Here is a 55,797-nt window from a genome sequence, read left to right as displayed (position 1 = left end):
ATCGCCCCCGTGGCCGCGTAGACCGTCGACCACCGCCGGTCGGCGACGCCCAGGCCGATCGTGTTGTCCGAGCCCGGCAGGACCATCGGACCGACGCCGGCATGGCCGGCATTTCCGCCCGTCAGCCGCAGCACTTCCGTGCCCAGGCTCTCGTCGTCGTTGTTCCAGCCGGCCATCCCGACGTTCAGGGCAAGGTATTCGCTCCCCCAGGTCCCGTTCGCGTTCCCGCCATACTTGCCGTCGGACGCGAAGCCGGCAATGAAATCCGCGGTCCGGCGCGGCCCCGGATCGTTGGGGTAGTTGCCGAAGGTCGCGTAGAAGGCGACCGAGGCCCTCTGGTTGACGGCCGAGCCGGGGGCTCCGAGCTTGAGCTGCGAGGCGCCCTTCGCGCCGCCATCCGTGCTGCCATAGGCCCACAGGTTGACGAAGCCGCCGGACCCGAGGGCGCCCGGGGTGTTGACGGAACTCCAGCGGCTGAGCGCCGGTCCGATCCGCGTGCCGGTGATGCTTCCCCCGGTGATCGCCACGGCATCGGCGGCCTGCTGCGCCAGGCTCGCGGTCGAGCGGTCGACGATCGTCCACTTGTCGGCGCCGTTGCTCTGCAGCGCCAAGTGGGCGAACGGCGCCGCGAGCGCGACCGCCGGCAGGCCATTGATGGCGTCGGACGCGCTCGCCCGGGCCAGTGTGAGGGTGTTGGTCACCGAGCAGGCCCCGCTCTCGTCGACCACGACCAGGGTGACGCCCTGCGGGTAGGCCGAGGCCGGCGGCAGGGTGAGGGTCCGCGCGGCGGTGAGCGTGATCACCGCGATGGTGCGGTCGGTCGGCAGGATGGTGTAGGCGGCGTCCGCGACCTGGGTGCGGGCCAGCGCCGCCGCGTCGGCGCGGTCGACATAGGCCGTGGTGGCGAGGCGGGTCGTGTTGTCCTTCGCGGCCGGCGTCGGCGCCGTCGGGCTCGCGGCGAAGGTGATGGCGCCCGTCGCGGCCGAGGCGGTGAGCGCAGTGGCGAAGGCGGCGCCGTCCGGGGAGGTCTTGAGGACGAAATCGTCGCCGCCGAGGGTGCCGAACAGCGCCCGGGTCGCGTAGCCGGTCTGGAACACGAAGCCGGCATCCCGCGCGGCCGCCTTCTTGTTCACGCTGACACGCATGTCGCCGGAGCCGGGCGTGACGTCGTCCCAGCTCAGCAGCGCCGCATCCGCCTTCATGGCGAGGCGGTTGGAGGTGTCCGCCTCCGTGTTGATCCCGAGGCGGCTCACGCTCCGGATTGCCGACAGCGCGCGGCGGACGCTTGTCCAGGCGGTGCCATCGAAGAGGTAGAGATCGGCCTCGTCCATCACGTAGGCGAGCCAGCCGGCCCGCGGGACCATGCCGGTCCAGACACCGTCGGCGTAGCGGGCCACCTGGCCCGCGAGCCCCGCCCAGGCGCCGCCGGGGTTCGACGCAATGACGAGATAGCGGTCGCCCTCGGCGGGGCTTGGCGGCGGTGCCGTCAGATCCTTGTCCAGGCAGGCGAGCTGGACCAAGGCGTCGAGGAGGCCCAGCGCCTCGTTGTGGGTGACGTGCTTCTGGGCCTGACTCGCCGCGATCAGCGGCAGGCCGAGATGGGGCGTCGAGTCGGACATGGGGGCTCCCGGGGGGTTCAGGCCGAACGGACGGGGATGCGGGCCCGGCAGGCGGGTCCGGGGCCGGTGACGGCGCCGATCTGCGCCACGGCCACGTCGAGGGTCACTTGCGGGCCGCCGAAATCACCCGCCTCGTCGGCGTAGAGGATCTGTGGGGCCTCGGCCCGGAGCGTGCGCAGGGCCGCACCGGTGCTGGCGAACAGCGTCACCGCGTAGGCCTCTGGATCGTCCAGCGGGATCTCGGCGGCCTCCCAGGCGTCACCGTCGCGGCGCGCCCGGCGGATCCAGGAGAGCAGCACGCCCTGCCCCGTCCGGCGCGCCCGCAGGTGAACCGGCCTGAGCGGCTGGAGCGCCGTCAGCCCAGCCGTGGCGGTCAGCTCCGTGAAGGCCGGGTCGCCTGGGTCGGCCCCCGCGGGCCCGATCCGGTAGCGGAAGGCACGGCCGACCGCGTCGAGCCGGTCGACCAGCGGCACCACCGCGCCGTCGTCCAGGCACACGATCAGGCTGCCGGCGGGCACCGTCCGGCTGGCGGCATCCTCGCTGCCCGCGAGCCCGCGCAGGAGGCCCGAAAGCCGGTAGGTGTCGGGCCCGATGAGCACGGCGTTCGCGGCGCCGAGCAGCTCCACGGCGCCGTCGGGGCCGATCAGGGCGAACAGGTTGCCGCCGGAGAGCATCGCGTGTTCGCCGATCGACGCGAGGGCGCCGCCCCGGCGCAGGGTGACGTCGAGGATCCGGTTCCGGTCGATCCGCCAGAGCGGTCCGGCAGGCAGCGCCGTGAGCGTCCGGCCCAGACAGGCGGGATAATCGACGATGCCCTGGAGGGTGAGCGGCCCCGCCCCCTCGGCGCGCCAGATGGCGGCCGCCCCGGGCCAGGGCTCGGCCGCCACCGCGAGGTATTGCAGGATTGTGGGGTTGCCGCGATCCGCCGGCAGGTCGAGGGCGAGCGCCAGCGGCGGTCCTGGAAAGGACGGGCGCGCAACCTGCGGCTGCGCCATGCTGCGCGGCAGGCCGCGTCCCGGCCCGCCCCGGGGCGGCACGCCGCTGGACTCGATCCGGCGGCCAGTAGGAGCGTCATCGATCCGGTCGATCTTGCGCAGCACCGTGCCGCCCGGCACGTCCGCGGGCACCGCCAGCAGATCGCCGGGCTCCAGCTCGACCCGGCGCGGGCTTACCGTGAAGACCGCACTGTCGCGGGCCGCGATGATCCGGTCGAGCATGGCCTCGGCGAGGCCGTCGCCGGTCTCGCGCCGGGTGACGATCGCGGCCTCGATCCGGGTCTCGTGCCGCCTGTCCCCCACGGGCCGCACGGCCGCCGCCGTGGCGCGGCGGTACTCCGGGCTCTCCGACTCGGTGAGACCGAGCTCGACCGAGCGCGGCAGGGCGCTCTCCTCGGCCCGGACCTGGCGCAGCACCGGCTTCTCCTCGGAGAGCCGGACGAGATCGGCCTCGTCCAGCACCAGGGGCCGGTCCCGGCGCGGCCCACGCAGGCGTAAGGTGCCCGCCACCGCCGAGGCGTCGAGCCCGTAGACCTGCGCCAGGGTCTCCAGGGCCCCCCGCGCCGAGAGCGGCCGGTCGAGTACGTAGCCGTCGAGATAGGCCGCGGCCTCCACGGAGACCGGGGCGTCGAAGCCGAAATCCCCGAGGATCTTCAGGACCAGCAAATCGAGGTCGCAGCCCTCGATCCGGCCGGTGATCCAATGGCCGAGCCGCCAGTTGCCGATATCGGCCCAGACCCCGCGCACGGTCGGGAAAGCCGGATAGGGCCGCGCGTCCCAGGCCCAGATGAAGATCCCGTCCGGATCGACCATCCGCCCCCCATAGACCGGCGAGACCGGGTTGTCGGCCTCCCGGAAGCCCGGCATCGCCGGATCGAACCGGGCGATCACAGCCTCCAGGCCGCGGAGCTGGATCAGCTCGTCCCGGATCGCCCGGGATTCCGGCGGGTAGGCGTTCTCGACGGATTTCGGATCGGGGAAGACGTTGGGGCCGTTCGTGCCCTTGTCGACCGCCGGCACGCCGACCTCGGTGAGCCAGATCGGCTTTCCCATCGGCACCCAGGCGGTCGCCCGTGTCTCGACGCCGCCGTCGCGCTCGACATGCGGGTTCGACCACCACGCCACGAGATCCTTGACGCGGTAGATCCAGGGCTTGCCGCCGGCTCCATCCGTGATCGCGACGCGGTTCTGGGCGGCGCGGGCGTCGGCGTCGGGATAGTACCAGTCGAAGGCCTCGCCGGAGGCGCCGCGCGCCTTGAGGTAGCCGCGGTCGTAGATGTCGCCGGTGGCCGCGAGATCGGCGTGGTCGGGCGTGTCGCGCCAGTCGGAGACCGGGGCGTACCAGTCGATCCCGACCGCCGCGATGTTCGGGTCAGCGAACAGGTCGTCGAGGGGGAAACGGACCGTGGCGCCCCCGTCCAGGACATGGGCGCCGTACTCGGTCCAGTCCGCGCCGTAGACCAGGGCGACGCCGGGGCCGAGGCGCTCGCGCACGGCGGCGGCCAGCGCCCGGAAGGCCCGCACGGCCGGGTAGCCGGAGGCGCCCCGCACGCGGGTGAGGCCGACATACTCGCTGCCGATCACGAAGCCCGTAATCTGGACGCCGTTGGCCGCCCATTGGGCCGCCAGATCGGCGTAGTGCAGCACCTCGGTGGTGTAGCCGTTGGCGAAGAAGGCCGCGACCTGCGCGTCGGCCCCGGCAGTCCCGTCCGGGCTTCCCGGAACGCCCGGGGCCGGATCGCAGGTGACGCGGCCCCGCCAGGGAAAGGGCGGCTGGGTCGCCCCGGGCACGCGCGGATCCGGCAGCCCGCTGCCGGCCGGCACATCCATCATCACGAAGGGGTAGAGCAGCACCTCCAGGCCGCGGCCGACCAGCTCGGCCACCAGCCGGGTCAGGCCGTCGTCGCTCGGCGTCCCGCCGTAGGCCGGGTTGCCGTCCGGCAGGATCGAGACGACCTCGGCCTCAGCGCGGGTGATCCCGGCGACGCTCCAATCCGACGGCCGCGCCCGCTTGGTCCGCGCCTCGACCTTCGGCACCACCCGGCAGACACCGGCCCGCATGTCGGTGCCGAACCACGTCGCCACCACGGCGACCCGGCGTAGGTTCGGGCACAGGGCCTGGAGCGCGTCGAGGGAGGCGAGGACGTCGGTGGCCCGCTGGCGCTGGTGCCGGTTGGCGGCCTCGGTCCGCCCGAGGCCGAGATCGACGGTGACGCGATCCGGATCGAGGCCGAACTCGCTGGCCCCGGGGATCATCTCCACGGCGCGGATCCGGCCGTACAGGCCGTTGATGGGGCGGATCACCTCGAAGGCGAATTGCGGGATGCGGTTGCCGAAATCGGCGAGCGGCAGGTTTTCGAACACCACGTGGGCGAGGCCGCGATAGGCCGGCGTGGTCCCCGCCCCCTCCTTGGCGACGATCAGCGGGTCGGGCGCCTGATCCGGGCCGCCGGTATGGACCCGGATGGTGAGGCCGACCTGATCGATCTCCTTGCCGTCCGCCCAGATCCTACGGACGCAGGCGATCTCGCCCTCGCACAGGCCGACCGCGAGATGGGCGAAGTAGGTGTAGCGGGTGGTCACGGTCTTCTGGCCGCCGCCCAGGCCCTTGGCGGGCGTGGCGGCGCGCTGCACCGTGGTGTTGGCGACCTCGAGCGGCCGCGTCGCCCAGATCAGGCTGCCGCCGATCCGGGCCCGTCCGTAGACCCGGGGGATCGGATCGCCCTCCGTGGAGGTGAGCCCGCTGACATCGGCGAGCCGCGGTCCGGCGACGAAGCGGGTGTGCGGCCCAGAGCCGGACAGCGCGCCGTCGAGCCCGGCCCCCGCGACGGCGCCGAGGGTCCGCCCAACCACGGCGCCGATCGGCCCGCCGAGGGCGGTGCCCACCGCAGCGCCGGCCGAGGACAGGATGAGTGTCGCCATGACGAGGCTCCGGCGGGCAATGAATTTCTGTGCATAGGCGGTGAAATTCTGAAGACGATCATCGATTTATTGATGTGCCCCGACCTGCTTCGGCGCAAATTTTGCTGGATGATTCGTGGTATTATCTTCATAATACGCGACAGGAGCCGCTGATCGATGATCTTGACCCTGAGGCCGAAGATACGGATCCTGCATAAGATCATCGCGATCGTCGCCGTCATCGGCGCCATCGTCGGCGGATGTATCTGGCACGCGAGCGGGCGCATGGATGCAGTCGGTGCGCAGTACGCGCACTTCATCCTGCACGATGCCAAGATGGCTGACAGCGTCCGCCGGATCGTCCGGCTCTTCCATCAGACGAATTACGCCATCTATCGCGTCATCGCCGAGACCTAGGCCGACCGCATCGGGAGGGCGAGCGAGGAATTCGACATCGCGGTCGCCGGCCTCCGGCGTACCTTCGTGGCCCTGAGTGGCGAGGCGCCCGAGTTCAAAGCGCAGATCGAGACGCTGCAGGGCGGAATCGAACGCTACATCTCGGATGTCTCGGAGGCGCGCATCCTCGGCGAAGCCAACCTCAACGCCGAGGCCCTGGCCCTGCTGCACGAGAAGATCGACCCGACCGTTACAGATCTCAATCGGGGCACCAACACGCTCAGCAAGACCATCAGCGCCCGCATGGAGGCCGGCGCGGAGGATCTCAGCCAGGAGATCGAGCGGATGCGCCACGACCTCTGGGCCTATACCGGCCTCGGCCTGTTCGCCGGGCTCGCCACCGCCGTTGCTGTCGCCATCTTCGGCATCGGGCGCCCCCTCGGCCGCCTGGTCGCGAGCCTCGAGCGGATGGCCGCGGGTGACACCGACGCGCCCGTGGCCGGGGCGCGGCGGCAGGACGAGATCGGCGCCGTGGCCCGCGCCGTCGACGGCATCCGCGCCCTGGTGGCCCGGCGGGCCGACGCCGAAGTCGCGGGGCGCCGGGCTGCGGACGCGGCGGCGGCGGCGGAGCGGCGGCGTACGATGGACGCCCTGGCGGATGCGTTCGAGGCGACGGTGGGCGGGATCGTCGGGACGGTCTCGGATTCCGCCACCGCCCTGCAGGCCACCGCCTCGGCGATGAGCGACACCGCCCGCGACACGGCCGAGCGTTCGGCCGAGGTGGCCCGCGCGGCCGAGGCGACCGCGCAGACCGTCAACGCCGTGGCGGCGGCCGCCGAGCAGCTCGGCGTTTCCACCGGAGAGATCGGCCGCCGGGCTGACGAGTCCGCCCGTCTGACCCAGGCGGCCGTGGCCGAGGCCGAGCAGAGCACCGGCCAGGTCGGCACCCTCAGCGCCGCGGTGGCGGAGATCGCCGACGTCGTGACCCTGATCGCGCAGATCGCCGGCCAGACCAACCTGCTGGCGCTCAACGCCACGATCGAGGCCGCCCGCGCCGGCGAGGCCGGCCGGGGCTTCGCGGTCGTCGCCACCGAGGTCAAGGACCTTGCGGCGCAGACCGCGCGGGCCACCGAGACGATCGGCCAGCGGATCGCACTGGTCCGGGACTCCACCGACGCGGCCGTGCTGTCGATCACCACCATCGGCAGCCGCATCCGCGAGGTCGGCGCCGTCACCGCCGCGATGGCGGCGGCGATCACCCAGCAGGGTGTGGCCAGCCGCGAGATCGTCCAAAGCGTGGGTCAGGCCGCGTCTGGGACCGATATCGTGACTCGGACCATCTCGGAGGTGGCCGAAACCGCCGGTGCGACCGGGACCGCGGCCGGTCAGGTGCTTGGCTCTGCGGGAGATCTCGCCCGGCAGTTCGAGGTGTTGCGCGGTGAGGTTGCGGGTTTCCTGGCCACCGTGCGGGCGGCGTGAGGTGTTGGCGAACCGGTCGTTGCGGGCGTCGTCGCGATGCGGATCCCGTGCCATCGTGCTCGGCAATACGTGACCGTCGCGACCGACGCTTCGTGAACCGAATCCGCCCCGCCGTCCGGAAACCGGAACACTCCGGTCATGTGCCGCCGCCACCAGCCGGTGAGCGCAACCTCGGCGACCACCGCGCCGTCATGGGCGTGGATCATGGCGCCGTCGCCGGTGGCGATGGCGCAATGGCGGGCGGGCAGGTGCCGGCGGAAGGCGAAGAGCAGGACGTCGCCCGCGCCCAGCACCACCGCCACCCGGGGATCGGCCACCGGCGCGAGGTGTCGGAGGGCCGCCTCGGTCAGCGGGTCGGTTCCGGGGGCGGCGGATTCCGCCCAGGTTCCCGAATAGGGCGGCACCGGTTCCGGCTCGGCCCCGTAGAGCCCGCGCCAGACCCCGCGCAGCAGGCCGAGGCAGTCGCAGCCGACCCCGCGCAGCGAGGCCTGATGCCGGTAGGGCGTGCCGAGCCACAGGCGCGCCTCGCCGAGCGCCGCCGCGCCGATATTCCGTCGCATCGCGCTCATCGGAACAGGCTCCCGCCGTCGAGGGTATGGTCGGAGCCCGGCACCGGACGCATCACCGTGTCGTTGCCGGGCATGTGCGGAAAGCCCTGGAAGTTGATCGCGTTGGTGAAGCGGTCCCGGCAGGTGGCGAGGCGCTTGTCGCAGCCGGCGGTCAGCGTGAAGGTGTCACCAAGGGCGACCGGCCGGGGCGGTGAGGTCCAGAGCTCGATCAGGCTACCGAGCTGGAGGCGCACATCTGCCGCGAGCCCGGCATTGGCCCCCTCCGTCCACGCGAGATGTCCGCCGGTAAAGCGTCCATCCGAAAAATCCCCCGCCAGCGCCGCCGCGAGGGTGGCGGGCTCCGGAACGCCGGTGACGCGGCCGGCAACCCGCCACGCCGCAAGGTCGACCCGGCAGCGTCCATCCCCGAGATCGGCCCCGCAGGTGGCGCGGTAGGTCCGACCGCGTTCCGCATCCAGGCGGTGCGCGAGGCCGCGCAGCTCCGCCACGAAGGCGTCGCCCTCGCGGCGCACCTCCCCGATCGTGACGAGGTCGAGGAGCAGGCGGGTCTCGGGGCTGGTCCAGTCGACCAGCCAGGTCTCCACCGCGGCGCCGTCGTAGAGGCCGCCGGCGATGTTGGCCTCGGTCAGGCCGAGGCTGCTCAACGCCCCCGCGACGTCGCCCCCCGAGACCGCGAAGCCCGATTCCGCGCTGGCCTCGGCGGCGTCGAGGCCGGTCCGGGCGAGGTGGATGAGGCCCGCGACGGTCAGGTCGCGGTCGTGATCGGTGAAGCCGAGGGCGAGCCCGTCCCGCCGTCGCAGGGACCAGCAACGGCACAGGGTGGTCACGCCCCCCGCGAGATGGGCCGCGAAGGCCGCCGGGATGTCGCGCATGGGTGTTCCCTCCGCTCTTCCCTCACGGCACGATCTCGACGAGGGGCACCCGCGGGATCTCCCCGGCCGTGAAGGCCGCGAGGTCGACGGTGAGCTCGTCGGTGTCGAAGCGGACCGGCACGTCGAAGGCGAAGCCCGCCGTCACGGCGGCGCCGGGGGCCGGAACATGGCCGGGTGTGAATGTGACGAGGCCGGTCGTCGGGTTGCACGCGAAGGCCTCGGGCCCGGCCTCCTGCCCGGAGATTGCGATCCGGACGCTGCCCGCCACCGGCTTGGCGATCCGGCGGCGATAGGGGGCGAAGCCACTCCCGTAGGTCTTCGCCAGCGGGAAGGTCGCGGTGGCACCGTCGCCGGTGCCGATCGGCTGGTCGAAGGGTCCGATCGCCCGGCCCGGCGGCCCGGAGCGGCCGTCGACCCGGTCGCGGAAGCGGAATCCGTAGAGCCGGCCGCGACGCTCCTCGAAGAAGGCCAGCACGGCGTGGAGCGCATCGAGCCCGCGCAGCCCGAAGCCGGCATCGTAGCGGCGGCGGGAATCGGCCCAGCGGCCGTTCCGGTGCTCCCGGCCGGAGGCCAGGGTGACGATCTCGGTCAGCCGCTGCGGGCCGCCGCCCGCGCGCAGCGAGACGTCGAGGGGGAACAGCACCTCGTGGAAATCCTCGGCCATGGCAGTCCCCAGGGGGTTGAAGATGGACGGCTCTTCGGCTCCTCACGTCGCCCGCTGACCCCGGGCGACCGCCCGGGCGAGGCTCGCCGTCACCTGTGCCTCCGAGCGGCGGAAAGCCGCTGGATCGGGCGGGGCGATGTTCACTGTGATGATGACCGACTGCGCCGAACTCCCGCCACGACGCGTGGGTAGCCATTCGGGGCGCGGATGCAGGACGATACCCTTCGCTCGTCCACGCATTGGCTACGGCGCCGACGTGGAACGCGATCCGCTCGCCTTGATCGTAAAGACGACGAAATCCATGAACGCGCGGACGATCAGAGGGCAGAGATGTCGCGACGGATGATAGATGTGCAGCGGGAAGCGCTCGTCGGGCCAATCCGGAAAGAGATCCACCAAGCGGCCGTCACGCAGCATCTCGTCAATGCCGAGGGCCATCGGCTGGGCGATGCCAAGGCCGGCAACGCAGGCCGATAAAGCGGTCGCGACATCGTTCAGCAACAGGCGACCGCTCACGGCCACGCTGAGGATCTCGCCGGCCCGGTGGAATTCCCAGGGAAAAGCCCGGCCCGTGACGGGGTCGCGGAACAGCACGCATTCGTGCCCGGAGGCGAGTTCGCGCGGGTGGTCGGGGTGTCCGCATCGCGCCAGATAGCTCGGCGCGGCGCAGGTCACGATGCGCGTGTCCAACAACTTCCGCGTCATCAAGGCGGATGGCTCCGGCTCGCCGAAGCGGATGGCCACATCGAACCCGTCCGACACGAGATCACCCAATGTGTCGCGGACGACGAGGTCGAGCGTCAGATCGGGATAGGCGTCGAGGAATTCCTGCAGGCGCGGCGCAAGCATCAGGCTGGCGAACCAAGCATCGCAATTCACCCGGAGCCGTCCACGCACGAAGACCGCGCTGTCCGCAGCATGGCTTGCCGCCTCCGAAATTCCGGCCAGCAGCGGCGAAACCTCGGTGAAGAACCTGTGTCCCGCCTCCGTCAGGGCGTTCGACCGGCTGTTGCGCTCGAACAGGCGGACACCGAGCCGAGCCTCCAGACGGGCGATCGAACGGCTTACGCCGGAGGGCGTGAGATGAAGCACCTCGGCAGCCCGCGCGAAGCTTCCCGCTTCTGCCACCGCGATCAGCGTACTGATCCCACCCAACAGTCTTGGATCGACGTTCATCGGTGACCCGGCGTCACGATAGAGGTGAGGACAATGCGCTAACCTCACGGCTCATCCAACGCCTAACCTGATCCCGGCGCGGAAAACCGCACCCGATCAGGAGCGCGACGATGACGATGAGTGGGCAGCGTGTGGCAATACTGGGTGGAACCTCCGGGATCGGTCTGGCCGTGGCGAAAGCTGTTGCGCGAGAGGGTGGATCGCCGATCGTCGTCTCCAGCACGTCAGATCGCATCGGGGCTGCGCTGGCGAGCTTGCCCGCGCACGCCGAGGGGATCGTTCTCGACCTGCGCGACGAAGCCGCGATACGGGACATTTTCCCGCGAATCGGCACATTCGATCATCTGATCTTCACCGCCGGTGAGAGCCTGACGATAGGACTGGTCACAGATCTGCCCGTCGAGGACGCGAAGCGCTTCTTCGATGTCCGGTTCTGGGGCGCCTTCGCCGCGGTGAAGTACGGCGCGCCGCTCATCCGGCCCGGCGGCTCCATCGTCCTCACCTCGGGCATCGCGGCGGCGAAGCCCCCGCAGGGCGGCTGGACGCTCGGCGCCAGCGTCTGCGCGGCGATGGAGGGGCTGACACCGGCTCTCGCCCTGGAGTTGAAGCCGATCCGGGTCAACGTCGTCTCGCCCGGCTTCGTGCGCACGCCGCTCTGGAGCGACATTCCCGAATCCGAGCGCGAGGCGATGTATGCGGCGGCGGGGGAGCGGTTGCCGGTCGGCCGGGTCGGATCGCCCGAGGACCTTGCCGAAGCGTACCTCTTCCTGATGCGTGAGGCCTTCGCCACGGGGCAAACCCTGGTCGTGGATGGGGGCGGCCTGGTGTCGTGATCGGATCTGCAAGAGGTACACAACCGAGCCCATCACGTCGCCCGCTGACCCCGGGCGACCGCCCGGGCGAGGCTCGCCGTCACCTGTGCCTCCGAGCGGCGGAAGGCCGCCGGATCGGGCGTGCTGATGTTCACCGTCACCGAAACCGGCCGCGCTGAGGTCCCGCCCGCCGCGACGCCGAGGCGCCCGTCCGGGCCGCGGGCCAGCGGCAGGATCGCCTCCGGCCCGGCTTCGCCCATGAGGCCGGTGCCGCCCGCCATGGGGAAATAGGTCGGCGCCGCCACCACCCCGCCGGCCGCGAAGGGCTGCACCCGACCGCCCCGGAACACGACGCCCCGGGCGAAGCCCGTCTCCGAACCGGCACCGAGCACGGAACTGATCAGGCCGGTGACCCCGGACTGGATCGCGCCCCCCGCCGCCCGGGTCGCCGCGCCCGCGAGCCGGGTGCCGATCATGCCGAGCACCCCGTCGAGGCTTCGTCCGGAGGCGGCGCCCCGGGTCAGCGCCGCGTCGAGGCTGCGGCCGAAATTCTGGGCCAGGCGGTCGAGGGTCTGGAGCCGCTCGACCCGCGCGGCCTCCTGCGTGTCGGATTCGGTGTCGGCCATCGGTCAGCCTCGTCTCAGGTCCGGTCGGGATAGGCGGCGAGCAGGGCCTCGAAGCCTGCCCGGGTGAGCGGCTCCGGACCGGCGCGCCGGCCGAGGGCAGCGGCGAACTCGCGCGGCGTCGCCGACCAGAAATCGCCGGGGCGCCAACCCAGCACACCGAGGCCGAGGGCGAGGGCGTCGTCCCAGGGGAAGGCTTTCGGGATTCGGGTCGGAGCTTCCGGCCCCGACCCTACCGAGGGTTTGCGGGCCCCGGCGCCTCCCCGAACGCCGCGGCGAGCACCGCCTCCAGGGCCGCCGTGATGGCCTCCAGGCCGCCGGCCAGCGGCAGGCTCGCCACCGCCGCGTCGTCAAGATCGTGGCCGCCGCCCCGCAGGGCGACACCCAGCAGGGCGATCAGGTCGCGCGCCGACAGCCGGCCGGCGCTGAAGCGCGCGGCGAGGCCCGTGAGATCGCCGGCCCCGAGCAGGTCTTCCAGTTCGGCCAGCGCGCCGAGGGTGAGGCACAGCGTGTAGCGCCGCTTGCCGAGGTCGAGCGGCACCGCGCCGCGGATCCGGTTCGCCATGAGATCAGGCGATCGCGAAGGCGAGCGCACCCGCCGAGTCGAGGCTCATGTCGAAGGTCACCTCGCCGGCATGGTCGCCGCGATATTCCAGGCTCGCGATCTGGAACGGGCCCTCCAGAATCCCGAAGGCCGGCACCACGATCTGGAAGGTCTCGATCGCCCCGTCGAAGAAGATCAGGCGCAGGCGTGCGTCCGAGGCTTGGTCCCGGAACACCCCGGAGCCCGCGATGGCGGCCCGGCGCACCCCGGCACCGGCCAGCAATTCGCGCCAGCGCCCGGCGGAATCGGCGTTGGTGACGTCCACGGTCTCGGCGTTGAGGGTGATCTGGCGGCTGCGCAGGCCCGCCACCGCCACGAAGCCGCCCGCACCGTCGCCGGCCCGGATCAGCAGGTCCTTGCCCTTCTGCGCGCCCATCGGCTCCCTCCTCAAAGAATCTCGGTGACGGCCTCGACGGTGAGGCTCGCCCGCGCCTCGCCGGTCCGGGCGTCGCGGTGGGCCTTGATGGCGCGCACCCGCAGGGTGACGAGGCGGCAGCCGGCGAGCGGCATCGCGGTATCGGCGAGCAGCGCCGCCATGCGCTCGGCGGCGTCCAGCGCGGTGCGTACGGAGCCGGGCCGGGCGATCACCGCGATCTCGTGGCTGTGGCGGTGGCGCTCGGCGCCGTCGACGGCATCGTCCTGGATCTCAGCATCGCCGAACAGGGCGTAGACCGGGAACGTGCCCCGGGGTGGCTCGTCGTAGAGCCGGACGCGGCCGCCGAGCAGGCCTGCGAGGGTGGCATCCGGGGTGAAGCGTGCGATCAGGCCGGCGCGCAGGGCGAGAAGCGGGCTCGGATCACTCACGCTGCGCTCTCCCGCGGCAGTTCCTCGACGTGGCAGATGCAGTCGCGGCCCCGCCCGTCCGGTTCGGTCACGGCGCGGATCGCGAAGCGGCGCGGGCCGGCGGCGAGGCGCATGGTCGGATCGAGACCGGGCCGGCCCCGCAGGGTGATGCGGTAGGCGGGCAGCGTGTCGGTCCGGCCGCCCTCCGGCCGGTCGACGATGCCCGCCGGCGCCAGGGCACCCCACAGGACCGGGCCGGCCACGTAGCGGCGCAGCACGCCGCCGAACCCGTCCGGTTCCTCCAGGGGGCGTTCCACGACGAAGCGCCGCCGCCGGACACCGAGCGGCGGATGACGGGGCGTCAAAGCCATCGGGCGATCTCCGGGATTGGCCATCACAGGCGCATCCGGCGGAAGGGCGCGGCGAGGTCGGCGGCGTCGGTCCGGACAGCGTCTGCCTCGTCGCCCCGGTGCTCGTAGCGGGCGGCGGCCAGCCGCAGGATCGCGAGCCGCAGGGGCGCCGGCAGGGGCGGCCCGTCGCCGCCGAACCCGGCCGCGAGCTCGATCAGGATCGTGCGGCCGGCGGGATCCGGTACCGCCGGGTCGATCAGGAGGCGGGGCGCCTCGATCGGGTCCGGGCCGACCCGCACCAGCCCGGCGGCGAGGTTGGCCACGCCCTCCGCTCCGGCGAGCCCGGCGCGGGTCACGGCTACCAGCGGGCTTAGCGGCAGGGGAACCTGCCCGTCCGGCGGCCACGCGGCGAGCACGATCCGGTAGCGTCCCGGCACCAGGATCCGGCGCGTCTCGATCTCCAGGCTGGCCCGGACCGCCGTGATCAGGGCCTGGAGCAGCGCGTCCTCGGCACCCCCGTCATCGGAATCGAAGCGCAGGTAGGCGCGCAGCTCCGCGACGCTCACCGGCTCGACGGCGGCGGCGTCGATGCGTAACGGGATCATGCTGTGTCCCTCTCGAGCGGTGGTCCGATGCTGGTCCTGAAGCGCTGCCCGGCGGCAGCCGCCTCACTCGCGGTCGTCCTGGCGCTGGCAGCAGGCCCCGCCCACGCCATCACGGGCGGAGCGGAGGCACCGGCCGGTGGGGCCGTGATGGTCCTGTCCTCGAAGGGCGGCGTCTGCACCGGCGTGGTGGTCGCCCCCGATACGGTGCTCACCGCCGGCCATTGCCTCGCCGACGCCCCGCAGCACCGTGTCCATTTTCGCGACGCGGACGGTGCGCCGGTCCTGGTCGAGGTGACGGCGCGGGCGGTGCATCCGGGCTACGATGCGGGCGCCGCCAAGGCCCGGCGGCGCTCCATCGACCTCGCGCTCCTGCGCACGGCGATGCCGCTGCCGCCGCGCTTCGCGCCGGTAAGCTTGAGCGCCGCGCCGGTGCGGGCGGGCGAGGAGCTGACCCTCGGCGGCTACGGCGCCGCCAGGCCCGGGGACCCACGCTCCACCGGCACCTATCGCAGACTGACGCTCCCGGTGATCGAGCCCTACGGGCCGAGCCGCATCCTGGTCTGGCTCAAGGGCGGCGCCGGCGGGGCCTGCCAGGGTGATTCCGGCGGTCCGATCGCCGGGCCGGACGGCGCCGTCCGGGCGCTCGCCGCCTGGATCGGGGGCGCCTGCGGCGGCCTCACCCAGGGCGTCCTGGTCGGGCCGCAACGCGGCTGGATCGATCAGGAGCTCGCCGGATGGGGCCGGACCGCCCGCTGGACCGAGTAGTCCGCCTCCGGGCGCGACGCGCGCCCTGCGCAGTCTGCACCGCCCACAGACCCGCGGGAACGCATACGAATCGGCTGAACGGGACGCGTGACGCTCAGGCCCGTCCCTCGACGGCACGCGGCCGAGGTCGTTCGTCGGCCGGTCCTCACCCGATGTCCCCGCGGCGCATGCTTGCGGGCGCGAGGGGCCGGTCGCGCGCACGAGGACGAGCGAGCCCCGAGGTATCCGCGACTTATGTTGACTCGCCGACAACGCCTGGGTCTGGGCCTGACGCTCTCGGCGGCGGCGATCCTGCTGTGGGCGGCAGCCTCTTATCTGCGCGGCGGCCTGATCTGGTGGTTATGAGCCGCCGGGTCGCCGGTACTTGAGATAGGCACCCAGCATGAAGCCGCCCTGCAGCGCCGACAGGTAGGCAAACAGAATCAGAAGATCCGCCAGCTCAAACTGCCCTTTCAGCAGCACGCGCACGATATCGGCGAGGAGAAACACCACGCAGGCAAGGACAACAAAACCAAATCGGAAGAACCAGCTCATCATGAGGCCGGCCAAAGCCGCCATCAGCAAGCCGATCATGATCGTTGTCCCTCGGTCCGGCCCCTGCGATCAGGACGTTCATCGATGATACGCCCTGATGGTCTTATCCGAGACACACACGGTGATCATGTTTGACATGCGTGCGACGAGCCGCGCCCTTCGATAGATCGCCGGAACGCCCCTTATCGGCGTCGGCTGCGCGTGTCTTTCTTCATAGCACGGTAGGACTACCGGATCGTTTCCCGCGGCGGCGGCATTTGATGCAAACCGTTGCCTTATCGCCGCGGATATCCGGCCGGACAGGCCCGCCGCTCCGTGTCCCCCCCCTCGCCACGATCTCGCAGACAACGCGTGGCGGACGTACGAGTCCCCCGCAATCCGACCCGGAATATGGGCCTGCCATCGCGCGTGATGCGTCCTGGGTCATCACGCGATCTCGTCACAAAGTCAGCGCATCGACGCGCGCCGGGCGGACCGGATCGGCAGGGAACCCCAGCTTGGCCAGGGCATTGGCTTGCTCTAGGCTCGCCGCATGCCGCCCCTCGCCGAGGGCGTGTCACCCGCGCCGACCGCGCCCCGGAGTCCCCGATGTTCCCTCGCCCGTTCCGCAAGGCCGGCCTCCGCGAGCGTCCCGCCCGCGGAGGCTTCGGGGGCGGCCTGCTGGGCGCGGCGCTGCTCGGCGCGCTGGCCGGCCAGCTTCCCGCTCCCGCGGCGGCCGTGATCAACGGCGCGACCACCCGCGACCCGGACGGGGCACGCAGCTTCGTCGTGCGCATCGAGAGCACGGAGGGCGAGATCTGCTCGGGCACGCTGATCGCCCCGGACCTCGTGCTCAGCGCGGCCCATTGCGTGATGCGCCCCGCAGGGTATTCGGTGATCGGCGTCGACCGGGCTTTTCGCCAGCGCCGCGCCCAGGTGATCGCCACGACGATGCACCCGGATTTCGTACCCGGCACCACGCCTGAGGAACAGCCCGGTGTCGATCTGGCGCTGCTCAAGCTCGAACGCCCCCTCGGTCCCGATTTCATGCCGCTCGACCCGCGCGGCGCCGGCGCGATCAGCACCGGCGAGCCGGTGGACATCGCGGGCTTTGGCGTCGTCGCCGAGAACCGGCGGGGCTCGGCCCGCGTCCTGCGGCTGGCGCATCTCGTCTCGATCGGCTCGCTGCAGGTCGCCAACCGGGTGACCGTGGTGACCGACCGGCGGCGCATGGCGGAGACCTCGGGAGCCGGCGCGTGCCTGGGCGATTCCGGCGGCCCGATCCTCACCGGCGGCCCCGGCGGCTACCGGATCGTCGGCGTGGTGAGCTGGTCAAGCGGCGCACTCCAACAGGGCACCCGCCGGACCGCCTGCGGCGGCTTCACCGCGGTGACGCCAGTGGCCGAGCATTCCGGCTGGATCTCGGCGCGCGCAGCCGAACTGTCGCAGATGCAGGTGAGCGACGCCACGCCGCGCGGCAACCGATCCGGCTGGATGGCGCGCATGCGCCGCCGTTAAGGCGGTATGCGCCCCGTGCGCCCCTCACCTTCTCGTCGATCCTTCGCCCCGGTGGGAACCTGAAGCCGCATCGGCACTTTCGCATCCGAACCTTTCCGGCACACGGAGCGAAACCATGGCCGATACCGGCACCAGCAACACCCCCCGGTCGCACAAGACCCGCAACAACACCGATTCCAACGCCAAGAAGGTCTCGATCGAAGCCCTCAACGCCCGGTTGGCGGACGGCATCGACCTCGCCCTGGCGATCAAGCAGGCGCATTGGAACCTGAAGGGCCCGCAGTTCATCGGCGTCCACGAGATGCTCGACGGGTTCCGCACCGAGATCGACGAGTTCAACGACAGCGTCGCCGAGCGCGCGGTCCAGCTCGGCGCCACGGCCTTCGGCTCGACCCAGGCGGTCGCCGAGCGCACCAAGCTGCCGCCCTACCCGACCGGCATCTACGCCATTGCCGATCACATCGCCGCGCTGATCGACAGCTACGCCGCCTATGCCAACGCGGTGCGCGAGAACATCGACGAGACCGACGAGGCGGGCGACCCCGACACGGCCGACCTGTTCACCGAGATCTCCCGGGCGGTCGACAAGCAGCTCTGGTTCCTCGAGGCCCACGTGCAGGAGCCGACCGGCGCCCTGCGCGACGGCAATGCGGGCCGCTGAGGCGTTTCTCGGGCGACGGGATTCCCCTCCCCCTGCGGGAAGGGGTGGTGCAGGATCGAGCGCTGCGGTGCCCCCTGCATCACCCCCACCCTCCAACGCCTCCCCACACAGGGGAGGCGCGGCATCGGCCATCCGCGACCTGACAGGCGCGGCTCAGCTGAACTTCAGCAGCTTGATTGCATCAAAGTCCTGCACCCCGCCGCCGACGCGCTTGGTGGTGTAGAACAGCACATAGGGCTTGGCGGAATACGGGTCGCGCAGCACCCGCATCCCCGTGCGGTCCACCACCAGATAGCCCCGGCGGAAATCGCCGAAGGCCACCGACAGGCTGTCCTTGGACAGATCGGGCATTGCCTCGGCCTCTGTGACCGGGAAGCCGACCAGGGTCGCGGGCCGCCCGGCGGCGAGGGGTGGCTGCCAGAGATAGTTGCCTTCGGAGTCCTTGAACTTCCGGATCGTGCTCTGGGTGCGCCGGTTCATCACGAAGCCGGCATTCTGGCGATAGCCCGCCCGCAACCCGTAGATCAGATCGAACAGCACATCCCCCGGGTTGCTCGACGGGAAGGCCCCGGCCGCGCCCGTCGCCACGGTCCCGAGCTTGCCCGTCACCCAGGCGGAATTGGCCACGGTGTCGTAGCTCAGGAAGCCCCGCGGCCGGCTCGCGCCGTTGCCGGTCACGAAGGCCACGCCCTCCTGCTCGGCGAAGGCGGTCTCGACCTCGGCCGAGAGCCACGCGTCGAGATCCACCACGGCATCGTCGAGCAGCGTCTGGGTGGCGGCCGGCATCGCGTAGAGTTCCATGGCGGGGAACGCGATCTCGGAGAGTAGAGGCGCGTCAGTCTGCGGGCGCGCCGCGGTCTCGGCGGCCCAGCCGGTGACCGGCGCCCCCACCGAGACCGCGCGCTTGTACTGGCCACCCGAGATCTGCTGCACGCTGGCGATGGCGCGGATCGGCGAGATCTCGCCCAGCCGCGTCAGCACGGTCCGTTCGATCGTGTTCGGCACGAGGTAACCGCCATCCGGCCCGGACCCCGCCGAGAGGGCCTTGGCCTCAAGGCGCTTGAGGCCCGCGCTCTCGCCCGCCCGGACATAGAGATCGAAGGCCGCCTTGTGCTCGTGCGCGGAGGCATCCCCCCGCGACCCCGGCTGGCCGAGCGGCGGCCGGGCCTGCTCCAGATGGATCCGGTCGAGGCGGGTGCGGGCGGCGTCGAGCGCCGCGTCGATCCGCGCGAGCTTCTCCTCGGTGAGTCCGTCGGTGCCGAGCCGGCCCTCGATCTGGCCGATACGGGCGTCGTTGGTCTCCTTGAAGGCCGCGAAGGCGGCCGAGAGCTCGTCCAGGGCGGAGCGGACCGGGGCGCCTTCGGGCCGGGCGGCCTTGTTCTCCAGATCGGGGAGAGCGGCCTTGGTTTCGTAGCCGGCGGGCGCGAGCGGGGTATCGGCGTGCATCGACAATCTCCGGGTCGGGGGTGAGATCAGGGTTTCGGGGCGATGCGCCGGGCGAGGCCGCGGATCTCCGCGGCCAGGACATCCGGGGTGTGGGGGTCCTCCGGGCCGGGGCTCGCCCGCGCCCGCGGCTGGAGCGGGAAGGTCACCAGGGAGATCTCCCAGAGATCGACCCGGTGCAGCCGGCGCTCGCCGGCCGCGCCCCGGCGGGCCAGCAGCGTCCGGAAGCCGATCGACAGGCCGTCGAGCCCGCCCCCGCGCAGCAGCGCGTCGACCTCCCGGGCGCGCTGCACCGCGAGGTTGAGCTGCCCTTCCGCGAACAGGCCGTGGGCATCCTCGCGCAGGGAGAGCCAGCGGCCGATCGGCTCGGCCGGATCGTGCTGGAACAGCAGCCGCACGCCGGCCGGCCCCTGGCGCGCGAGGCTCGCCGCGAAGGCGCCCGGCAGGACGACGTCCCGGCCGAGATCAGGCACGCCGAAGATGCTGGCATAGCCGGTGAAATGGCCGTCCATGGGAAGTCCTCGGGTGTCATCCGTAAGAACGAGGCCGCCTGGGCGCCGCGCCCCTCTCAAGAGGGGAAGGGGGAGCGGCGGGTATCGTCAGCCCTCCCCTTCCCGGGGCATCTCCGGCGGATAACCCACCGCCTCGCGCTTCTCGGAAACCGCCAGGAAGTCCGCGGCCTGCACGCGGCGCCAGAGCGACTCCCGCTCGGCGGCGAGCGCCTCGATCCGGTCGAGGTCGGGCTCGAGATCCACCGGCCCGAAGGCGGGCTCCAGCCAGACCGCAAGGGCCTGCGCGGTGCGGCGCGCCAGCGGGATCAGGGTCTGGCGGTAGAGCGCCCGGTTGGCCTCGGCGTAGTTGGCGTGGGTGTTGTCGCCCGGCAGGCCGAGGAGCAGCGGCGGAACCCCGAAGGCCAGGGCGATCTCCCGGGCCGCCGCGTTCTTCGCCGCCACGAAATCCATGTCCCGGGGCGAGAGGGCGAGCGGCTTCCAGTCGAGCCCGCCCTCCAGCAGCAGCGGCCGGCCGGCATTGGCCGCGCCCTGGTAGTTCGCCTCCAGCTCCGCCTTCAGCCGGTCGAATTGCGGCTCCGACAAAGCGGCACCCGCGAAGACCAGAGCCCCGGAGGGCCGGGCGGCGTTGTCGAGGAGCGCCTTGTTCCAGGCGCTCGCGGCGTTGTGGATGTCCAGCGCCGCCGCCGCCGCCGCGATCGGCGCGAGGCCGCCGGTCTCGTCCTCCGGGTTGAACAGGCCGAGGGCCAGGATCGGCGCCACCTCGGGGGCACCGGGGGCCGGCAGATTGAACCGGCGGCTCTGTCCACCCGCCGTGTAGACATAGGCCGCCGGCCAGCCGTCGGAACCCGGCAGCATCCGCATCCGCCCCGGCCGGAGGGCCTGAAGCGCCGCGACCCGGCCGTCGAGGATGACGGCCTCCAGATAGGCGGTCCCGGCCAGGAGCAGGTCGGCGTAGATCGTCTCCAGAAGATGCGTGCCGCTCTCCCGCGGGTTCGGCCGGGCGAGCAGCGCCAGCAGGTCCCCCCCCGGATCGTCCCGCCCGTCGGATCTGGGCCCGGTGGCGATCAGCGGCAGGCTTGCCGCGCTCTCGGCAACCAGCCGGACCGCCCGATGGACCACCGGATTGCGCTCATAGCCGGCCTGGGCCAGCGCGGCCGGGTCGCGGGGCGTCCAGCACGCCCGGCCATCGGCGTAAAGCGCGAAGGCCGGGACGGCCTTGGTGGCGGGGGCTCCCACGCCTGTGCCGCGGCGGGCGACCCGCGCCAGCCGTTCGAGGAGGGTCGACATGCCGGTCCGGTCCCGAGTTGTGGTCGAACGGTGCGGAGCCGCGTCATCGCGCGGCCCGATGCGGAGGACCCGTCAGGCGCGCGTCACGCCCGGCCCGGAGACCGGCCGCTGCCACAGGAAAAAAGACGGATTTGCGCTGCGCTGCCGCACAACCGTGGTGTGGACGCCACAGCGAGTCACACGAAATCGTGTATACAGGATGCAGTTCGTTCCTGAGACCACGAACCGCCTCTCGGCGCGCTTCCCACGGAGGCGCGCCGCATTGTTTTGGGCCCTCCAGCCGAGGGGCTCAGCTCACAGCCGCCGGATCCGCGGTTCCGACCGTGTCTCCAGCATCAGATGCGCGAGGGCCCAGACCAGGGCATCGAGCCGATCGGGTGAGGTTCCCCCTGACAAGCCCTCCGGTCCGAAATCGCACAGCTCGTCCTCCAGCGCGGGGAACGCCCCGACGTGGTGGACGAAACCCTGGGCGTAGAGCAGCGAGACCGGCTCGGCCCGCAGGTACTTGCCCCGCGTGGCATGGACCCGGCTCACCGGCACCGCCGGATCGCACTGCGCCAGCACGGCCGTAGCCATCTCGCCGCCCTGGTTGACCTCGACCACGAGGGCATCCGCGGCGAGCCGGTGGTAGAGGGCGAGCGCCGCCCCGGCCCAGGCCTGCGGGGTGGCGCGGGCGAGGCTGGCATCGGCCAGCACGTAGGCGTGGCTTCCTGCGCGGCCCGCCGCCACGATCCCGCAGGCATCCGAGCGCGCGCCTGAGGTCGCGGGCGGATCGACCGCCACGACGATCCGCCCGAGATCGGGAGCGGCGGCAACCCGGTTGGCTTCGAGGCCGGCGCGGCTCCACAGGGCGTCGTCGCGATCCGCGATCAGTTCACCGTCGAGTTCCTGGCGGCCGAGGCGCGTCCCGGCGTAGCGCCCGACCACGCGCTCCAGGAAATCCGGGGCGAGGTGATCGGCATTGTCGCGGGTTCGGGCGCGGCTCACCACGGTGCGGGGGTCGGCGAGCAGGCGGCGGATCAGCGGCACCGGCCGCGGCGTGGTGGTGACGAGGTTGCGCGGCCTTGCGCCCAACCGCAGGCCGAACTGCAGCATATCGAAGGCCGCCTCGGGCCGGCGCCATTTGGCGGCCTCGTCGCACCACGCGGCGCCGAATTGCGGGCCGCGCAGCGCGTCCGGCTCCTCCGCCGAGAACGCCTGGGCGACGGCACCGTTCGCCCATTCGAGGCGCCGACGGCTCGGCGACCATGTGGGCCGCGGCCGGCCGCGCCGGGGCAGGCTCAGGATCCCGGAGGGGCCCTCGATCATCACCTCGCGCACGTCCAGATGTGTCTCACCCACCAGCGCGATGCGCCCGACCGGCTCGGGGGTGAAGGCCGGATCGCCCCGGGAGAGGGCGTCGACCCATTCGGCCCCCGTCCGGGTCTTGCCGCTGCCGCGACCGCCGATCACCGCCCAGGTCGTCCAGGGTTCGATCCAGGGTTCGGGGCCATCCGTTTCAGGATCGGCCGGCGGGAGCTGATCGGCCCGGGCGCGGTGCAGCCAGTCCGTGTCGAGCGCCCGGATCAGTTCGGGCGGCAGCGTGGCCAGAAAATCCGGCAGGCGTCCCGCCGCCGACAAAGCCATCATAGCGTCGCGCGATCTCCGCGCGGAGCGCGGGCAGGTCGCGTTCGCTGCCGTCATCATCACCCTCCCCCGTCGCGCCGCGGGCGCCCTCGGCATCGACCTCATCGAGCAGCCGCTTCAGACCACCGAGGTCGCGCAGGACCCGGGCGGATTCGGCAAGCGCCGCCCCCTCCCAGCTCAGCGCCGCGTCGAAGGCGGCGACCTGACGGGCGATGTGGGCGCGCAGATGCGCCCGCAGGTTCGACGGATCGATCGCCGGGGCCGGATTGCGCGCCGCACCGCGACGGGACGGCCGCACCAGGGGCGTCAGCTCGATCGCCGTGCTCAGCCATTCCACCCGGTTGCGCCCGAAGCCCAGGGCCGCGGCGATATCGGCCGGATCGTTGCCTGGCCGGCGCATGAGCCGGGCGATCGCGTCGCGCCGTGGTGTGGACCATCGCGCGATGACGAAGCGCCAGTGCGGCGGCCGCAGCCAGCCGGCCCGGGTGTTCCAGGTTCTGATCGTGGCGGCCTTGATCCCGGTGCGGGCGGCGATCTCGGGGATCGTCAGCTCGGTGTCGCGCAGGAGTTGCAGCACCTCGTCGTGCCGCTCCGTGGGATGAGCAGCGCGTATTTGCATCGCCGCGTCTCCGCCCACCTCTCGACCGTGCCTGGGTGATACCCCAGGAGCGCGTCGGTGTCAAGCTAGAATTCCTATCTTAGGCTAAATTGGTGGATTTGGGCTGCTTCAGGGCTCGCGATTGCCCGAGCAGATCCACGCGATAGGAATGGTGCCCTCCCGCGCAACGGGGGAGGGAGGCATCGCGGTGCGCATGTCCGCTCGCCGGAGCCCCGTGCCGCCGACAGAGGTCGCCGGCCGGTCCATCCTCCCTCCCTGTGCATGCGCACTTCAAAGGCGGCTGAAGACCGGAACGGCGCCCCTATCGGCACGTTGACCGGCGCAATCCACTCATACTCGTCTCCTCACACACGCGTCAGAGCGAATCGGACAGCGAATGGTCGGACAGCCTTCAGAGTCCGGAATGGCTGAGCCGCAGGACGATGGTCCTGCGGAGGGTCCCGGCACGGCTCCGACGCAGAGCACCTCCGAGGCGGCCGCCCTCAGCGACAGCTTCAAGCGCTTCGCTGATATCGTGCCCCTAATGATGTGGCGCTCCGACGAGCATGGCCACGCGATCCATCACAACGAGTGCTGGCTGGAATTCACCGGGCGTCCGCTCGCGGCCGAGCTCGGCCTCGGCTGGCGCGAGGGCCTGCACCCCGAAGATTTTGAGCGCCATGCCCTGATCGTCGCGAAGGCCTTCGAGGCGCGGACGCCGTTCACCGTGGAGTTCCGTCTCCGTCGGCACGATGGCGTCTATCGCTGGTTGCTCGACACCGCACGCCCCCTGGTAGAGGATGGGCGGTTCCAGGGCTACCTGGGCTCGTGTTTCGACATCACCGACCGGAAGCACGCCGAGGAGCATATCGAGCACGCGCTCGCCGAGAAGGAGACGCTGCTCGCCGAGGTCTATCACCGCGTCCGTAACAACCTGCAGGTGATGGTCAGCCTGATCGGCCTGTACGGACGGGCGGCGCCGGATGCCTGCCGCGGCAGCTTCGAGGCGCTGGGCCAGCGGGTCCGGGCGATCGCGCTGGTGCAGCAGCACCTCCACGAGGCGCCGCACATCGCCTCCATCGACCTCCGGGATTACCTGCACCGCCTGGCCTCGGGCCTGGGCCAGCTCCGCCGGGCCGGGCGCATCAGCGTCCAGGTCGAGGGCTCGGGCAACGGGCTCGTGGAGCCCCGCACCGCCAATGCGCTCGGCATGATCGTCGCGGAAATCGTGGCCGAATGCCTGGACGCCACGGCCGAGCACGTCGCCTGCGCCATCAGCATCGGGCTGGAGGCCGGAGCGGGCCAGCCGCTGCGCGTCTCGATCGTCTCCGGCGTGAGCGAGACCGCGGCCTCCGGCCGGCCCAATGTCCCGAAGCTCGGTCCCCGTCTCATCGCGGCCTACGCGGCGCAGGCCGAGATCGCCGTTTTGGGTGATGCCAGCCCGGCCAGTCCCCTGAGGCTGACCCTGCCACCGACCGCCGCCGTGCAATGACTCACCGAGCGACCCGCCGCGTCGCCGGGCCCCGTCGCCACGACCGCCCGGACGGCCTATAGCGGCGCGGAGCCCCTCCGGATCCGGACCCGCATGCTGCCGCCGATCGACACCATCATCGAGAATTTCGAGATCGTCGAGGACGACGACATGCGGCTCGAATATCTGATCGAGCTCGGTCGTGCCCTGCCGCCGATGCCCGAACCCCTGCGCAATGAGGCCAACCGGGTCCATGGCTGCGAGAGCCAGGTCTGGATCGACACGGCCGCCGAGGGGGCCGGCCCGGAACGGCGGCTCAAGCTCCAGGGCTTCAGCGATTCCTTCATCGTCCGCGGCTTCGTCGCACTGATGGTGGCGCTCTACACCGGCAAGACCCCCCGCGAAGCCGCGGAGACCGACGGGCTGGACCTGTTCCGGCAGCTCCGCTTCGGCTCCCACGTGACATCCAAGCGGTCGAACGGCGTGCGTGCCATGGCCGAGCGCATCCATCAGGACGCCACGCGGCTCGCCGCGGCGGGGTGAGGACGGCTCCGCCTTAGCCCCGCCACAGGCGCAGCCGCGCCCGCTCCGGCCCGGTCGCCTCCCGCTCGAGCCCGTAATGCTCGGCGAGCCGCCCCAGAGCGATGCGCGCCACCACCTTGGCGGAGCGGGCTGGCCAGCGCCGCTCGACCTCGATCCGCTCCAGGCCCTTCAGGAAGCCGCACAGATCGATCAGCAGGCCGGACAGGTCGCTCCCGACCGCGTCGAGGGCGCCGCGCACCCGCTGCCGCGCCGCGATCACGTGGTCCGCCGCCGAGGCCGGGTCGCGCGGGCCGCCGCCATCGACCCGGGTCGCGCCGAACTCACCGCCCATCCGGGGCAGCAGCGCGGCGGCATTCATGTCCCGGCGCAGACGCTCGCCGGCCTCGAACGAGGCGGCGTCGATCAGCGGAACACCGTCCCGGCCGCGCCGACGGACCATCCAGGCAAGCGGGTTCTCGGCGGCGTTACGCTGGACCGGCCCCGACGCGCCCTCGTCCGCCTCCTCGACCAGCTCCCGGTGCTGGGCGGCGAAGGCCGCGTCGCCCCCCGCCGCCTGTCGGCGCAGGCGCGATCGCCCGGCCGCGCTGATCGTCAGCCGGGTGCCGGCCGCATCCCATTCCGCCAGATCGGCCACCGCAAGGACCCGGGCGGATGCCGCCGCGAATCGCCCGCTTCCCACCGAAATACCGTCGCCCCCGCGCCGGACCAGGAGCGAATCTTCGGCGAACGGGTCGGGACGGGCATAGGCGCCCGGCTCGCCGAGCCGCGCCAACAGGCGGGCGGCCTCCGGGGGCAGGTCCGCCTTCCGCGCCCGGCACCGTTTCGACGGCGCAACGCCGGAGGAGGCCGTTCCGACTTTTCTGTTCATGTTTTGTTCCTGATGCGCTATGGCTCGGACACACCGGAGCAGCATGTCAGGAAACATCAGAAGATCAAGGTATTTTTACCTATTATCCCCAACTAACGCGTCGCAGCCCGGGTCGGGGGCCGATGCAGGACCTCCGCGATCTCGTCCTCGGATTTGCCGCGGACCTCGTAGCCCATCGCCTCGAACCGCTCGATCAAAGCCGCGCTGCTCGCTGCCGAACGGGCCGCCCAGTCGGCGAGGATATCGTTCATGTGCTCCAGATCGGGCGGCGATGGATCGACCTGCGAAACGGGCTGGGCATCGGGGGCTGCGACCATAACGGCACCTCGGGCTCGAACCGGCACCGCCCGCACGTCTGCGCCGCGGCCGGCAGACCAACGCCCAAGGCCGGAATGGGGTCCACGGGGCGCGCCGGTCGGGCGCCAGCCCCGCGCGGCACCGTCTTGCATCCCGCCGCCCGCCGGGACACATCCCCTGGGCTGTCTGCGCCCTGACCCGCATGCGGCGCGATCCGACGGGAGACACGATGACGGAGATCGGCCGAGGCTTCCCGGCTCAAGAGACCGGTACGCCGATGGTGGCACCGATGGCCGAGGCCCGGCCCCGGCGCTTCAGCGTCCACGGGCAGGAGATCACCGACCCCTACGCGTGGCTCAAGGCGGAGAACTGGCAGACGGTCCTCAAGGACCCCGCGGCTTTGCCCGAGGACATCGCCGCCTACCTGAAGGCCGAGAACGCCTTCGCTGAGGCAGCGCTCGCCGGGACCGTCGATCTGCGCAAGCAGCTCGTCGCCGAGATGCGCGGACGGATCCAGGAGGACGAGAGCGGCGTCCCGGATCCCGACGGGCCGTTCGCCTACTACACGCGCCACCGGGAGGGCGGGCAGCACCCGCTGATCTGCCGGCGCCCCGCGACCTCGCCCCACGTGCCCGAATCAGGCCCGGACCCCGACGAGACGATCCTGATCGATGGCGATCAGGAGGGCGAAGGCCTGCCGTTCTTCGAGATTGCCGCCGCGGTCCATTCCGATGACCACACCCGGCTGGCCTGGAGCGCCGACACCAAGGGGTCGGAACTCTACACGATCCGGGTGCGCGACGTCGCCACCGGCCTCGATCGCGACGACCGGGTCGAGGCGACCTCCGGCGAGGCGGTCTGGGCGGCGGATGGCGAGAGCTTCTGGTACGTGGCGCTCGACGCCAACCACCGTCCCGCCAAGGTCATGCGCCACCGCCTCGGCAGGGCGCAGTCCGAGGACGAGACGGTCTATACCGAGCCCGATGCCGGCTACTTCGTCCATATCGGCAAGACCCAGTCCGGCGCCTTCCTCGACGTCACGGCGAGCGACCACGAGACCTCCGAGGTCCGCCTGCTCGACCGGCACGTGGGGGATGCCCCCTTGCGCCTCGTGCATCCGCGGGAGCCGCTGCTGATCTACGGGGTGGAGCACCGGGGCGACCGGCTGTTCATCCGCACCAACGCGGACGGGGCTGAGGATTTCAAGATCGTCACCGCGCCCGTCGACGATCCGGGCCGCGCCAACTGGACCGACCTCGTGCCCCACCGGCCGGGGGTGATGATCCGCCACCTGCACGTGCTCACGGGGCACCTCATTCGATTGGAAATCGAGAACGCCCGGCCCCGGATCGTCGTGCGCGACCTCGGGAATGGCGGCGAGCACAGCGTGGCCTTCGACGAGGAGGCCTATTCCCTGGGCCTGCGCGCTGGCCTCGCCTTCGATACGGCGGTGATCCGTTTCGTCTACTCGTCGATGACGACCCCGTCGGAGACCTGGGACTACGAGTGCGCAAGCCGGAATCGGACCTTGCGCAAGCGACAGGCGGTGCCGAGCGGCCACGACCCGGCCGCCTACGTGACCCGGCGGCTCTTCGCCACCGCGCCGGACGGCGAACAGGTGCCGATCTCGCTGCTGCACCGGCGCGACCTGCCCCTCGACGGCAGCGCGCCGCTGCTGCTCTACGGCTACGGCTCCTACGGGACGCTGATGCCGGCGGCGTTCCGGACCAGCCTGCTGAGCCTCGTCGACCGGGGCTTCGTCTACGCCATCGCGCATATCCGCGGCGGCACCGAGAAGGGCTGGCGCTGGTATCTCGACGGCAAGCGCGAGAAGAAGCCCAACACCTTCACGGATTTCATCGCCTGCGCGCGGGCGCTGATCGCGGCCCGCTACACCGCCGAGAAGCGCATCGTCGCCCATGGCGGTTCGGCCGGCGGCATGCTGATGGGGGCGGTGGCCAATATGGCGCCGGAGCTGTTCGCGGGGATCATCGCCGACGTGCCGTTCGTCGACGTGCTCAACACGATGCTGGACGCCGAATTGCCGCTCACCCCACCGGAATGGCCCGAATGGGGCAACCCGGCCGAGAGCGAGGCCGCCTTCCGGACGATTCTTTCGTATTCACCCTATGACAACGTCGCCGCCAAGGACTACCCGGCGATCCTGGCGCTCGGCGGCCTGACCGATCCGCGGGTGACCTACTGGGAGCCGGCCAAATGGGTGGCGCGGCTGCGCGCCACCATGACGGGGGGCGGTCCCGTGCTCCTGCGGATCAACATGGAGGCCGGCCACGGCGGCGCCGCCGGCCGGTTCGACCGGCTGGAGGAGGTCGGGTTGATCTATGCCTTCGCGCTGATGGCGGTGGGGAAGGCTTGAACCGCTCCGTTCAAGGCTGAGGCTCGGCGGGCGCGGGCGGCTGGGCGATCCCCTCCCCCAGAACCCGCGCCCGGCGCGCCGCCTCCTCGGCAGCGGCCTTCTCCGCGGCGGCTTTCTCGGCGGCGGCCTTGTCGGCTGCGGCCTTCAGCGCTGCGGCCCGCACCTTGTCCATCTCGATCCGGGCGCGACGGCGCTGCCGCTCGACCTGATCGGCCTCGGTCAGCTCGATCGTCTCCAGCTCGCGCTGGAGTACGAAGGCGGCGAGCCCGTTCGACAGGGCGCCGGTGTCGAGCACCTGCTCGGGGGCGGCGAGCGGCCCCGCAAGGCCGAGCTGGATCGTCGGCGGGCCGGCACTCCAGCCCCGGGGCACCGGGCCGCCCTTCAGCGTGCCCCGGGCGTCGAGGCGGGCGCTGCGCAGGTCGTAGCCGATCGTGCCGGCCCAGCGGGCGGACCCGAAATCGATGTCGAGGGGCCCGGCCCGCAGCATTCCGCCCACGATCGTGGCGGCGGCGCGCGCGGGCCCGGTCGCCTGGGCCGCTGCCTTGCCGAGCTCCTCCGCGACCAGGGCCTGAAGGCGTCCCTGGCGCAGCGGGTCGTCGATCTCCACCGCCCGGGTCAGGGCGCGACCCACCGCCCCCGGATCGACCGCCGGGATGCGCAGCTCCTTGAGCGTCAGCATACCGCTGCCCGAGAGGCCATCGCCGAGGCCGGGAAGCGTCTCGGCCGCGGTGGAGAAGCGCAGATCCGCATCAAGCCGCCCGCCGATCGGACCGCCGCCGAGCCCGGCGATCGCCGCGTTTTCCAGATTGCCGGAGCCCGAGATCGCCGCACCGGCACCCGCCCGGGTGATCGTGGCGGAGCCCGCAATCCGCCCGCCCGCGAGCTTGGCCGTCAGGTCGCGCAGGGTCAGGCTGGAATCCGAAAGGCCGAGGGCTACGGCCGCATCCGTACCCACCAGGCCGCGTCCGAGATCCAGCTTGGCGATGCGTGCGTCGAGGGTGATGGCGAGGGGATGGGCCGGCGGCCCGAACCGTCCGTTCTCCTGCGGCGGGAGCAGAAGAGCCTCCGTCAATTGCGGCAGCGACAGCCGGTCGAGGGTGAGGTGGCCGTGCAGGCTGCCGCCCGGCGCGCGCAGCAGCGTGCCGTTGACAGCGGATCCCGCGATCTGCCCGGTGAGCGCGGCGGCGCTGGCGCCGGACTCCTGAGAGAGCGTAACGGTCAGGTCTGCGGGCCATGCGCCGGGCTGCAGGCGTGCGGCGCCGGCCAGGGTCAGGAAGGGCGTGAGATCCGCCGTATCGGCGCGGATCACGCCGCCGGTCGGCAGGGCATCGGGCCCGATCGGGATCGGCCGGGCCGTCGCCACGCGCAACCCCGCCACGGTCCCGTTGGCGGTGACGGTCAGCGTCGATCCCTCCGGCCGCTCGGCACTGAGGTGCAATTCGGCGGGCTGCTGGAGTCCCGGGATATCGGTGCGCCCGAACCATGTTCCGGCCCGGGCCGTGCTCAACGCGGCGGTGCCGCCCTCGATCCGCGTCCCGCGGCTCGCCACGGTCAGGTCGAGGGTGCCGCCGCCGGCGCTGCCCTTCGCCTGGGTGCGCAGGGCCCCGGCGGCGCCCCCCTCCCGATCGAGGGTGACGGCGAGGTCGAGGGGGGCATCCGTCAGGAAGGCCGGCAGCAGGCGTAGCTCGCCGACCCAGACCCGTTCGAGCAGGCCGAGCAGCGGCGCCGCCACCGGGGCCTTGAGGCGGCCCGAGACGCGCCCGGTCCCGTCCGCGCCGATCCGGCCGGACAGCGTGGCGCTCGCCCCCGCGAGGTCGGTCACCGCGAGGCTGTCGACCACGATGCTGGCGCCGTCGGTCTGGATGCTGGCCGCGATGGTGCCGGTGCCGGAGCCGATGGTCCCGAACCGGACGTCCCGGGCCTCCAGCGTCAACGCGAGGTCGAGGTCACGCAGCGTCCCGAGAGTCGTTCCGAGGGGCGGCAGGGTGGCGATGTCGATACCGTTCGCCCGGATCTGCGCGTCGAACCGGCCCCGCGCGCCCGCCTCGGCGGCCGTGTAGCGGGCGTTCCCGGTGATCCGGGCGGTGCCGAGGGCGAGGCGCAGGTTGCGCAGGGACAGGCTCGCGGGATCGGCCGACAGGTCGGCAGCCGCCTCGATCCGGCGCCCATCGAGCAGCGCGGTCAGCGGACCCTCCATGCCGAGGCGGCGCAGGTAGCGGCCCAGCGCATCCGAATCGGGGGCGGTGAGCGCCACGGGTCCTGTGAGGCGGAACGGCGCGGTTTCGACCTGGCCGCTGACGCTCAGGGTCGAGTCCGCCGGCCCGGTGACCGAGAGGCGGCGCAGCAGCAGGCCGCCTGCCCTTTCCAGGGTGCCGGTCAGCGCAAGGTTCGACCATTCGTCGCCGCCGAGGACGGCACTGCCCACCGACAGGTCGAGGTCGAGCATCGCCGGCAGCGCGCCCCCCCAGCTGGGCGGGCCGCGGGCGATCAGGTTCTGCCCCTCCGTCGAGGCCAGGAAGGCGTCGAGGTCGAGGCGGCGGGCCTCAAGGCTCAGAGCGGCGCGCCACTGGCGCAGGTCGAGCCGGCCGGTGCCGCCGAGCCGCAGGGTGCGCCCCCCCGGATCGATGGCGAGGTCCACGCCTTCGAACCGCACCTGCGCGCCCCGGGCCTTGAAGGCCCCGCTCAGGGAGAACGGCAGGTAGGGCCCCGCCGCCTGGGTCGGCGGCCCGACCACGAGGCGGGCGGTCCCCTCGGATTCGACCTGGACGACCCCGCCGGCCTCCTGGGGGACGAGGCCGAACCGCGCATCCGCCTCGAACCGCGGATGGGCATCGCCGCCGCCCGAGATCTTGACGGCGAGCCGCCCGTCCGGCCCCGGTGTGCCGCTGACGGCCCGGAACGGGATGCCGCCGGTCGAGCCTTCCACGCGCCAGGGCCCGACCAGGGCCGGCGCCTGGAGCGTCAGATCCTGCGCGTAGAATTGGTCGGTCCGGCCGGTCGCCGGGACCTGGGTGGTGACGAGGAATTGCTGAACGTGCAGCGCCTCGATGGCGAAGTCGCGCCCGCGCAGGGAGGCGCCGAGATCGGCCGGCAACTTGAGCGCATCGGGGCCCGCCAGCGGAAGCTTGATCTCGGCCCGGCCGACCCGGGTCTCGGTGAAGCGGAATTCGCCCTTCAGGAGCGGCGCCAGCGCCACCTCGGCCTTGACGAACCGGGCATCGAGGGTCGGGCGCTCCGGATCGGTCCCGATATGCAGGCGATCGACGCGCAGCCGCGGCGACGGCAGGAGCCGGACCTCGATTCGTCCGTCGGTCCGGGCCGGGACGCCGAGCGACCGGGCGATCGCCCGGTCGACGAGGGCGCGATGGGCCTGCCAATCCACGAAGGGCGGGACGGCCAGGGCCGCCACGAGAACCAGGATGACGGCGCCCGCCAGCGCGGTCAGAAGATCACGCACCGTTCCCGTTCCGCACTCGTTTCCGCGCGGGACCGCTCCCCGCGTGCCCCCGCGGGCAAACCGCACCGGCCATAGCACGATAAGGCCCTGAGGGCGCCAGCGCGGGATCTACGCGGTCGGCGCCCCAATCGCGATGACCCGGCCCGGCTGTCCGCAGGGGCCGATCGTTCAGGATCGAAAGAGAAATGGTATGATTGACCCACCATTCTTGATCGAAGTTACAGCCCCGTAATGAATAACCGCGGCACATCAGCCACTTAAGTCCGGCCGATAAGCCTAGTATTCTTGATGGTATGTCCACAACGATTGTCAACTTGCCGCGAGGTGCGCAACGGGTTCGCCGGCAGGATGTTTGATGCCTGCCAAACAGGCACGTCAGCACAGGAAAACATCATGCCCCAGAAGGCTCATACCGAGGCTGCCGAGCACCACGAGAAGGCCGCCAAGTCGCATCGCGCAGCCGCCGAGCATCATGGCAAGGGCGATCACGCGGAAGGCCACAAGCACTCGACGGAAGCGCACGGCCACGCGGACAAGGCCAAGGAGCATTCGACCAAGGCGCACGGCAAGAGCGCTGAGAACCACAAGTAATCAGCGTTTCCGGGTCCGACGCTCGCCCGCGGATGGGCGGGGGTCGGATCCGGAGGCCTTTGCCTCCGACGCGCATCGGGATTCCGTCACGTCGCTCGGCGCGCGAGACGTGATTGTCGTCTCGGCTGCCCTGCCGTGCGTCGTCCAGGCCGCCCTTGCGAACGGTCGCACCGATCGAACGCGACCCCGCCGTCAGGATTTGCAGCGAAGCTGCTGCCGACAGGCGCGGTCCATCACCCCACCCCACACCCTCCGGTCGCATCCGACCCGAACCACCTCGACGCCGTTCGCGATTTGGTCCAGGGAAGCGGGATGCAGAACCGCCCGCATGCGCAGCCCGCCGGGGACGGCGCTCCGTCCTCCTCCATCGCCGCCCGCGCCATGGGCGCGCTCCGCCGCGACGCCGCCGCCTACCTCGAAGGCCTCAACCCCGAGCAGCGCCGCGCCGTCGAGACCACGGAGGGCCCGGTCCTCGTGCTGGCCGGGGCCGGCACCGGCAAGACCCGGGTGTTGACCACCCGCATCGCCCACCTGATCGCCACGAACCGCGCCCGGCCCTTCGACATCCTGGCGGTGACCTTCACCAACAAGGCCGCCCGGGAGATGAAGCACCGGATCGGCGCCCTGATCGGCCCGGCCGGCGAGGGCATGCCCTGGCTCGGCACCTTCCACGCCATCGGCACCAAGATCCTGCGCCGCCACGCCGAGCTGGTCGGGCTCAAATCCGACTTCACCATCCTCGGCACCGACGACCAGCTCCGGCTGATGAAGCAGGTGATCGCCGACCAGAACGTCGACGAGAAGCGCTGGCCCGCCCGGGCGCTGGCCTCGGCGATCGACGGCTGGAAGAACCGCGGCCTCGGCCCCGAGCAGGTGCCCCCGGGGGAGGCCTCGGCCTTCGCGTTCGGCAAGGGCGGCACGCTCTACACCGCCTATCAGGCCCGGCTGGCGACGTTGAACGCCGTCGATTTCGGCGATCTTCTGCTCCTTTGCCTCAAGCTGTGGCGCGAGAACCCGGATGTGCTCGCCAACTATCAGGATCGCTTCCGCTACATCCTGGTCGACGAGTACCAGGATACCAACGTCGCCCAGTACCTGTGGCTGAGATTGCTGGCGCAGAACCGCAAGAACATCGCCTGCGTGGGCGACGACGACCAGTCGATCTACGGCTGGCGCGGCGCCGAGGTCGACAACATCCTGCGCTTCGAGCACGATTTTCCCGGCGCGGTGGTGGTGCGTCTGGAGCGCAACTACCGCTCGACGGGCCACATCCTGGCGGCCGCCTCGGGCCTGATCGCCAAGAACGAGAGTCGCCTCGGCAAGACCCTGCGCACCGACGACGAGCCGGGCGAGCGCGTCACGGTCACGGGCGCGTGGGATTCGGAAGAGGAGGCGCGCATGCTCGCCGAGTCGATCGAATCCCTCCAGGCGAAGCAGCATCCCCTGTCGGAGATCGCCGTGCTGGTGCGGATCTCCGCCCAGATGCGCGAGATCGAGGATCGCTTCGTCCAGCTCGGCCTGCCCTATCGGGTCATCGGCGGCCCGCGCTTCTACGAGCGCGCCGAGATCCGCGACGCGCTGGCGTATCTGCGCGCCACCATGAATGTCAGCGACGATCTCGCCTTTGAGCGGATCGTGAACACCCCGAAGCGCGGCCTCGGCGACGCCACGCTGCAGCAGCTCCACACCTACGGCCGCGCCAACCGGCTGCCCCTGCGGATCGCCGCCGAGCGCCTGTGCGAGACCGACGAGCTGAAGCCCCGGGTCCGCTCCACCCTGCGGGCGCTCACCGAGAGCTTTTCGCGGTGGGCGCGCCTCGTGGAATCGCAGCCGCACAGCGAGGTCGCGCAGACGATTCTGGAAGAATCCGGCTACACCGAGATGTGGCAGAAGGACCGCTCGGCCGACGCCGCCGGGCGCCTGGAGAACCTGAAGGAATTCGTCCGCTCCATGGAGGAGTTCCCCGACATGGCGGCCTTCCTGGAGCACGTCTCGCTGGTCATGGAGGCCTCCGAGACCGAGGGCGCCGAGCGCGTCTCGCTCATGACCCTCCACGCCGCCAAGGGGCTGGAATTCGACACCGTGTTCCTGCCCGGATGGGAGGACGGCCTGTTCCCCAGCCAGCGGGCGCTCGACGAGAGCGGCCGGGCCGGCCTGGAAGAGGAGCGGCGCCTCGCCCATGTCGGGCTGACCCGGGCGCGCAAGCGCGCCAAGCTGTCATTTGCCGTGAACCGGCGCATCCACGGCCTCTGGTCCTCGACCATCCCGTCCCGCTTCATCGACGAATTGCCCGAGACGGCCGTCGACGTGGTCGAGGCCCCCGCGCATTTCTCCGCCGGCGCTTCGCGGTTCGACCGCAACCCGACGCCGTTCGGGTCGAGCTACGGTACGCCCGGCTGGCAGCGGGCGCAGGCCAACACCGCGCCCCAGGGCGGCCGCGGCTTCGGCTCGGCACCGGGCGGGCGGTCGGGCGGCTTTTCGGGCGGCCCGCGCCAGATCGAGGGCGAGCTGATCGCCAAGTCCACCGGCGCGCCCTCCGCGTTCGAGGTGGGCCAGCGGGTCTTCCACACCAAGTTCGGCCCCGGATCGATCGCCGGCGTGGACGGCAACAAGCTGACCGTTGACTTCGACAAGGCCGGCCGGAAGATGGTCCTCGACAGCTTCATCCAGGCCGGGTGAGGCGCGTCCCGCCGATCAAGCCCGGACGTTTCAGGGCGGCAGGGTCGGCCGGCTTCGCCCCTGCGGGCGGGGAGGATCGTGATCGTGCCGGATGCCGCGTCACCGCGTCTCCCCAATCGCGACCCTGATGCATCCGCGCCAGCACGGCGCCTTTTTCGAACCGGCCGCGTCCACCGTCACCCCCTGGTCACACCCCATGCGCAATCGTGGGGCACGAATCACGCTGGTGCAGCAGTTGCATTGGGTATTCGGCCGCGCGCGGCATGTCGTGACGCTCTCCACAGGTGGACGAGCGCGGCGCGGAACCTTTGGGAAGGGGCCCGTATTAGTTCCGCAAGCGAGTAGTACCGGGAGCAAATAGGTAAACGGCAGTTCAGCGACAAATCCAGGTTGGCAAGTCCCGTTGGAGTGTACATCCATGAAGAGACGCCGCGCACGCCTTGAATTGGTTGAAGACCGCACGTCCCGCATTCACCGCACACGCTTCGACGAAGAACGCAATCTCAGCCCGATCCAGCCGCTCACCGAACGCCAAGCCGAGTATCTCGACGCCCTCGCCCGATCCCCGCAGGTCATCGTCCTGGGGCCCGCCGGCACCGGAAAGACCTTCATCGCCGGCACCCGCGCCGCGGATCAGCTCCGCCAGCGCCGTATTTCCAAAGTCGTGATCACCCGCCCGAACGTCCCCTCGGGCCGCTCGCTCGGCTTCTTCCCCGGAACCCTCGAAGAGAAGATCGCCCCCTGGGTCGCCCCGCTGACCGAGGCCATGAAGGAGCGGATGGGTGCCGCCGCCTTCGAGATCGCCCTCAAGGCCGGCGACATCGAGATCGTCCCGTTCGAGGTGATGCGCGGGCGCACTTTCAAGAACTGCCTCGTCATCCTCGATGAGGCACAGAACACCACCACCGCCGAGATCAAGATGTTCCTGACCCGGATCGGGGACGATTGTCAGGTCATCATCAACGGCGACGTGTCGCAGACCGACCTGCGCGAGACCTCGGGGCTCCGCACCGTGATGCACCTCGTCAAAAGCCGGATGATGCCGATACCAGTGGTTGAGTTTACCCGGAATGACATCGTCCGATCCGGCATCTGCGCCGAATGGGTGAAGGCGTTCGAGGAAACGAATCTCTAAGTTAGAAGTTGATGGCGGCGGGTCCTCGACGGCCCGCCGTGCCGCCCGCGGCACGAGACGACTCTCCGCACCTCCCGTCCGGGAGGATGAACCGGGCCTCATACCCGGGCATCAGAGAATTGGAGTCTCCTCGTGAGGAAACTGACCTTCGCCTTCGCCGTGCTGGCCTCGTTGGGCGGTGCCGCCCTCGTCCAGCCCGCCTCCGCAGCCCCCGCCATGCCGGGCGCCGTCGCGGCCCCCGAGGCCGTGACCCAGGTTCGGGCGACGCCCATGGAGCGGCGCATGATGCACCGCCGGATGGAGCACCGCATGATGCACCACCGCATGCACCGTCGGATGGAGCGGCGCATGATGCATCACCGCATGCATCGCCACATGCACCGCATGTGATTTCGGTGCGGAGTGGGGTCCGAACTGGCCCCGCTCCGCAACCCCGGGCGGTCCTGCAGTTGCCCGCCCCCTCGAAGATTCCTATCTCGTCACCTCGAATCGCGCCGTCAGGCGGCCGTCGCGGCAGCCGGCCGATCCGGGAGACCCCGATGCCCCCCTCCAATCGCCTGTTCGACGACTTCGCCCGCCTGATGACCGACGCGGCCGGCGCCGCGCAGGGCGTGCGCCGCGAGGCCGAGACCGTCGTCCGGGCTCAGCTCGAACGCGTCATCCGCGACCTCGACATCGCCTCCCGTGAAGAACTCGACGTCCTGCGCGACCTCGTGACCAGCCTGCAGGCGCAGAACGAGGCGCTGGCAGCAAGGGTCACCGCCCTGGAGGCGAAATCCGGCCCTGCTGCCGCGGGCGCGGCCGGCCTCAGCGAGGTGGTCTGAGTCCCCGCGGCAACGCCCGGGGCTTTTACACAGGAAGCCGCAGCGATGATCCGGTTTCCTGTTCACCGATTATGGCCTGCACTTTGTGTCGCGAGTCACCGGCGGTTTATAGTGGGCATAGGGTGATTCGAGGGCTGCGGGGCGATGTCCGCGGAGCTTCGACAGTCGATCGCATCACCACCGGCGCAGATCGTCCGGCTGTTCAAGGTCTCGGGGTGTTCTCGACACTCCGGTTTCGCATCACCGCTCACGGCGGGCCGGACTTTTCGTCCGGACCGTCCTTTTGGATCGTCATGCCGCTGCTCAACGTCGACTTTCACGATCCGGACAGAAACGAGCATCCGCTCGACGTCGTCGAACGTCTGGCGTCCCTGCGCGATTGGATCTTCGACCGGGCCGAGACCGACGAGATGTCGGTGACGAGCCCCGGCCGCTGGACCGACTACAATGTGGCCTTCACCTGGATCGAGGACGTGGAGGCCCTGCACGTGGCCTGCGCGTTCGATCTCAAGGTCCCGGATCGGCAGCGAACCGAAGTGATGCGCCTCGTCGCGCTGATCAACGAACAGCTCTGGGTCGGACACTTCGACCTGTGGTCGAGCGACAGCGTGGTGATGTTCCGTCACGCGCATCTGCTGACGGGCGGCGCGGTACCGACCCATCCGCAATGCGCCACCATGATGAAAACCGCCGTGGATGCCTGCGAGCGCTACTATCAGGCCTTCCAGTTCGTTCTCTGGGCCGGCAAGAGCGCCCGGGACGCGCTGGACGCCGTTCTGTTCGAGACCGAAGGCGAGGCGTGACCGCCCCGGGGGCGAACGCGGCCTCGATGCCTGCTTCGCTGGTCCTGGCGGGGGCCGGCAAGATGGGTGGCGCGATGCTGGCGGGCTGGCTCGCGGCGGGCCTCGATCCGCGCCGCACCACCCTCATCGACCCCGTGCCGAGCCGGGAGATTGTCGACCTGTGCGCGGAACGGGGCCTCGCCCTCAACACGCCAGACCCCGAGCCCGGCGCCGTGCTGGTTTTGGGCATCAAGCCGCAGGCGCTGGAAGCGGCAGCTCCCGGCCTCGACAGGCTGATCGGCCGCGACACGCTCGTCGTCTCGATCCTGGCCGGCAAGACCGTATCGGACCTGCGCGGGCGGCTTCCACGGGCCCGGGCCGTGGTCCGGGCCATGCCGAACCTGCCGGCCAGCATCGGCCGGGGCGCCACGGGCGCCTACGCGAATCCCGACGTGACGCCCGGGCAGCGGGCATCCGCCGACGCCCTGCTGGCGGCGAACGGCGCCGTGGCGTGGCTCGCCGACGAGGCGCAGATCGACGCCGTGACGGCGGTCTCGGGTTCCGGGCCAGCCTATGTCTTCCTGCTGGTCGAGGCGCTGGCGGAGGCCGGCATTGCGGCCGGTCTCGATGCGGCGGTTGCGCACCGTCTCGCCCGGGCGACCGTCTCCGGTTCCGGCGCGCTCCTCGACGCGAATCCCGCAGAGGCTGCGGAGCTGCGGCGCAACGTGACCTCCCCCGGCGGCACCACGGCCGCGGCCCTCGATGTGCTGATGCGGCCGGACGGGCTCGGCGCCTTGATGCGCGAGGCCGTGTCGGCAGCCCAGCGGCGGGCGGAGGAACTCGCCGGCTGACGTCCGGTCGGCTTCGTGCGGCAAGGCCGCGCGAAGCCCCTGCCCTTCGGCGGCGGACTGCCTACATCAGGCAGAACGACCGACAGGAGCGGGCGACGACCCATGACTGAAAGCAAAGGCCCCTCGAAGCGCCCCCGCAAGGCCGCGAGCCCAGCCAAGGCGAGCAGCGCAGCCGAGAGCGTCGCACAGGAAAGCGTGACGCAGGAGAGCGCTGCCCCCGAGGCGTCCACGCATGCGGCGCCGGGGGACAGCACGGTGAAGCTGCCCCCCCGGGAGGCCGCCGTCGAGGCGCTGATGCGCCTCGCCGCCGAGCAACCCTGGAGCGACATCGAGATCGGCGACATTGCCCGGGAGGCGGGGCTGACGCTGGCCGAGCTGCGTGACCTGTTCCCGTCGAAGGGCGCGATCCTCGGTGGATTGACCCGGATCATCGACCGCAAGGTCCTGGAGGGGGACCTCGCAGGCCTGGAGGAGGAGCCGACCCGCGAGCGGCTGTTTGACGTTCTGATGCGCCGGCTCGACGCGATGGAGCCCTATAAGCCGGCCCTGCGCCGCATCGCCTACGCGCTGCGCGGCGAGCCCCTGTCGATGCTGGCGCTGAATGGCGTCATGATGAACTCCCACCGCTACATGCTGGCGGCGGCTGGGATCGACACCGAGGGGCCGCTCGGCCAACTGAAGCTTCAGGGCGTGGTGATCGCCTTCGCCCGGGTGACGCAGACCTGGCTTGAGGACGACGATCCGGCACTCGCCCGGACGATGGCCCGGCTCGACAAGGAGATCCGCAACGGCGAGCGGATCATGGAGCGGGCCGAGGATGCCCGGCGACTCACCGCGCCACTGCGTGCCCTGGGGCGCTCCTTGCTCGACCGCCGGCCCCGCGAGCGGCGCAGCCGGGACGGCGACGAGACGGATCCCGCCGCCGCGATCTGAGCACCCCCTCGACCCAGGATCCGGGGGTTCCAGGGGCTTCGCCGAGCCCGTTCAGGGCGCATCTCGGCGTTCCGGATCCGGGGGTGGTGCAGGACGCTCAGTCGAGCCCCCTGTGCCACCCCATCCCTCGCGGCTCCGAACCGCGGCGTTTGTCCCGCGGCGGGTCTGGCTGCGAGAGAGCCGATCAGATCCAGCCGCTCAGGATTTCACCGCAGCGCGCTTCTCGATCCAGCCCGCCAGCCAATCGGCGATGTCGAGGCTGTTCTTGTCCTGCATCAGCATGTGCGAATTGCCGTGGATGCCGATCTCCGGCAGCAGGATCAGCTCGGCGCGGCCGCCTGCGGCATTCGCCGCCGCCACGAATCCGCGGCACTGCTTGAGCCGTGGCGCCCAGCGGGGCGAGGCATCGACGTAATCGCCGAACAGGACGAGGATCGGCAGGTCCTTGTAGGGCGCCAAGTCGTCCTTGGCCGGGTCCGGGCAGGCGGCGGGCTCAATGGCGACGATCGCCCGGATGCCCGTGCGGTCGAGGGCGGCGGTCTGGAACGGGTAGATCCCGGATTGCGAGTGCGAGACCAGCACCGCCCCTTTGAGCCGCTTGGCGAGCTCCGACAGGGCCGGCACGGTCGGGTTCGGCACCGGCAGCGCCGCCGACCAATCCGGGACCATCTGCTTCCAGAACTCGGCCTGCGCCTCCAGGGGAAACTGCATCCCCGGGAAGACCTTCGGGTATTCCGGGCCGAACCGGAAGATCGCCCAGGCCGGCTCGCGGCCGGCCGAGAACACCGCCGGCAGCGTGTTGGGCTCGGCCCGTCCCATCTTCACCGCGTCGATCTGAGCCGGGCTCGCCGCCGAGCGCCCGCGCCACGCCTGGTCGATCACGTAGGTCGGGAAACCCCGGCGCACGAAGAACTCGTCCCAGCCCATGCGCCCGTCCGGTGTCGTCTCCCAGGTCTTTCCCGTGAGGCAGCAGCCGTGGATCAGGACCAGCGGCGGCCGGCTCGGCCCGACCGGATTCTGATAGCGGACGTAGATCTGATCGACGCTGATCGTGCCGGAGGGGGCGTAGGCCGGCAGCGTCGAGAGCGTATCGGACTGGACGTCGCGGCCGCCCACGAAGAAGCTGCCCTGCTCGGCGATGGTGAGCGGCCCGGGTGCCGGCTCGGCGGCCGCGGCGGCCCCACCCAGGAACAGCAGGATGGTCGCCGCCCGGAGGGACGGCCATGCGCGACGGAGGGTGGGCACTGACAAGCCTGCCATAACGCGTCCCAGCCCCCTCAATCGGGCCCATCCGGCCCCGTCACGAACAGGGATCCTAAGCAGACCGGCCCCTCTAAGCCAACGCTTTATCCGGGCAGACCTTTCACAGAGCATCGATTTCCGTCGCAAAACCGCGCAAGACCGTTACGAAACCTGTTTCGCGCCTCACCCGATGCGGCCCAGAACCCCGCCAGGGCTCTGTCGCGGACCCGCGAAAGGTCACGACCCAGCCCTGTCCAGGTTTTGGGTTGAGCCCCAGGAGTGGTGTCGAGCCGACCTGCACGGACCCTTGTCCCGGGCGCATGTTGCGACCGCGGAAGGCGACCCGGGATCCAGCGCAAGACGGCGCGACGCGTCGATCCGGACCGACCTGAGCCGCCGGCGCGGCGCTTCCTGTGCGGGATCCCGGATCAGGTTCCGCTTCGCTCCGCCTGTCCGGGACAGGGCGGGCGCGTCATGGCCTGGAGGCGGCCATCGCGCGCCACGCGCTCGGTCAAACACCGGGCGAGGGTGGGCCTCGACCTTCCGCAACCATGACGCGCCCTGTCGGACAGAGGCCCCGGGTGATCAGGCGGCGACGTCACGCTCGATCCGGCCCGTCGCGTCGGCCGGCAGATCCATGGCCTCGGCCAGCATCTTGAGGAACTGGCGCTCCTGAAGCGTGTCGGGCTCGATGGCGAGCCGCGCCGCCGCGTAGATCCGGGCCGCCGCGTCGGGGCTGGCGACGCGCTCGGCGAGCTCATCGACGTCAGCGGGGCTCTCCAGCTCGCGCTCCAGCCAGGATTGCCCGTCCGCATCGAGGCCGGCCTCGGACACGGCGGCCTGGAGGCGCTGGCGCTCCGCCGCATCGACCAGGCCGTCGGCGCTGGTGGCTGCGACCATCGCCCGGAGCATCAGCCGGGCCTCATCCTCGGCGACGACGGTGAAATCCGGCCCGCCCTTGGCCGGCGCTGGCGGCTCCGTGCCGCGGAGGGCCCGGAAGGCGAGTCCACCGATCAGCGCGAGCCCGCCGAGCGCCGCACCCGCGGCGAGTCCGCCGCGCCGTGAGCGCACCAGCGCGTCGACCATCTGCCTGCTATCGGCCATGCAATCCTCCCGGTCTCGATCCCGAATCGGTTCGGAAACGGCCCGGGAGGCGCTTCGGTTCAGCCGCGCTCAGGCGTCGGCCTCATCCTCGTCCTCGTCGATATCCACGAGGAAGACGATGTCGGCCTCGTCCTCATCCTCCTCATCGTCCGATGCACCGCCGGAATGATGCGGATCCTCGACATACTCGCCCTCGCCATCATCCTCCGCGAGGGCATCCTCGAAGATCTCGACCTCGTCCTCGGTGGCGGGCCGGATCTTGAGCGCCGAGGTGCCGTTCCAGAGCGGCTTACCCTCGCTCGTCATGGTGCGGATGTCTTCCTTGAACCCCGCACAGGTGAAGAGGTCCTTGGCGGACGCCTCGTCGCTGTTGATCACCGCAACGGCGGTGCCGTCGATCTCGAGCGTGAACATGGCCGGCATCCCTCTCGTAACCGTCCTCAGGCGCGCCCGGTCAGCGGGATCGCGCGGGTGCGACGCCGGGCCCCGGGCGAAAACCCGGGGGATTCGCCCGGCGGTCATCAGCGCCGCCAGGGGGATGCTGTAGGGGTGAAGCGGTCGGGCGCCAAGCCCGTCGCCGCGGCGGCGGCACGATTTGGCGCGGCGATCACGGACGGACCATCATTGGACATAAGGATCATCGCGCATGCGGATCAGGCTCGGCTGCGAGATGCGCTACGCCTTCCCCTATCCGGTCCCCATGGTGGTGATGCTCAACGTGCATCCCAGCCGGGCCGAGGCCCTCGAAGCGCCCGACACGCTGCGCACCGAGCCGCCCGTTCCGGTGGAGACCTACCGTGACGGGTTCGGCAACCTGTGCGGCCGCCTGACGGCCCCGGCCGGCAGCTTCACCCTCGGCACCGACGCGGTGATCCGCGACAACGGCAATCCCGATCCGTCCCATCCCGAGGCCGAGCAGCACGCCATCGAAGCCCTTCCGGCGGAGACCATCGTGTTCCTCCTGCCGAGCCGCTACTGCGAATCGGATCTGCTGGCCGACGAGGCGTGGCGGCTGTTCGGGCACATCACCCCGGGCTGGAACCGGGTCCAGGCGGTCTGCGACTTCGTCCACGGCCACATCGCGTTCGGCTACGAGTTCGCCCACCGGGACCGCACCGCCCTGGACGCCTATGCGGGCGGGCGCGGCGTCTGCCGGGACTTCACCCATCTCGCGGTGGCGTTCTGCCGCGCCCTCAATGTGCCGACCCGCTACTGCACCGGCTACATCAGCTTCATCGGCGAGCCCGAGCCGCATCCGGCCGGCGATTTCGCCGCCTGGATGGAGGTCTATCTCGGCGGGCGCTGGCACGTGTTCGATCCGCGCAACAACGCGCCCCGGATCGGCCGGGTGATGGTAGCCTATGGGCGCGACGCCGCCGACGTGCCGCTGACCCACACATTCGGGCCCAACCCGCTGGTGGGCTTCCGCGTCTGGGCCGATCGGATCGACCATCTCGACCGGTCCGAGGAGGCGGCGATCCCGCCGGAGGAACCCCTGCCGCCGCAGAGCATGACGACGCGGACCGGGTAAGCGCCGGGCAAGGCGTCGCCCTGATCGTTCGATAAGCTCAGCACAAGCGGCCACGACGAGGATGAGGACCCGCGGCGCCCTGCGTCGCGGACGCAAGGGTGCAGGGACTGGACCACGCGGTGCGGCCGATCGCGCAAGAGCTGGATCGAACCGATGTCGACCCGGGCGGAATGGCCGAAGGGCGGCCGACGGACGCATCCCGCAACGCAGCGCTTCGACCGATCGCGGACTGACGGAGCAGACTCGGCAAGATATTCCCGCTCCTGAATCGACATGTCGCAGTGACGTCAACCAAATCGCGCACAGTGCTGCATCGTCTCGATTTTTGGCTGCGCGACATGATTATCAGAAAATCATACCTTTTTCTATCGGGGATCAATCTTTTTGCTTTAGTATTGGTGCTGGCATCGTTCCTTGCTTACATCAAGTCCAACAGCCAGATGATCGCCGCCGCCGAGTTGCGGCATCGATCGTACATCGTCGCCAGCGAGATCAGACAATCGTCGAACGATCTCACCCGCCTCATGAGGACCTATGCGGTTACAGCCGACAAATCGTATCTCGATCAATACAATGCCGTGATCGACATCAGAGCTGGCAAGCGGGCTCGGCCCGTCGCTTACGATCGCATTTATTGGGATTTCGTCGCAGCTGGCGTCTCGAAACCGCGCCCCGACGGCGAGACCGTCTCCACGCGTATGTTGATGACACGCCTGGGCTTCTCAGCCGAGGAGTTCAAAAAGCTCGACGAGTCGATCGCGAAGTCCGACAAACTCGTCGAGCTTGAGGTCGCGGCGATGAACCTCGTCCAGAACAAGACGGCCAATGGCGCGCCACTCGCGCCGGGCGACGCGGCTGCCAATCAGGCCCGGGCCATCGCGATGCTGCATTCGGGAGACTACCATCGCGAGAAGGCGGCCATCATGCGCCCGTTGGATGAGTTCTTCGTTCTGATGGATCAGCGCATGGATGCGATGCGAGCCGATGCGGACAAGAATAACGCCTTCTACTTCTGGATGCTGTGCTCGGCTCTCGCTGCGTCGGCGGCCTCGCTGGTCGCGTTGCTGACGTTCGGTTCTCTCAGGATCGTGGCTTCGATCGGGCGTATGACGCGGTTCGTCCAAGTCCTTGCCACGGGCGATACCTCCGCCGAAGTTCCCGAGCTCCAGCGTCGCGACGAGATTGGCACGATGGCCGATGCCGTGCAGGTCTTCAGGGCCAACCTGATCCGCATGCGGGCCCTGGAGGAGGAGACGGCGCTTGCCCGAGCCTCGGCCGAGGAGCAGCGCAAGCGCACCCTCCGGCAAATCGCGGACAGCTTCGAAGCTGCGGTCGGGGGCGTCATCGGTCAGGTTGCAACCGCCGCGGCGCAATTGCGATCGATCGCGACAGCCATGTCTGGGTCCGCCGCCCAGACCGCGACCCAGTCGACAACGGTCGCTGTGGCCGCCGAGGAGGCTTCCAGCAACGTCGGCACGGTGGCGGCTGCGGCTGAAGGGCTCGGGGCATCGGTACAGGAGATCGGGCGCCAAGTGACCGGATCGTCCGACCTGGCGCAGGCCGCGGTGAGGGACGCCGACCAAACCGGCGTGCTCGTCGGGGAATTGCGCGCCGCCGTGTCGCGGGTCGGCGACGTCGTCGCGATGATCTCGCAGATCGCCGGACAGACGAATTTGCTGGCGCTCAACGCCACGATCGAGGCGGCGCGCGCCGGTGCGGCGGGTCGGGGCTTCGCGGTGGTGGCTTCGGAGGTCAAGGCGCTCGCCGAGCAGACCGCCAAGGCGACCGAGGAAATCTCCGGCCATATCGTGCGCATTCAAGGTTCGACCGGTCAAGCCGTCGCAGCCATCGACGGGATCACGGGACGCATTCGTGAGATCAATGCCGTGTCGGCATCGATCGCAGCGGCGGTTGAGCGACAAGGGGGGGCGACGCAGGACATCGTGCACAATGTCGTGCAGGCCTCCCTCGGAACCACCGAAGTGACGGTGAACATCACCGGGGTCGCGAAGGCAGCGGAGGAGACCGGGGCGGCAGCGTCACAGGTTCTGGCCTCGGCGGGTGAACTGTCGCTCCAGTCGGACCACCTCGCCGCCGAGATCCAACGCTTCCTGGCCACCGTCCGCGCAGCCTGATGGCTGGCCCCACGATCCCCCCGATGGCGGGGCGACGTGGCTGAGCGCGCGCCCTGTTCGACCTGCTCAGCTATGAGAAGGTCGAGCGCCGATGCACGAGAGACTGGGATAGTCCTCAGACCCCGGCGCCCCGCGCGATGGCGCGCTTGACCACGCCCTGGACCTCCGGGTTCGACAGGAACAGGTCGTGGTTGATGAGGCCACCCGCGTAATCGGAGGCATCGGCGACGCGCACGCCCAACGCCTCCAGCTTGGCGCGATCCACCGCGCCTGCACGGACGCCGCCGGCCAGAGCCGCGGAGAGTTCGAGGGCCCGGTCGTTGGTCGCCGAGATCACGGTGATCTTCGAGACATCGGGCCCGAGCCGCGCGACGCCGTTGGAGAACAGGTCGAAGTCGATGTCGGGGGCCGCCAGAACCACCGCGCCGATCCGCCCCATCGCCGCCTCGCCGGCTTCGGCGCGCAGCATGCGCAGGGTCTCCAGCGTCAGGAGCGTGCCCATCGAGTGCGCCACGACATTGATGCGGCCGCCGCTCGGCGAGGCGGCGAGCGCCTTGAGCAGGTCCTCGAAGGCGTCCCGGGACCAGAGGGCGCTCTCGCGATCGTAATTGTAGTCGAGGGTCGCGGCCGCCGACGGCCACGTGAACAGGCCCGAGACGCCGCGGAAGCGGATCCCGTCCGAGAGCCGCGCCGCGCTGACGGCGGCCGATTCGAACGATTCGCGGTAGCCGTGGACGTAGATCAGCACGTCGCGGCCGAGGGCCGCCTGCGCGAAGGCCTCGGCGGCGGCGGGTCCGGTCTCGGTCTTGGGCACGGCGCCGATCGTCCAGTCGCCGGTGATGACCGACGAGACCTTTCCGAGGAGCGAGCGATCCGGGGGCGAGAGGCGCACCTCGGCGAAACTCAGGCCCCGGCCGCGCTCGCTGCTGAAATACGGCGGCTTCGGCGGGTTGCCCACGGGCTTGCGGGTCGTGGCGACCAGCAGCACCGGCATGACGTCGAGCGCCGATTGCTTCTCGGGCAGGGCCGCGCCGGTCCCGAGATCGTCGGTGACGCAACCGCCGAGCGACGGGGCAAGAGACACGGCACCCGCGAGGGCCGTGAACCGCAGGAGGACGCGGCGTGAGACAATCTGGCTCGACATGATCCGGTTACGCTCGGGCGGGGGCCGCTTCCGTGGCGCAGGATCTTGGCCTTGGCGGGGCAGGCCGGAGGCAGGCAAGGCCCCCTCCGCTGTGGAGTACGGGCACGGTGCGGCGTGTTGTGCCCGGGACACAGGCCGCGCTATCCCTCGACGGCGGCCCACGCCACCGCCATGAAGAGCCTATGACGCCGTCCATCGACATCGAGAGCCTGCGCGAGCGCCTGCTGCGCGGCGACCGCGCCGCCCTGGCCCGAGCCATCACCCTGGCCGAGTCGAAACGGGCCGATCACCGGGCACTCGCCGCCACCCTGATCGATTCCGTGCTGCCGCAGACCGGCCGGGCGATCCGGGTGGGGATCACCGGCGTTCCCGGTGTCGGCAAATCGACCACCATCGACGCGCTGGGCTCGAACCTGACGGCTTCCGGCCACAGGGTGGCGGTGCTCGCGGTCGATCCGTCCTCCTCCCGCACCGGCGGCTCTATCCTGGGCGACAAGACCCGGATGGCCCGGCTCGCCCATGATCCGAACGCCTTCATCCGCCCCTCCCCGTCCTCGGGCACGCTGGGCGGGGTCGCGGCCAAGACCCGCGAGACCATGCTGCTGTGCGAGGCGGCCGGGTTCGACGTGATCCTGGTGGAGACGGTCGGCGTCGGCCAGTCCGAGACCGCGGTGGCGGACCTGACCGACTTCTTCCTCGTGCTGATGCTCCCCGGGGCAGGCGACGAGTTGCAGGGCATCAAGAAAGGCATTCTCGAACTCGCCGACATGATCGCGGTGAACAAGGCCGATGCCGGCGAGGCCGAGCAGCGGGCCAATGCCGCGGCCTCCGAGTACCGGGCGGCTTTGCACATCCTCACCCCGGCCTCGGCGACTTGGACGCCGCCGGTTGTGACGATCTCGGGCTTCCACAACCTCCGGCTGGATGCCCTCTGGGCCAGGATCGTGGATCACCGGGAGAAGCTCACCGCCACCGGCGAGATCGAGGCGAAGCGCCGGACCCAGGACGTGAAGTGGATGTGGGCGCTCGTCGACGAGCGCCTACATCAGCGTCTCGTCGGGTCACCCGAGATCCGCCGCCGCACCGCCGAGGCCGAGGCGGCCGTCGCCCGGGGCGAGACCTCACCGGCCGCGGGCGCCACCGCCATCGCGGAGCTGATCGGGCTCTGAGACCGGCCCCCGCGGAGAGGCCGACCGCACAAAATCGTGCCGGGCGGGGGCACAAACGCGGTCTCGCGCGTTCCGAGGACGACGGCGTATCGAGCGGCGCCCCGTCGCGGCGCCGCGCACGTCCCAGGAGAGTGCCATGGTGGATACGGATCGGATCGTCGGCGGCGCCAAGGAGGCCGTCGGCAAGGTTCAGGGCGCGGCCGGCGATTTCGTCGGCTCGAACCGGGACTCGGTCGAGGGGCGGTTCCGCGAGGCGCAGGGCCAGGCGCAGAACGTCTACGGCCAGGTGAAGGACAAGGCCCGCGACCTCGCTGACCAAGCCAGCGACGTCGCCAGCGACGCCTATGACCGCGCCGGCGACTATGCCAGCGACGCTTACGAGCGCAGCGGCTCCTACCTGCGTGACGGCAGTGCCGCCGTCGGCGCCCGGGTGGAGGAGAACCCGCTGGTCGCGCTGCTCATCGCGGGCGCGGTCGGCTACGGCCTCGCCCTGCTGATCCACGGCCGCCGCTGATCGAACGTGGCCCCGCCCGAACGCGCGGGCGGGGCCGGTTCCAGCCGTGAACGCCGCCCTGATCGCTGTCGGTGTCGGGGGTGACCCAGTCGGTGGCTATCTGCACAGAAGCCTACCGGCACCCGTCGACATGCGCCGATGGTGATCGCGCAGGTCTCGCAGGCCAGGCGTCAACCGCTACGGAGCCGCCTCTTCAGTTCGTCATAATCGCGTTTTGCGACCGCAAGCACTTCAGCGTCTCCGGCTGCCTCCAGGCGTTCGATCCGGTCGCGCATCAGGGCGATGGCCGTCCCCGCTCGGCCGAGTTCGTAATTGAGCACACCGCGCTGGAACAGCACATCCTGCAGGGTGCTCAAATCGGCCCCTGCTTCTGCGATGGCCTGAACCCGGACGAGGTAGGGTTCGGCCTCGGCCTTGCGCCCGAGCCGGTACAGGTTTTGCGCCAGATTGGTCAGGACGGCCCGAAGCCTCGGATCGTCAGTTCCGAAAAGGCGCTCCCCTGATGCGAGCACGTCGCTATTGACCGCCAGGGCCTCAGCGTATCGCTCGGCCTCGTGCAAGTGGTACGCTTGCTTTTCGCGGGTGGCCGCACGCTGATCATCGTCGTATTCGGGCAATTCATCCGCGAGGACCGCCGCCTGCCCGTATTGGTCAGCCGCCACGGAATGGCGCTCGGCCTCTCCGGGAAGGGCGGCCTGTATGCCTGCGAGCTCGGCGTAGATGTAGTGGTCGAGCATGCGGCGAGCCGCGGGACGCATGTCCGCCTCGCCAAGGGTCATCAGCGCGGCGAAGGCTTCGAGACCCACCGTGCGGTCCGTGGCTGCGGACCGCGACACGATCGTGCCAATCATCGACAGGATCTCGCATCGCTCGGCGACCAGATCGTGCCGTTCACCCGCGTAGGCACGGAGCGCGTTCAATTCCGCGAGGGCCGCGCTGCCGCTGAACCGTGCGTCCGAATCATCGAGCATGCGGCGCATCCGAGCGACGCGTGCGGCCAGCGCCGCCTCACTGTGCGGAACACCTTCGTTCGCGATGAGGACGGTCAGGCCGTTGGTCAAGGGAAACCGCATGGGGGATAGGCCGATCCGGGGGACCGCATCTGCCGCTGCGATCATCCCGGGAGGATCCCCCGGCCCGTTTGCGCCGAGGGCTCTTCCGTCCAGGGCGACCGGCCCAATCGCAGCCCGCGACGGAGCGACGGGGCCGGCTCCAGCGCTCTACTGCGCCGTCCAGCCGCCATCCATCGGGATGTTGGCGCCGGTGATCTGGCTGGCCGCGTCCGAGCACAGGAACACCGCGAGCGCGGCGACCTGATCGACCGTAACGAATTCCTTGGTCGGCTGCGCCTTGAGCAGCACCTCCTCGATCACCTGCTCCTTGGTGAGATTGCGGGCCTTCATCGTGTCGGGGATCTGTGCCTCCACGAGGGGCGTCCAGACATAGCCCGGCGAGATGCAGTTCACCGTGACCTTGTGGGGCGCGAGTTCCAGGGCCGCCGTCTTGGTCAGGCCGGCGATGCCGTGCTTGGCGGCCACATAGGCCGACTTGAACGGCGAGGCCACCAGCGAGTGGGCCGAGGCCGTGTTGATGATCCGCCCCCAGCCCCGCGCCTTCATGCCGGGGATCGCGGCATGCATCGCGTGGAAGGCCGAAGACAGGTTGATCGCGATGATCTGCTCCCACTTCTCCGCCGGGAACTCCTCGATCGGCGAGACGAACTGGATACCGGCATTGTTGACCAGCACGTCGAGGGCACCGAAGCATTCCTGCGCGTCCCGGACCATCGCGGCGATCTCGGCCGGCTTCGACATGTCGGCCCCGGAATAGAGGGCCCGCACGCCGAATTCCGCCTCGATGGCGGTGCGGGCCTGCTCGATCTCCTCCGGCTTGCCGAAGCCGTTCAGCACGATGTTGGCCCCTTCGGCAGCGAACGCCCGCGCGATGGCGAGCCCGATCCCGCTCGTCGAGCCGGTGACGAGTGCGGTCCTGGTCTTGAGCGTCATGGCAACCTCCGGATCTGTGCGGGCCTGCGATCAGGCGAGATAGTCGTGCAGCACTGTGCCGTACGGGAGGGTGAAGTCCACGACCATGTGGCGCGCCCCGACGATCCGGCGCACGGGCAGGTCGGCAACCCGGCAATTGACGTGCGGGATCAGGTCGAGCCGGCCCTCGCCGTTCCAGGCGCCGTGCACCGTGATGTCCTCGAGCCGGTAGCCCACGAGCTGGGCGACCTTCGGCCGGCCATCGACGTCCGGCAGGAGCTTCAGGTTGACGTTGAGCTTGCGCAACCCCTCGCGCACGGAGCCGAGATCGTGCTCCAGGCTCTCGTGCTTGTACGTCATGGTGCCCATCGCGACCCGCTCCTCGTCGTAGAAGAGCGTGCCGGTGAGCGTATCCATCATGAGCTTGAGCTGGGGCTGGCCCCACTTTTTCGGAAAGCCCCAGATCTCGCGGCCGGCGGTGATCGGCGGCTCGTCGTCGAGGTACATCTGGATCGAGAAGTTGCACGGCTCGCCGTCGTAGAAGGCGTAGGCGCCGCTGCCGCTCTCCTCGTAATCGCCGAAGCCCGAGGAATCCGGCATCTTCATCCACTCGTAGAAGACGAGGTTGTCCGGATGCGGCTCCAGCGGCTCCGGCAGCGCCCGGCGCAGGGCGGCTGGATCGGTCTCGTAGGTGATGATCAGGTACTCGCGCTGACAGAACCGGTAGGGCCCGCGCGGGTAGCTCGGGCTGAAGGCGGGCATCGAGGTGGTGGACAGGATCTCGTCGCGGGTCATGGTCAAGCCTCCGCTCGTCCGTGCCGGGGCGATCCGGTCCGCCCCGGCTTCCGTCAGGGTGGTATCAATCGCGGGCGTGCCGGCTGAGGTCGAAGACGGCGACGCCGTCCGCGTTGTGGGCCCGCTCGCGCCAGCGCCGGTGCCGCAGGGACCGGACCGCGTCGTCGCGACCGGCCTGCCAGTGCTCCAGCATCGTCGCCCGGGAGAATTCGTAATCCTTCGAATTCGCCTCGTAGCGCTTCTGCCGGTAGATCAGCTGCATCATCGTGATGAAGTTCTGGCGGGTGACCTGGCGCAGGAAGCCCACGTCATCGTCGGCCTGCATCTCCGGCGGCAGCCGCTCGATCAGCCGTCGCATGGCACGCTTGGCTCTGCGGATCTCGATGTTCTTGTCGGTGTTGAGCCGGGTCCGGCTCGAATAGCGGATGTCCTTCTCGCGCTCGGCCGCCTCGACCAGGGTGCGCGGCATCGGCCCCTGAGCCGAGAACAGGTCGACCTGATAGACGACGAGGTCGCGCTGGCGCTCGGTATCGAGCACGTAATCGAGGGGCGTGTTCGAGACGAGGCCGCCGTCCCAATAGGCCTCGCCGTCGATGATCACCGGCGGGAAGCCGGGCGGCAGGGCCCCCGAGGCCATGATGTGCTCGGGGCCGATCCGATCGGTCCGGTTATCGAAATAGATGAAGTTGCCCGAGCGGACGTTCACGGCCCCGACGCTGAGCCGCACCTCCCCCCGGTTGATCCGGTCGAAATCGACGAGCCGCTCCAGGGTACCCTTGAGGGCTCCGGTCTCGTAGAGGCTGAGGGCCTCCGGGGCGCCGGCCGGGTAGAAGGTTGCGGGCGGCACCCGTGGCGTGAAGAATCCCGGCACGCCGAAGGTCGCGATCCAGGCCGCCGACAGCTCGTTGAACGCGGTGCGCGCCTGTTCGCCGGGGATGAACGGTTTCGCCGTCAGGTCGGAGGAGACCAGCTCCCAGAATTCCCGCAGCCGGGCAACACGCCGCTCCGCCGGGTTGCCCACGATCAAGGCCGCGTTGATCGCCCCGATCGAGATGCCGGCGACCCAGTCGATCGCCGTCTGATGCCCGGCGAGCGCCTCGTAGATGCCGGCCTGATAGGATCCGAGCGCACCGCCGCCCTGAAGCACGAGGACCGACGCCTCGCCGGCAGGATAAAGAGTCTCGGATGCGATCATCGGGCTGCCAAGCTTTGGGCTCGCGGTTCCCGTGGCAGATTCAGATCTTAGAAATGTGACATCCTGTCATGACCGAGTTGTACGCGGTCTTTGTCCACAGGGCATTCGATGCAGCGCTTGGCCCTATCGTGTCTCGGACGTCTCAAGATCGACCTTGCCGGCGGCGTCACCTTGGGCCAGGGGCAGCGATACTTCCACGCGCAGGCCGGGTCCGTTGTCGAGCAGATGCAGAGCGCCCCGGTGGAGCCGCACGACCGCATTGACCAGGCTGAGGCCGACCCCGAACCCAGGTCGCGATCGGGATTGTTCCAGACGGACGAATCGCCCGAGCACGTGCGTGCGCTCGCCCTCGGGAATGCCGGGTCCGCTGTCGGAGACGGCGAGACGGGCAAGCCCGCCATCGCGCCAGACCGCGACGGCGATCCGACCCGCGCCGTCGCCCGGCGGAGCGCCGTATTTCAGCGCGTTATCGACGAGGTTGGCCAGCGCCTGCCCGATCAGCTCGCGATTGGCCTCCACCACGATCCCGTCCGGCGCGGCGACATCCAGGGTGAAGCCCTGGTCCTCGGCGAGCGCCTCGTAGAGTTCGGCGACGCTACGGGCCGCGGCGCCGAGGTCGAGGGGCGCCATCATCTCGCGGGCACTCCCGGCCTCGAGCCGCGCGATCATCAGCAGCGCGTTGAAGATCCGGATCAGCCCGTCGCCCTCCTCGATCACGGCTTCCAGGGCGGCGCGCAGCTCATCCGGCGTCGAGGGCCGGCGCAGGGCCTCGTCGGCGCGGTTGCGCAGGCGAGTCAGAGGTGTCTTCAGGTCGTGGGCGATGTTGTCGGAGACGTCGCGCATCCCACGCATCAGTTCGCCGATGCGCTCCAGCATCTGGTTAAGGCTCGATGCGAGGCGGTCGAGTTCGTCACCGTTGCCGGCGACGTGCAGACGCCCGTCCAGGTCCCCCGCCATGATGGCCCGGGTGGTCTGTGTCATGGCGTCGACCCGGCGCAGGACCCGGCTCGCCGCGAGCCAGCCGCCGATGACCCCCAGGACCACCACGGCGGCCACCGAGGTACCGAAGGCCCGGCCGATCACGGCGCGCAGGCGGTCACGCTCCTCGGTGTCCCGTCCGACGAGGAGCCGGAAGCCGCCCGGCAGGGTAAAGACGCGCACGATCGCGCGATGAGCCTCCGCGTCGGAATCGTTGCGGCCGTAGCGGGTTTCACTCTGGCCAGGTGTCGCCAGAACGGCGGCCGGCACGTAGCCGACATTCCCGACGACGTGATCTCCGCCGGCCGTCGTGACGAGGTACAGGGAGGCGCCGGGCTCTCGCGAGCGACGCTCGACGACGCTGATCAGCCGGCGGAGGCCGCCGGAATTGTACTGTTCCGACAGACCGTTGATCTCGGCGTCGATCGTCGACACGATCTGGTCGTCGAGCACCGTACGCGCGTTCCACGCGACGTATCCAAGCGCCAGGAAGGCGCAGAGCGTGAAGATCGTCAGATAGGCGAGCGACAGCTTGAACGCGGTGGTGCGGAAGAGTTTCTGGAAGCGCGCCGCACCGGTCTCGGTCGGGTTGAGCGCGTCGGTCGGCAGCCGGTTCACCCGGCCGCACCCTCATCGACGCGCAGCACGTAGCCGGCACCCCGGATTGTGTGGATGACCGGCGACGGAAACCCCTTGTCGAGCTTGCCCCGCAGGCGCGAGACATGAACGTCGATCACGTTGGTCTGCGGATCGAAATGATAATCCCAGACGTGTTCCAGCAGCATGGTCCGCGTGACCACCTGGCCGGCATGGCGCATCAGGTATTCGAGCAGGCGGAACTCGCGCGGCTGCAGCGGGATCTCGCGGCCGGATCGCGTGACCCGATGCGACAGCCGATCGAGTTCGAGGTCGCCGACCCGGTAGCGGGTCTCTTCCGCGGCACCGGATCCGGCCTGCCGCCGGGCTAGGGCCTCGGTGCGGGCGAGCAATTCGGAGAAGGCGTAGGGTTTCGGCAGATAATCGTCCCCGCCGGCCCGCAGACCCTTCACCCGGTCGTCGACTTGGCCGAGCGCCGACAGGATCAGGACCGGCGTCGCCACCTTCTGCTCACGCAGCGAGCGGACCAGCGACAGGCCATCGAGCTTTGGCAGCATGCGATCGACGATCAGCACATCATAGGCGCCCTCACGCGCCAGCGCGTAACCGTCCAGACCGTCATGCGCGCAGTCGGCCACATGTCCCGCCTCGCGGAACGCCTTGACCAGATAGGCTGCCGCGTCCCGGTCGTCCTCGATGATGAGAAGTCGCATGGATCCGGTCCATAGCGCGACGCGCAGATCGGGGGAACGTGTCTCGCTCAGCATGGTCAAGCCGCTCCCCTCCCCTCTTGCCCGATGGACGGGCCGGGACCGCAGGGCGCGTATCCCAGCCCGTTCCGACGCAGCCGGTCAGACCCTTCGGAGGGCACGAAGGCTGCCCGCTGTATCGTCCGCACGATCCGACGCGCGGATCGGTGGCGTGCGGACCTTGGACGAGCGCTGATTACGGGAGGGTCGCGCCCAGATGACTTTCCGGCAAGGAAAGCGCCAGCACCGCGAGCGCAAACGCAAACAGGCCGCTCCCGGAGGGGAGCGGCCTGTTTGGATCGTAGGAACCGTGTTGAGGGAATGTCGATTGCGATGTGCGGGTCTGGCGGCGACCGACTCTCCCGTGCCTTGAGACACAGTACCATGGGCGCTGGCGTGTTTAACGGCCGAGTTCGAGATGGGATCGGGTTCTGGGCACGCCGCTCGAGCCACCAGACCGGCGCATCGCAATTCGTTTGG

At 70.6% G+C, this 55,797-nt stretch carries 53 protein-coding genes, 1 rRNA gene and 1 pseudogene (1 of these 55 only partly in view); 21 read left to right on the top strand and 34 right to left on the bottom strand.

Annotation, left to right across the window (positions count from 1 at the left end; all coding sequences use genetic code 11):
- Window positions 1-1,619: the 5' portion of a DUF2793 domain-containing protein gene (locus MKK88_RS33435; RefSeq protein ID WP_244008082.1), read on the bottom strand. The gene continues 397 nt to the left of window position 1, outside the view; only the first 1,619 of its 2,016 coding nucleotides appear in the window; the start codon lies at window positions 1,617-1,619; its stop codon lies off the left edge, out of view.
- Window positions 1,620-1,636: 17 nt separating this feature from the next.
- Window positions 1,637-5,536, bottom strand: a complete 3,900-nt coding sequence (locus MKK88_RS33430; protein WP_244008080.1) for a glycoside hydrolase/phage tail family protein — start codon at window positions 5,534-5,536, stop codon at window positions 1,637-1,639.
- A gap of 156 nt (window positions 5,537-5,692) precedes the next feature.
- On the opposite strand from MKK88_RS33430, the gene MKK88_RS33425 reads away from it, so the two are divergent.
- Together MKK88_RS33425 and MKK88_RS33420 are read left to right on the top strand one after the other, a co-directional pair.
- Window positions 5,693-5,932, top strand: a complete 240-nt coding sequence (locus MKK88_RS33425; protein WP_244008078.1) for a hypothetical protein — start codon at window positions 5,693-5,695, stop codon at window positions 5,930-5,932.
- 66 nt (window positions 5,933-5,998) lie between these two features.
- Window positions 5,999-7,390, top strand: a complete 1,392-nt coding sequence (locus tag MKK88_RS33420; protein ID WP_244008076.1) for a methyl-accepting chemotaxis protein — start codon at window positions 5,999-6,001, stop codon at window positions 7,388-7,390.
- A 113-nt stretch (window positions 7,391-7,503) separates the two neighbouring features.
- Here MKK88_RS33420 and MKK88_RS33415 read toward each other — a convergent pair.
- From MKK88_RS33415 to MKK88_RS33395, 5 genes and pseudogenes are all read right to left on the bottom strand, one after another.
- Window positions 7,504-7,959, bottom strand: a pseudogene (locus MKK88_RS33415) (NlpC/P60 family protein); the annotation flags it as partial.
- Entirely contained in the window at window positions 7,956-8,831 is an 876-nt protein-coding gene (locus MKK88_RS33410) for a DUF2163 domain-containing protein (protein ID WP_244008074.1), read from the bottom strand. The gene MKK88_RS33410 and the pseudogene MKK88_RS33415, both read right to left, overlap by 4 nt.
- 22 nt (window positions 8,832-8,853) lie before the next feature.
- On the bottom strand, window positions 8,854-9,495 hold the full coding sequence (locus tag MKK88_RS33405) for a DUF2460 domain-containing protein (RefSeq protein WP_244008072.1): 642 nt from the start codon (window positions 9,493-9,495) through the stop codon (window positions 8,854-8,856).
- A gap of 42 nt (window positions 9,496-9,537) precedes the next feature.
- Complete coding sequence (locus tag MKK88_RS33400; RefSeq protein WP_409566745.1) at window positions 9,538-9,735, bottom strand: hypothetical protein; 198 nt, start codon at window positions 9,733-9,735, stop codon at window positions 9,538-9,540.
- A 3-nt stretch (window positions 9,736-9,738) separates the two neighbouring features.
- Window positions 9,739-10,671, bottom strand: a complete 933-nt coding sequence (locus MKK88_RS33395; RefSeq protein WP_244008070.1) for a LysR family transcriptional regulator — start codon at window positions 10,669-10,671, stop codon at window positions 9,739-9,741.
- Between the two features lie 110 nt (window positions 10,672-10,781).
- Here MKK88_RS33395 and MKK88_RS33390 point away from each other — a divergent pair, with 110 nt between their 5' ends.
- Window positions 10,782-11,504: an SDR family oxidoreductase gene (locus MKK88_RS33390; RefSeq protein WP_244008068.1), complete on the top strand. Its 723-nt coding sequence runs from the start codon at window positions 10,782-10,784 to the stop codon at window positions 11,502-11,504.
- A gap of 32 nt (window positions 11,505-11,536) precedes the next feature.
- Here the strand turns inward: MKK88_RS33390 and MKK88_RS33385 are convergent, their stop codons facing one another.
- Genes MKK88_RS33385 through MKK88_RS33355 form a run of 7 tightly spaced genes read right to left on the bottom strand, consistent with a single transcriptional unit; the run spans window position 11,537 to window position 14,448 of the window.
- Window positions 11,537-12,109, bottom strand: coding sequence for a phage tail tape measure protein (locus tag MKK88_RS33385; protein ID WP_244008066.1), 573 nt, complete (start codon window positions 12,107-12,109; stop codon window positions 11,537-11,539).
- A gap of 14 nt (window positions 12,110-12,123) precedes the next feature.
- Window positions 12,124-12,312 (bottom strand): rcc01693 family protein, encoded by a 189-nt coding sequence (locus tag MKK88_RS33380; protein ID WP_244008133.1) that lies wholly within the window; start codon window positions 12,310-12,312, stop codon window positions 12,124-12,126.
- Window positions 12,313-12,338: 26 nt separating this feature from the next.
- Entirely contained in the window at window positions 12,339-12,671 is a 333-nt protein-coding gene (locus MKK88_RS33375; RefSeq protein WP_244008064.1) for a gene transfer agent family protein, read from the bottom strand.
- 4 nt (window positions 12,672-12,675) lie between these two features.
- Window positions 12,676-13,086, bottom strand: a complete 411-nt coding sequence (locus MKK88_RS33370) for a phage major tail protein, TP901-1 family (RefSeq protein ID WP_244008062.1) — start codon at window positions 13,084-13,086, stop codon at window positions 12,676-12,678.
- Between the two features lie 11 nt (window positions 13,087-13,097).
- Window positions 13,098-13,514, bottom strand: coding sequence for a DUF3168 domain-containing protein (locus tag MKK88_RS33365; RefSeq protein ID WP_244008060.1), 417 nt, complete (start codon window positions 13,512-13,514; stop codon window positions 13,098-13,100).
- Entirely contained in the window at window positions 13,511-13,864 is a 354-nt protein-coding gene (locus MKK88_RS33360) for a head-tail adaptor protein (protein WP_244008058.1), read from the bottom strand. The genes MKK88_RS33365 and MKK88_RS33360 overlap by 4 nt, the downstream gene beginning before the upstream one ends.
- A 23-nt stretch (window positions 13,865-13,887) precedes the next feature.
- Complete coding sequence (locus MKK88_RS33355) at window positions 13,888-14,448, bottom strand: hypothetical protein (RefSeq protein ID WP_244008056.1); 561 nt, start codon at window positions 14,446-14,448, stop codon at window positions 13,888-13,890.
- Window positions 14,449-14,475: 27 nt separating this feature from the next.
- Between MKK88_RS33355 and MKK88_RS33350 the strand changes: the two genes are divergently transcribed.
- Window positions 14,476-15,213, top strand: a complete 738-nt coding sequence (locus tag MKK88_RS33350) for a S1 family peptidase (protein WP_244008132.1) — start codon at window positions 14,476-14,478, stop codon at window positions 15,211-15,213.
- Between the two features lie 339 nt (window positions 15,214-15,552).
- Here the strand turns inward: MKK88_RS33350 and MKK88_RS33345 are convergent, their stop codons facing one another.
- Complete coding sequence (locus MKK88_RS33345; protein WP_244008054.1) at window positions 15,553-15,786, bottom strand: hypothetical protein; 234 nt, start codon at window positions 15,784-15,786, stop codon at window positions 15,553-15,555.
- Between the two features lie 549 nt (window positions 15,787-16,335).
- Between MKK88_RS33345 and MKK88_RS33340 the strand changes: the two genes are divergently transcribed.
- The gene (locus tag MKK88_RS33340; protein ID WP_244008052.1) at window positions 16,336-17,244 is read left to right on the top strand and encodes a S1 family peptidase; all 909 of its coding nucleotides are present in this window, start codon (window positions 16,336-16,338) and stop codon (window positions 17,242-17,244) included.
- A 115-nt stretch (window positions 17,245-17,359) separates the two neighbouring features.
- Window positions 17,360-17,905, top strand: a complete 546-nt coding sequence (dps, locus tag MKK88_RS33335; RefSeq protein WP_244008050.1) for a DNA starvation/stationary phase protection protein Dps — start codon at window positions 17,360-17,362, stop codon at window positions 17,903-17,905.
- Between the two features lie 153 nt (window positions 17,906-18,058).
- Here dps and MKK88_RS33330 read toward each other — a convergent pair whose 3' ends face one another.
- The 5 genes from MKK88_RS33330 to MKK88_RS33310 all read right to left on the bottom strand — a co-directional run bounded on the left by MKK88_RS33330 (window position 18,059) and on the right by MKK88_RS33310 (window position 23,392).
- Window positions 18,059-19,351, bottom strand: a complete 1,293-nt coding sequence (locus MKK88_RS33330) for a phage major capsid protein (protein WP_244008048.1) — start codon at window positions 19,349-19,351, stop codon at window positions 18,059-18,061.
- A gap of 26 nt (window positions 19,352-19,377) precedes the next feature.
- Window positions 19,378-19,860 carry an HK97 family phage prohead protease gene (locus tag MKK88_RS33325; protein ID WP_244008046.1) on the bottom strand — a complete coding sequence of 161 codons (483 nt, stop codon included), beginning with the start codon at window positions 19,858-19,860 and terminating at the stop codon, window positions 19,378-19,380.
- A gap of 87 nt (window positions 19,861-19,947) precedes the next feature.
- On the bottom strand, window positions 19,948-21,147 hold the full coding sequence (locus MKK88_RS33320; RefSeq protein ID WP_244008044.1) for a phage portal protein: 1,200 nt from the start codon (window positions 21,145-21,147) through the stop codon (window positions 19,948-19,950).
- A gap of 294 nt (window positions 21,148-21,441) precedes the next feature.
- On the bottom strand, window positions 21,442-22,737 hold the full coding sequence (locus MKK88_RS33315; RefSeq protein WP_244008130.1) for a DNA-packaging protein: 1,296 nt from the start codon (window positions 22,735-22,737) through the stop codon (window positions 21,442-21,444).
- Window positions 22,646-23,392, bottom strand: a complete 747-nt coding sequence (locus tag MKK88_RS33310) for a hypothetical protein (RefSeq protein ID WP_244008042.1) — start codon at window positions 23,390-23,392, stop codon at window positions 22,646-22,648. Before MKK88_RS33310 ends, MKK88_RS33315 begins: the two co-directional genes overlap by 92 nt.
- A gap of 403 nt (window positions 23,393-23,795) precedes the next feature.
- Here MKK88_RS33310 and MKK88_RS33305 point away from each other — a divergent pair, with 403 nt between their 5' ends.
- A complete protein-coding gene (locus MKK88_RS33305; protein WP_244008040.1) occupies window positions 23,796-24,863 on the top strand; it encodes a sensor histidine kinase in 1,068 nt (355 codons plus the stop codon).
- 93 nt (window positions 24,864-24,956) lie between these two features.
- Complete coding sequence (locus MKK88_RS33300) at window positions 24,957-25,385, top strand: SufE family protein (RefSeq protein WP_244008038.1); 429 nt, start codon at window positions 24,957-24,959, stop codon at window positions 25,383-25,385.
- Window positions 25,386-25,398: 13 nt separating this feature from the next.
- Here the strand turns inward: MKK88_RS33300 and MKK88_RS33295 are convergent, their stop codons facing one another.
- A complete protein-coding gene (locus MKK88_RS33295; RefSeq protein WP_244008036.1) occupies window positions 25,399-26,253 on the bottom strand; it encodes a DUF6456 domain-containing protein in 855 nt (284 codons plus the stop codon).
- A gap of 92 nt (window positions 26,254-26,345) precedes the next feature.
- Window positions 26,346-26,570, bottom strand: a complete 225-nt coding sequence (locus MKK88_RS33290; protein WP_244008034.1) for a hypothetical protein — start codon at window positions 26,568-26,570, stop codon at window positions 26,346-26,348.
- Window positions 26,571-26,779: 209 nt separating this feature from the next.
- Between MKK88_RS33290 and MKK88_RS33285 the strand changes: the two genes are divergently transcribed.
- Window positions 26,780-28,927, top strand: coding sequence for a S9 family peptidase (locus MKK88_RS33285; RefSeq protein ID WP_244008032.1), 2,148 nt, complete (start codon window positions 26,780-26,782; stop codon window positions 28,925-28,927).
- A 10-nt stretch (window positions 28,928-28,937) separates the two neighbouring features.
- On the opposite strand, the gene MKK88_RS33280 is transcribed toward MKK88_RS33285, so the two are convergent.
- Window positions 28,938-32,384 (bottom strand): AsmA protein, encoded by a 3,447-nt coding sequence (locus MKK88_RS33280; RefSeq protein WP_244008030.1) that lies wholly within the window; start codon window positions 32,382-32,384, stop codon window positions 28,938-28,940.
- Between the two features lie 393 nt (window positions 32,385-32,777).
- Between MKK88_RS33280 and MKK88_RS33275 the strand changes: the two genes are divergently transcribed.
- The 8 genes from MKK88_RS33275 (at window position 32,778) to MKK88_RS33240 (ending at window position 40,179) form a co-directional block, all read left to right on the top strand.
- The gene (locus tag MKK88_RS33275) at window positions 32,778-32,975 is read left to right on the top strand and encodes a hypothetical protein (RefSeq protein ID WP_244008028.1); all 198 of its coding nucleotides are present in this window, start codon (window positions 32,778-32,780) and stop codon (window positions 32,973-32,975) included.
- A 312-nt stretch (window positions 32,976-33,287) separates the two neighbouring features.
- A complete protein-coding gene (locus tag MKK88_RS33270; RefSeq protein WP_244008026.1) occupies window positions 33,288-35,654 on the top strand; it encodes an ATP-dependent helicase in 2,367 nt (788 codons plus the stop codon).
- A 418-nt stretch (window positions 35,655-36,072) separates the two neighbouring features.
- Window positions 36,073-36,789, top strand: coding sequence for a PhoH family protein (locus tag MKK88_RS33265; RefSeq protein ID WP_244008024.1), 717 nt, complete (start codon window positions 36,073-36,075; stop codon window positions 36,787-36,789).
- Window positions 36,790-36,921: 132 nt separating this feature from the next.
- On the top strand, window positions 36,922-37,179 hold the full coding sequence (locus MKK88_RS33260) for a hypothetical protein (protein ID WP_244008022.1): 258 nt from the start codon (window positions 36,922-36,924) through the stop codon (window positions 37,177-37,179).
- Between the two features lie 149 nt (window positions 37,180-37,328).
- Entirely contained in the window at window positions 37,329-37,613 is a 285-nt protein-coding gene (locus MKK88_RS33255; protein ID WP_244008020.1) for an accessory factor UbiK family protein, read from the top strand.
- A 293-nt stretch (window positions 37,614-37,906) separates the two neighbouring features.
- Window positions 37,907-38,416: a YbjN domain-containing protein gene (locus MKK88_RS33250; protein WP_244008018.1), complete on the top strand. Its 510-nt coding sequence runs from the start codon at window positions 37,907-37,909 to the stop codon at window positions 38,414-38,416.
- 26 nt (window positions 38,417-38,442) lie between these two features.
- Window positions 38,443-39,246, top strand: a complete 804-nt coding sequence (gene proC, locus MKK88_RS33245) for a pyrroline-5-carboxylate reductase (RefSeq protein ID WP_244008016.1) — start codon at window positions 38,443-38,445, stop codon at window positions 39,244-39,246.
- 102 nt (window positions 39,247-39,348) lie between these two features.
- Window positions 39,349-40,179 (top strand): TetR/AcrR family transcriptional regulator, encoded by an 831-nt coding sequence (locus MKK88_RS33240; protein WP_244008014.1) that lies wholly within the window; start codon window positions 39,349-39,351, stop codon window positions 40,177-40,179.
- A 198-nt stretch (window positions 40,180-40,377) separates the two neighbouring features.
- On the opposite strand, the gene MKK88_RS33235 is transcribed toward MKK88_RS33240, so the two are convergent.
- The 3 genes from MKK88_RS33235 to MKK88_RS33225 form a co-directional block, all read right to left on the bottom strand.
- Entirely contained in the window at window positions 40,378-41,424 is a 1,047-nt protein-coding gene (locus MKK88_RS33235) for an esterase (protein ID WP_244008012.1), read from the bottom strand.
- A gap of 582 nt (window positions 41,425-42,006) precedes the next feature.
- Window positions 42,007-42,525: a DUF533 domain-containing protein gene (locus MKK88_RS33230; RefSeq protein ID WP_244008010.1), complete on the bottom strand. Its 519-nt coding sequence runs from the start codon at window positions 42,523-42,525 to the stop codon at window positions 42,007-42,009.
- A gap of 69 nt (window positions 42,526-42,594) precedes the next feature.
- Complete coding sequence (locus MKK88_RS33225) at window positions 42,595-42,939, bottom strand: hypothetical protein (RefSeq protein ID WP_244008008.1); 345 nt, start codon at window positions 42,937-42,939, stop codon at window positions 42,595-42,597.
- 232 nt (window positions 42,940-43,171) lie between these two features.
- Here MKK88_RS33225 and MKK88_RS33220 point away from each other — a divergent pair, with 232 nt between their 5' ends.
- Together MKK88_RS33220 and MKK88_RS33215 are read left to right on the top strand one after the other, a co-directional pair.
- A complete protein-coding gene (locus tag MKK88_RS33220; RefSeq protein WP_244008006.1) occupies window positions 43,172-44,056 on the top strand; it encodes a transglutaminase-like domain-containing protein in 885 nt (294 codons plus the stop codon).
- 338 nt (window positions 44,057-44,394) lie between these two features.
- Window positions 44,395-46,191: a methyl-accepting chemotaxis protein gene (locus MKK88_RS33215; RefSeq protein ID WP_409566746.1), complete on the top strand. Its 1,797-nt coding sequence runs from the start codon at window positions 44,395-44,397 to the stop codon at window positions 46,189-46,191.
- A 115-nt stretch (window positions 46,192-46,306) separates the two neighbouring features.
- On the opposite strand, the gene MKK88_RS33210 is transcribed toward MKK88_RS33215, so the two are convergent.
- A complete protein-coding gene (locus MKK88_RS33210) occupies window positions 46,307-47,335 on the bottom strand; it encodes an alpha/beta hydrolase (protein WP_244008004.1) in 1,029 nt (342 codons plus the stop codon).
- 182 nt (window positions 47,336-47,517) lie between these two features.
- On the opposite strand from MKK88_RS33210, the gene meaB reads away from it, so the two are divergent.
- Window positions 47,518-48,504, top strand: coding sequence for a methylmalonyl Co-A mutase-associated GTPase MeaB (gene meaB, locus MKK88_RS33205; protein ID WP_244008002.1), 987 nt, complete (start codon window positions 47,518-47,520; stop codon window positions 48,502-48,504).
- A gap of 136 nt (window positions 48,505-48,640) precedes the next feature.
- Window positions 48,641-49,018 (top strand): CsbD family protein, encoded by a 378-nt coding sequence (locus MKK88_RS33200; RefSeq protein ID WP_244008000.1) that lies wholly within the window; start codon window positions 48,641-48,643, stop codon window positions 49,016-49,018.
- Window positions 49,019-49,188: 170 nt separating this feature from the next.
- Here MKK88_RS33200 and MKK88_RS33195 read toward each other — a convergent pair whose 3' ends face one another.
- From MKK88_RS33195 to rrf, 7 genes are all read right to left on the bottom strand, one after another.
- Entirely contained in the window at window positions 49,189-50,136 is a 948-nt protein-coding gene (locus MKK88_RS33195) for a tetratricopeptide repeat protein (protein WP_244007999.1), read from the bottom strand.
- A 102-nt stretch (window positions 50,137-50,238) separates the two neighbouring features.
- Window positions 50,239-51,024 (bottom strand): 3-hydroxybutyrate dehydrogenase, encoded by a 786-nt coding sequence (locus MKK88_RS33190; RefSeq protein WP_244007997.1) that lies wholly within the window; start codon window positions 51,022-51,024, stop codon window positions 50,239-50,241.
- 30 nt (window positions 51,025-51,054) lie between these two features.
- On the bottom strand, window positions 51,055-51,798 hold the full coding sequence (locus MKK88_RS33185) for an acetoacetate decarboxylase (RefSeq protein WP_244007995.1): 744 nt from the start codon (window positions 51,796-51,798) through the stop codon (window positions 51,055-51,057).
- 64 nt (window positions 51,799-51,862) lie between these two features.
- Window positions 51,863-52,993 (bottom strand): patatin-like phospholipase family protein, encoded by a 1,131-nt coding sequence (locus MKK88_RS33180; RefSeq protein WP_244007993.1) that lies wholly within the window; start codon window positions 52,991-52,993, stop codon window positions 51,863-51,865.
- A gap of 123 nt (window positions 52,994-53,116) precedes the next feature.
- Window positions 53,117-54,589: an ATP-binding protein gene (locus MKK88_RS33175; RefSeq protein WP_409566744.1), complete on the bottom strand. Its 1,473-nt coding sequence runs from the start codon at window positions 54,587-54,589 to the stop codon at window positions 53,117-53,119.
- A complete protein-coding gene (locus MKK88_RS33170) occupies window positions 54,586-55,281 on the bottom strand; it encodes a response regulator transcription factor (protein ID WP_244007992.1) in 696 nt (231 codons plus the stop codon). The genes MKK88_RS33175 and MKK88_RS33170 overlap by 4 nt, the downstream gene beginning before the upstream one ends.
- 377 nt (window positions 55,282-55,658) lie before the next feature.
- Window positions 55,659-55,774 (bottom strand): 5S ribosomal RNA (gene rrf / locus MKK88_RS33165).
- Window positions 55,775-55,797 lie beyond the last annotated feature (23 nt).

Source organism: Methylobacterium sp. E-005, assembly GCF_022829725.1.
GTDB lineage: Bacteria > Pseudomonadota > Alphaproteobacteria > Rhizobiales > Beijerinckiaceae > Methylobacterium.
The sequence above is the reverse complement of the archived record's forward strand: the minus strand, read 5'-3'. Positions and strand labels throughout refer to the sequence as shown.

Coding starts and splice junctions, on each gene's coding strand:
- proC (WP_244008016.1), top strand. CDS start 38,443: ATGCCTGCTTCGCTGGTCCTGGCGGGGGCCGGCAAGATGGGTGGCGCG.
- MKK88_RS33400 (WP_409566745.1), bottom strand. CDS start 9,735: ATGCGTGGACGAGCGAAGGGTATCGTCCTGCATCCGCGCCCCGAATGG.
- MKK88_RS33350 (WP_244008132.1), top strand. CDS start 14,476: ATGCTGGTCCTGAAGCGCTGCCCGGCGGCAGCCGCCTCACTCGCGGTC.
- MKK88_RS33330 (WP_244008048.1), bottom strand. CDS start 19,351: ATGCACGCCGATACCCCGCTCGCGCCCGCCGGCTACGAAACCAAGGCC.
- MKK88_RS33370 (WP_244008062.1), bottom strand. CDS start 13,086: ATGGGCGCGCAGAAGGGCAAGGACCTGCTGATCCGGGCCGGCGACGGT.
- MKK88_RS33355 (WP_244008056.1), bottom strand. CDS start 14,448: ATGATCCCGTTACGCATCGACGCCGCCGCCGTCGAGCCGGTGAGCGTC.
- dps (WP_244008050.1), top strand. CDS start 17,360: ATGGCCGATACCGGCACCAGCAACACCCCCCGGTCGCACAAGACCCGC.
- MKK88_RS33325 (WP_244008046.1), bottom strand. CDS start 19,860: ATGGACGGCCATTTCACCGGCTATGCCAGCATCTTCGGCGTGCCTGAT.
- MKK88_RS33345 (WP_244008054.1), bottom strand. CDS start 15,786: ATGATCGGCTTGCTGATGGCGGCTTTGGCCGGCCTCATGATGAGCTGG.
- MKK88_RS33195 (WP_244007999.1), bottom strand. CDS start 50,136: ATGATCGCAGCGGCAGATGCGGTCCCCCGGATCGGCCTATCCCCCATG.
- meaB (WP_244008002.1), top strand. CDS start 47,518: ATGACGCCGTCCATCGACATCGAGAGCCTGCGCGAGCGCCTGCTGCGC.
- MKK88_RS33225 (WP_244008008.1), bottom strand. CDS start 42,939: ATGTTCACGCTCGAGATCGACGGCACCGCCGTTGCGGTGATCAACAGC.
- MKK88_RS33320 (WP_244008044.1), bottom strand. CDS start 21,147: ATGTCGACCCTCCTCGAACGGCTGGCGCGGGTCGCCCGCCGCGGCACA.
- MKK88_RS33390 (WP_244008068.1), top strand. CDS start 10,782: ATGACGATGAGTGGGCAGCGTGTGGCAATACTGGGTGGAACCTCCGGG.
- MKK88_RS33170 (WP_244007992.1), bottom strand. CDS start 55,281: ATGCGACTTCTCATCATCGAGGACGACCGGGACGCGGCAGCCTATCTG.
- MKK88_RS33200 (WP_244008000.1), top strand. CDS start 48,641: ATGGTGGATACGGATCGGATCGTCGGCGGCGCCAAGGAGGCCGTCGGC.
- MKK88_RS33405 (WP_244008072.1), bottom strand. CDS start 9,495: ATGGCCGAGGATTTCCACGAGGTGCTGTTCCCCCTCGACGTCTCGCTG.
- MKK88_RS33395 (WP_244008070.1), bottom strand. CDS start 10,671: ATGAACGTCGATCCAAGACTGTTGGGTGGGATCAGTACGCTGATCGCG.
- MKK88_RS33180 (WP_244007993.1), bottom strand. CDS start 52,993: ATGATCGCATCCGAGACTCTTTATCCTGCCGGCGAGGCGTCGGTCCTC.
- MKK88_RS33430 (WP_244008080.1), bottom strand. CDS start 5,536: ATGGCGACACTCATCCTGTCCTCGGCCGGCGCTGCGGTGGGCACCGCC.
- MKK88_RS33305 (WP_244008040.1), top strand. CDS start 23,796: ATGGCTGAGCCGCAGGACGATGGTCCTGCGGAGGGTCCCGGCACGGCT.
- MKK88_RS33290 (WP_244008034.1), bottom strand. CDS start 26,570: ATGGTCGCAGCCCCCGATGCCCAGCCCGTTTCGCAGGTCGATCCATCG.
- MKK88_RS33230 (WP_244008010.1), bottom strand. CDS start 42,525: ATGGCCGATAGCAGGCAGATGGTCGACGCGCTGGTGCGCTCACGGCGC.
- MKK88_RS33310 (WP_244008042.1), bottom strand. CDS start 23,392: ATGCAAATACGCGCTGCTCATCCCACGGAGCGGCACGACGAGGTGCTG.
- MKK88_RS33425 (WP_244008078.1), top strand. CDS start 5,693: ATGATCTTGACCCTGAGGCCGAAGATACGGATCCTGCATAAGATCATC.
- MKK88_RS33300 (WP_244008038.1), top strand. CDS start 24,957: ATGCTGCCGCCGATCGACACCATCATCGAGAATTTCGAGATCGTCGAG.
- MKK88_RS33410 (WP_244008074.1), bottom strand. CDS start 8,831: ATGCGCGACATCCCGGCGGCCTTCGCGGCCCATCTCGCGGGGGGCGTG.
- MKK88_RS33190 (WP_244007997.1), bottom strand. CDS start 51,024: ATGACGCTCAAGACCAGGACCGCACTCGTCACCGGCTCGACGAGCGGG.
- MKK88_RS33210 (WP_244008004.1), bottom strand. CDS start 47,335: ATGTCGAGCCAGATTGTCTCACGCCGCGTCCTCCTGCGGTTCACGGCC.
- MKK88_RS33255 (WP_244008020.1), top strand. CDS start 37,329: ATGCCCCCCTCCAATCGCCTGTTCGACGACTTCGCCCGCCTGATGACC.
- MKK88_RS33295 (WP_244008036.1), bottom strand. CDS start 26,253: ATGAACAGAAAAGTCGGAACGGCCTCCTCCGGCGTTGCGCCGTCGAAA.
- MKK88_RS33275 (WP_244008028.1), top strand. CDS start 32,778: ATGCCCCAGAAGGCTCATACCGAGGCTGCCGAGCACCACGAGAAGGCC.
- MKK88_RS33250 (WP_244008018.1), top strand. CDS start 37,907: ATGCCGCTGCTCAACGTCGACTTTCACGATCCGGACAGAAACGAGCAT.
- MKK88_RS33285 (WP_244008032.1), top strand. CDS start 26,780: ATGACGGAGATCGGCCGAGGCTTCCCGGCTCAAGAGACCGGTACGCCG.
- MKK88_RS33265 (WP_244008024.1), top strand. CDS start 36,073: ATGAAGAGACGCCGCGCACGCCTTGAATTGGTTGAAGACCGCACGTCC.
- MKK88_RS33340 (WP_244008052.1), top strand. CDS start 16,336: ATGTTCCCTCGCCCGTTCCGCAAGGCCGGCCTCCGCGAGCGTCCCGCC.
- MKK88_RS33270 (WP_244008026.1), top strand. CDS start 33,288: ATGCAGAACCGCCCGCATGCGCAGCCCGCCGGGGACGGCGCTCCGTCC.
- MKK88_RS33220 (WP_244008006.1), top strand. CDS start 43,172: ATGCGGATCAGGCTCGGCTGCGAGATGCGCTACGCCTTCCCCTATCCG.
- MKK88_RS33375 (WP_244008064.1), bottom strand. CDS start 12,671: ATGGCGAACCGGATCCGCGGCGCGGTGCCGCTCGACCTCGGCAAGCGG.
- MKK88_RS33215 (WP_409566746.1), top strand. CDS start 44,395: ATGATTATCAGAAAATCATACCTTTTTCTATCGGGGATCAATCTTTTT.
- MKK88_RS33385 (WP_244008066.1), bottom strand. CDS start 12,109: ATGGCCGACACCGAATCCGACACGCAGGAGGCCGCGCGGGTCGAGCGG.
- MKK88_RS33360 (WP_244008058.1), bottom strand. CDS start 13,864: ATGGCTTTGACGCCCCGTCATCCGCCGCTCGGTGTCCGGCGGCGGCGC.
- MKK88_RS33185 (WP_244007995.1), bottom strand. CDS start 51,798: ATGACCCGCGACGAGATCCTGTCCACCACCTCGATGCCCGCCTTCAGC.
- MKK88_RS33240 (WP_244008014.1), top strand. CDS start 39,349: ATGACTGAAAGCAAAGGCCCCTCGAAGCGCCCCCGCAAGGCCGCGAGC.